Raw genomic sequence first — 57,671 nt, 5'->3', positions numbered from 1 at the left:
AGTGTGTGCGTGACGAGCACGACGAATGTTTGAAGTATAGGCACGAAAGATACCGTCATTCACAGTTGTTGCATATTTTGTGAAGATTTCATGCACAGCTGGGTCTGGTTCGTATCCGTGTTCTTTGAGGGCTGTCTCAGCCATACGAATACCACCTTTTGGCATGAAATTCAATTTGAACAATTCATCATTTTGAATACCATAGATGAGTTCGTTTTCTTTGTCAATGAAACCAGCTGGGATGTCAGCAATAGAAGTCGCACGAGTGTCCATAGGGAAGCGACCTGCTGCTTCGTAGCCTGCTTTTGTTTCTTCGATGATTTTTTTAATATGCAAAGAGCGCTCAGTCGGTCCTGCTAAGAAACTTTCATCACCATCATAAGGGGTGTAGTTTGCTTGCACGAAACGTGAAACGCTAGCCTTTTCCTTCCAATCATTTCCTTTGAAGCCTTCCCAAGCCTTTTCAAAGACGTCAGTGTTCGTTTTTACTGTTGCCATAATGTTATGTTCTCCTTATTCTAGTAACACTATCTGTTACATTTACAAATTTATTGTACCATATAGTAAGCGTTTTCTAAATCAAAAGAAGCGTTTTCTAAAAGTTTCTTTTATAATACAGTATACTAAATAAACCTTAACTGTATTATAAATATCCCAAAACAGTCAACTTGGCTTGAAAATTGTATAATAGGAGAAGAAAAACAGGAGGTGGGTATGCTTATTTTTCCTTTAGTCAATGACACATCACGAAAAATTATCCACATTGACATGGATGCTTTTTTTGCTGCCGTTGAGATGCGAGATGACCCCAGCCTAAAAGGCAAACCTGTCGTTATCGGATCTGACCCCAGATTGACAGGTGGTCGAGGTGTTGTCTCGACCTGTAACTACGAGGCGAGAAAATACGGTATCCACTCTGCCATGTCCTCAAAAGAAGCTTATGAGCGCTGCCCACAGGCTGTCTTTATCAGGGGCAATCACGCTAAATACCGTGCTATTGGTATGCAGGTGCGTGAGATTTTTAAGCGCTATACTGACCTTGTGGAGCCCATGTCTATTGATGAGGCTTATCTAGATGTCACGGAAAATAAAATCAATAGCAAGTCAGCCATTAAAATCGCTAAACTCATCCAACACGATATTTGGCAGGAGCTACATCTCACTTGCTCTGCTGGCGTGTCCTTTAATAAATTTTTAGCCAAACTGGCGTCTGACTATGAAAAGCCAAGAGGGCTTACGCTTATTTTACCAGAGGACGCTGAGGATTTTCTAGCGAAACTTCCTATCGAGAAATTCCACGGTGTGGGTAAAAAGACCGTTGAGAAATTGCATGCCATGTCTGTCTACACTGGAGCTGACTTGCAACAGGTGCCTGAGATGGAGCTGATTGACCGCTTTGGGCGCTTTGGTTATGACCTGTATCGTAAGGCACGAGGTATTAGTAATTCTCCTGTCAAGCCTAATCGTGAGCGCAAGTCCATTGGCAGCGAGCGCACTTATCGTAAGCTTTTGTTTGCTGATGAGGACATCAAGGCTGAGATTAGCAACAATGCTAGACGTGTCGCTGAGACCCTTGAGAAGAACCACAAACTCGGGCGCACCATTGTTTTGAAAGTACGCTATGCAGATTTTTCGACCTTGACCAAGCGTGTGACTCTGGATGACCTGACTAGTGACCTAGAGCTGATTGAGCAGACAGCTCAAGCGATTTATGATAGCTTGGAGGAAAATAAAGCTGGCATTCGTCTGCTTGGGGTGACAGTGACAGGGCTTGACGATGCTTATCAGCGTTTGCAACTGTTTGATTATGATGAAAAGCACTCAAGTTGAGTGCTTTTTTAGTCTTCTTTAGCAAGTAATGTTTGAGCTTTGCGATAGACGTAGACATACAAAGCTAAAAAGAGCAGTGGTACAATCAGTGATGTCGGCACAAAAGAGCCACCTAGAGAGATAGACATAATAATAGAGAGGACATTGTAGCCAACAGTATAGATGATACCAATCAGATAAGGCGACAAGTCAGGCTCACTGTCTACTATTTGACTACGATTGCGAAATGCCAAGTAAGCAATGGTGATGTTTGCCACCAATCCTATAATCGTAAGAACAAGTACACTGATATGCGTTGAGGCGAGAATCGCTTGATACTGGCTAGCAGAATACATCTTTTTAATCTCAGCCAGATTGTTCAAGAGAAAAAAGTAGCTTGCGATGAGATAAACCTTAAAGACTGCACCAAGGGTGTTTACCCATGCGATAAAGCTATTCCAAGATTTTAGCGACCGACGCACTTTTTCATATGAAATCATAATAAACCTCCTAAAAAATATGATGTTACGTTTATTATAATACGAATTGACAGAATGTCAACGTTTTCTTTAAGATTTGAAAAAGAAATCAATCTCTTCTTGGCTAAGCCCAATCATGGGGTCAATCGTGGTGATATTTTCCTCTGTCAAGCGGTATTGGTTTGTCTCCTTGTCGCTAGAGTTGTCGTTAGCTTTCTCGCTTGCAGGGAGGTCTTGCTCCAAAAAGCGCTCGATGAGATAGGTGTGTCTCTTGGTGCCTTGTGTGTGGATGGCATAGTCAAATGCACTGATCTCTCCGAGTAGGATGAGCTTACTCTTAGCACGTGTGATGGCAGTGTAGATGAGATTACGCTCTAGCATACGTCTGCTTTGCTGTGTGATAGGCAGGATAACCACAGGAAATTCACTCCCTTGTGATTTGTGGATGGACATGGCATAAGCGAGGGTTATTCTCATCCAGTCTTTTCTGGCATAGATAACCTCTTGCCCGTCAAAGTTAATAAAGAGTTCATCTTGCTTAGACTCTGTGTACTTGGCAGGGATGAGGTCTGTGATGTAACCAATATCGCCGTTAAAGACGTTGTGTTCAGCGTCATTGATGAGGTGGAGGACCTTGTCACCCTTACGAAAGGTCATATCGTTAAAGGTAAAGGAGAGGTCTTTTTCGGGATTGAGTAGTTCTTGAAGCAGTGTATTGAGGTTGTTGATACCAGCCTGTCCACGATACATGGGGGCGAGGACTTGAACGTCTTGAGCCTTAATACCATTTCGAAGTGCAGACGCAACAATCTTGACCACCATATCTGGGATGTAATTGGCTTGCGCTTCAAAGTAAGAGCGGTCAGGCTTTTTAGCCGTAAAGTCAGCTGGCAAAAGCCCTTGTCTTATCTGACTTGCCAGTGTGACGATAGTAGAGTCTTCAGACTGTCTAAAGATTTTTTCAAGGCAGACTTTTGGAAGCTCAGGGATTTTGAGCAAATCTGCAAGGACCTGCCCCGGTCCGACAGAAGGGAGCTGGTCGCTATCGCCAACGATAATGACCTGTGCGTGCGAGGGCAGAGCTAAAAAAAGCTTGTGGGCAAGCCAAGTATCCACCATTGAAAACTCATCAATGATAATCAAGTCACAATCCAACTCATCATCTAAAAGCTGAAACTCTTGGTCACGGTTTAAGCCTAGATGACGGTGAATGGTAGCACTCGGAAGTCCTGTCAGCTCATTCATCCTGCGGCTAGCTCTTCCAGTCGGCGCTGCCAAGACAATAGGCAAATCCTTTGTCTTTTTTAAGTCAATCGTATGGAGCTCAGCATAGGTCTGAATGATACCGTTAATAACAGTTGTCTTTCCCGTTCCTGGTCCACCTGTTAGGATAAAGACCTTGGAGCTGAGGGCGTCACGAATGGCTTGTCTTTGGATGGAGTCGTAGCTAATCCCCAGTTCTTTCTCGACTTTTTGGAGTTTCTTTTCAATACGCTCATCGCTAGCTCGATTTTTGAGTTCAAAGTTAAGGATACGGTGAAGCTGTTTTTGGATACCAGCTTCTGAAAAATAAAGACTGTTATCAAAAATCTTTGTTTCCACATGCTGGATTTTCTCGTCGTTGATGAGCTGTGTCAGCTCGTTTGCAACGAGTGCAGGGTCAATCTCAATTTGCCGTGATTGCTCGAGAAGTGTCAAGGTCTCCTCAAGCAAGCGCCGTGCCTCAACATAAGTATCTCCACTATTCATGCAGATATTCAAAAGGCAATGAAGGAGTGCAGCCCGAAAGCGCTTGGGGGAGTCATCTGCAATTCCTAGCTGCTCGGCTAGCTGGTCAGCGATTTTAAAGCCAATCCCTTGAATATCCTCGACCAATTGATAAGGATTGTCCGTGATAACATCGAGCGTTGTCTCCTTGTAATGGTCAAAAATCTGCATAGCATAGCGGTTAGAGATACCGTATTCTGCTAGTTTTGAGAGGATTTGCTCGCTACCGTAGTTGAGTCTGAGTTTAGCGATAAATTGCTCTTTTTTGACTTTTGACAGACCAGAGATAGTATCCAGCTTACTTGGGTCTTCTAAAATCGCATCAATAGGGTCATTGCCATAAAGGGTCACGATTTTCTCAGCTGTTTTTTTACCAATGCCCTTAAACTGGCTGCTGGAAAAATAGTTAATCAAACCTGAAGCAGTCGGCTTTTGGCGCTCGTACCGACTAGCGCTCAACTGCTCGCCGTACTTTGGGTGCTCGACCAGCTCGCCCCAAAAAGTATAGGTCTCTCCCTCTATGACCTCTGCCATGATACCTGTGACGATAATCTCAAAATCATCAAAAGAACTATCCGTATCTTCGATATTGAGGAGTAAAATTTTGAAAAAATTGCTGGCATTTTCAAAGATAATGCGCTCAATACTGCCTGTGAAAAAGTATTCCATGATATTGTCCTATTTATGAGTGTTAAAATAAGAGGTCGATCACATCTCCCTCTTATTTTTTATTGAACAGTTCCTATGCGGTTAAATGGCCAGATACGGAACTTCACTTCTCCGATGATATCTTTCTTTTTAAAGGTACCAACCTCACGACTGTCTCTAGAGACGATACGGTCATCACCAAGAAGATAATACTGCCCTTTTGGAACGGTTATAGTAAAGTCAGCACTACCATTAGCATCCGTTGTAAAGGCTGTTGCTTTTTCAGCTAAGCCTTGAAACAGAGCATTGTAAGAGTAGGTGCTTTGCAATTTATCCTTTTTAAACAGCTTTTGGTAAGTCTCAAGATAAGGCTCTTTGACGACTTTACCATTGACTTTTAAGACATCGTTTTTATAGCTGATAGTGTCACCAGGAAGCCCGATAACACGCTTAACGATAATTTTCTTTTTACCATCTTCCTCCTCAGAAGCGACCACAATATCAGAGCGGTCAATAGAGGTGTGTGAAAGCACCAAGAGCCTTTCGTTGTTGGCAAGAGTAGGGTCCATTGAGTGCCCATCTACTCGGACAAACTGCCACAAGAAAAGTCGACTAAGTCCAATAACAGCGAAAATGAAGATAAAAAGTCCCCATTCTTTCATAAATTTCTTCATAAATGTTCCTTTTTTTCCTAAGAGTGTAAAAGCTTGATGGCTTTTTGAGTATTAGCAAAGTGCAATTTAGCGGTTTCCTCAAGTGCAGACATGCCCTGTGTTTTCAAAAGCTGACTAGCGACCTTATCAGATTTTGCACCAGCACCACTTGGTAGTTGCATGCCGACTTTTTGGCTAAGCTGCTGGAGATTTTCTAAAAAGAGCTGGCGAGCAATGACAGAGCTAACTGCAACGGCTAAAAACTGACTCTCTGCTTTTTCCACAAGAGAAAATGCTTCATCAAAGTGATTTTTTTCCTGCTTGAGGTAGTTGAGATAGTTTTTTTGACTGGTGAAAGCATCGATAACAATGCCGTCAGGTCGCACTCCCTCCTGCAGGAGTAAAAAAATAGCCTGATTGTGAAGCGCCACCTTGACAGAAACAGCATTGTAAGGTTTCCCTGCCCCGACGACTTCATTGTACTTTCGAGGTGATAAAAGCAAGCTCTTGTGAGGAATCTTTTCCTTTAGGAGAGGAGCTATCTGGCAAATTTTGTCATCTGTCAGAGTCTTGGAGTCGGCGACACCTAGCTCTCTCAAGAAAGAAAAATCATCAGGTGTGACAAAAGAAGCCACGACAGCCAACCCACCAAAGTAAGAGCCGTTTCCCACTTCATCAGAGCCAATCAGTGCTTGTGTTTGCTGATTGAGCGCTGCGTTTGTTGTGATTTCTTTGGCGTAGCCAAAAGTCTGTGCTAGGCTTGAAGCGCTTTTCCCTTGGAAAACGAGTTTTCCAGAATGGTAGAGTGAGACGCTGCAGCCATCCATCTTTGCAAAAAAAGCAAGATGTGGGTTTTTATTAGGCACTTGATAGGCTTTTAAACGCTTCATCACTTGTTTTTGCAAGGCTAAATCAGAAGACATAACGACTGTATTCATAATTAGCATTATATCATAAAAAGATAAGCCTGTAACTGAAAAGCCTCATTAAGTAACTTTTTTAGCTATCTACTCTTTTCTAAAATGATAAATACTGATATAATAAAATTGGATTTTTTTGCCTGCTAAACTAATACTATTCAGGAGATTTATGAAGACGAAACATTACCGACGTTTAGGAATAGGACTGTTTGCTAGCAGCTCCTCATGCATTAGCAGAAGAAAATATAACTTCTGACCAAATTGAAACCGACTCCAATTCAACAGCTACATCTCCTACGACTGAAGCTTACACTGATAACTCTCAGCTGAATCAAGCTATTTCACAAGCTAAAGCTGAAGGGATTATGACGGTTAAAACAGAAGCAGAAAGCTTTGAAACCGCCCAAGAATCTCAAGAGAACTATTCTCAACAAACCCAGACCGTCATTGAAGTGACCCAAAATTATCAAGAAGCGAAACGTAACTATCAAACTGCTGAAAAAGCTCATCAAGAGTATCTAAAACAAGTTGAAACCTATCAACAAGACCTTGTTCAATACCAAGATTACCAGAAAAAGGAGCAACAATATCAAGTTGATTTAAAGACGACTTATCGTTTAGCTAAAGCTCGTTACGATGAGGACTATCAAACCGCCTTAGGAAACACAGATAAAGCTGGTTATTAACCTGAAGTTCTTGCTCAGAATCTCATTTTTCGCTCTGAGCCAAATGCCACGCAAACCTTTACTGGAACTGTTATTCCTGATGCTATTCTTAACACGGTCGTTAAGGATAGCAATGGCTGGATGGATCCTGGAACGGTAACAGCACCTCTGACGAAGCAAACCGTGACTACTAAAGGAACTTGGAATAGTGCTTTAATGGCTGTAGGGGACACGGTTATTGTAGACTACACCGATTTAGAGAACTCCAGTTTTTCTGGTTATCAGCTAAAGAAAGTTCGCTATACCTACAAACTATTAGCAACCACCCACTATTCTGGTAAGGTTATTTTCCAAGCTATCGCTGACCCAACTGTCACTTCTTACACACATATCTACAATAAGGACGGCAAAACGCAAAGTTCCTTTGAGATGGAAATGACCGTGCAATTTTTTGATGCTAGTGGAAAGGAACTCATTCCTACAGCTGAGAACTATGCGCTGACAAGCTTTGCTAGTATTAACTCTTTTGAGGGTCAAGGAGAGTTTGTTGGAAAATATAATGGTACTTTTCTTCCTATCAATGGCTCAACCATTACGGTTCAAAATGATTATGCCCTCAACCATAGTAACACGCATCAAGAAGCATTAGTCGCTGATTGGGATAGTGAAACAAGTCCTGACGCCTATATTGGGGCAATTGTCGGAAAATCGACGGAACGTATCCGCTTTACCTTCGGTAATACCAACGGATTTGCAGATTGGTTTGCCTTTAATTCAGATATAAAGGTTAAGGGTGGAATTTTAAATCCTCCAACCCCACCAATAGCTCCTACATTCATGAGTCGCCCTGTAAAACCTAAGGAAGTTCAAGAACCACAGGCTATCCTGACTCCGATTATCCTTTATCATCGCAATAAGGTTGTACCTAAACCAGTGACTCCTAAAAAGACGGTGACTCTTCAACAAACACCAACAGTTAAGGTAACGCCTGTAACCCCTCAAGTTGCTCACCCAATCACCATCATTTACACCTATGCTAAACCGACGAAATCAATCCAGACAAGCATTGGAACAACTGTTCCAACCTATGTTCCTCTTTCTCCAACGAAACAAATAGTGGTTAGTCCGCCTACGCCTACCAAACAGAATAAGCCTATTCAGAAGAAGGAGATAACTTCTTCTAAAACAGACTGGTTCGGTATTAACACAGGGATTACGGATAGTGTAGAAAAGAATGAGTTAATTAAGTTTATCAAGGAAATTGGTAAGAAAGCTAAGAAAAAGTACGGTAACAATAAAAGTGCTATCAATAAAGAAATTGCTTTAACCTTAGCATCGCCATCTTATAGCACAGACTTTCTACAGAATCTCTACAACACTTATAATGGTTCCACCTACACAGTGCCGAGTAATATAAAAGAAACAATAAGAAGTAATCATGACGACGGTAAGATTGACTTTGCACATGTCATGACAACGCTAGCTTCTTTAGAAGAGCAGAGTTTTACTGATGAAACCACTAAGCATTATGCTTCTCGCTCACTCGTTCTCCCTCTGTTTACTGACTCCTCTCTGTTCAGAGATACTATCAATAATACAAATCAGAGAACTGCTATTTTGCAACAAAATTCTCTTATTGGTGATTTATTGACCACAATGCCTACCTCTGATGTCTATACCGACATGGATGCTATTATTTTAGCGAAACATCCAGATTATAAAGATTTGCCACTTGATGAGCGTATCTTGAAATATTACGGGCAAAAGGACCTAGATAAGAAACGCAAAGAGCTTTTTCTTCAAGTTTATGGTAAAGGAAAGATGGCTGATAAAGGAGAAGCCCAATTATCGTCCTTTATGGACATTATTTACAACTTATTAACTGTTGGAGGTATAGGAGCATTAGTTTACTCGGTAGCTACTGGAAAACATAAAAATATTGGGAAAAATATCAAGACCTTAGATACTGTTCTTTATGACGGAAATATTGATAAATTTCGGAAACATCCTTTTAAGACGACTGCTAGCTTTATTGGTAAAACAGTTGATAAAAGAATCATTAAGCCAGCGGCAAAGGCTATTCAGGCAATAAACACTAAGGTTGTGAAACCTATTGTCAATGTTACTAAAAAGGTCGTCTCAAAGGTCAGTCATTTTGTCACAAAAACAGTGCCAAAAGTCATTAAAAAGGCTGCGACAACAGTAACCAACTTTGTCACAAAGACTATCCCTAGAGCTGTTGCCTTTAGCGTCAAGAAAACGGTCTCTGTCGTCAAGAAAGCCTATACTGCTGTGAGAAAGGTGATTCCTAGACCTGTTAAAAAAACGATTAAAAAGGTGTTTAGACCAATTGTCAAACCTGTACAGAGAGTCGTGAAACGAGTGACCTCTTTTGTAAAAAAAGTCTTTAACTCTGTTAAGAAAGCAATCAAACCTCGGAAAAAAGGCAGCCGAAAACGTAGGAGATAAAAGGGATGAAAAAACAGACTATTTTAAAATCACTATTCTTTACTTTGATAACTTTATTTGTTCTATTTTTGGTAGGATTTATCTATATTAGTTATAATTTAGCTACCTATCAGCTTTACTATGCCAAGCACATGCCTCATGCCAAGGGGACAAACCCTGAAATGGCGGTTATACTAGATGGTTTAGATTTTTCAGAAGAGCCTGAGATTAAAGGTATAAGATATAATATCGATGGGAATAATAGTATTATAAAAGATAATTCTGTGGCAGTTAGACAAACTTATGAAGATAATGGAGGAAGATATGAGGTTTCCATCATATGGGGACGAAAAGGTGAACAATATAGTTACTATTTATTTTCAAGTAGCGGAAAGTTTATTAGCTACTTCTACAAAAAAATAGGGGGACATAAGGATCTTAGTGACAGTTCAGAGCAACGTCGGAAAGAAGCACAAGGCTATGTTGATGAAATCATCAAACCAGTGGCAGCCAAACTCGAAAAGCAACCTAAAGTCAATTTGCAGTGGTTGTTTAATAAAAAGTACGAAAAACGATTTTCAAGATGACTAATATGATAGACTAGTATATACTTATGCTATAACAAAAACCAGCACATGATAGTTCATGCGCTGTTTTTTTGAATACTTCACTTTAAACTAAAAGGGTTCGTCTGCATCCATGGGCTCTGGATAATTTTGTTGAGCTTGTGTAGATAGCTGAGGTGCTGCTTATTTTTGTTTTCGTTTAAGAGCGGCTTCCTTGGTTTCTAGGAAAGTGATACCACCATGCAGAGCTGGAGCAATGCATTGGTAGGTGCATTGTTCCCCTAGATTATCCGTATAGGAACGTTGGATAATCTCTCCTTTCCTTATGAGAATAATTTACGAAAAGCCTGTTTTAGGGTATAATAAATAAGAGGTAATGACTATGACAAGTAAACAAACAGGAAAAAATCGTTATAAATTTGTTTTTGGGGATAAGCCACTCACCTTAACCACAGAAAAAGACAACCTTTTTATGGAAGAAGTTGAGCATCTCGCTCAGGAAAAGTATGAGGACATTAAGCAAAAACTCCCGTCAGCAGACGGTGAAACCATTGCGATTTTAATGGCTATCAATTCTTTATCCATGCAGCTAGAGCGTGAGGTTGCCTACGATACTCTAAAGGCTGAAAATGAAGAATTACGTCAAAAACTGCTGGCTAATCCAAAAGAAACTGATGGAGAATAAGCATGCTGACAGTTTTTCTCTTTTTGATTTTAGTGTGGGCATTCTACATTGGCTATAGCCGAGGGATTGGGCTTCAAGCTTTTTACACCTTTGTCTGCTTGCTAGCGCTTATTATTGCCAGTGTGAGCTTTAAGGATTTAGCGTCTCATTTGACCTTGTGGGTGCCCTATTCAAATCCTACTCAAGACTCCAGCGTTGCTTTTTTTAAGTCCGTCAATATCTTTGACTTAGACCATGTCTATTACGCTGGGGTTGCTTTTGTAGGCATTTATGCGCTGGTTTACGGCATTGGGCGCTTGCTTGGGATTTTTATGCACCTCTTTTCTTTTGAGCGCCTTGATAGCAGACCTTTTGCTATTACTGGAGGTGTCTTATCAGTAGGTGTCAGTGCTTTAAGCTTGGGGCTTTTGCTTTCTGTCTTGGCGACAGTGCCTATGACAAGCCTGCAAAATCACCTCTCAGCTAGCAGCCTAGCCCGCCTTCTCATCCAGATTGCCTCTCTAGTGACAAGCAGCTGGCTATAATGATGATAATGACGAAAAGATCATGTTCTTAGAGCGTGGTCTTTTTTGCGAATTGAGACGTCAGTGCAAAAAACTTTAGAAATATTTTAGAAATAGTAGAGGGTTTTCTGACGTTTATAGGGTAAGATAGAAGTATAAAAAGAAAACGTTATAGCATTAAAAGCTAAGGAAAGAGGAAAATATGGCACTACTAGAGTTAAAACAGGTCAGAAAAACATTTGGACATCAAACCATTCTTCATGATGTTTCCCTCCGTGTTGATAAAGGAGATATTTATGGTTTAGTTGGTCGTAATGGTGCGGGAAAAACAACGACTTTAAAAATCATCACAGATTTGATACAGGCAGATTCAGGGCAAGTCCTCCTCTTTTCACAGGAAAAAGGTAGCCAGTACAATAAAGCGCTCAAGCGAACAAGCTCTATGATTGAAATGCCTGTCGCTTTTGACCACCTAAGCGCTAAGGACAATCTCTTGTATTATTGCAAATTGCGTGGTATCGTCAATGCACCAAAAGTCATTCAAGAAACTTTAGACTTAGTTGGGCTAAAAGATACAGGAAGAAAACCTTATAAAAAGTTTTCTCTTGGAATGAAGCAAAAACTAGGCTTGGCTATCGCATTGTTGTCTAAACCAGACCTTGTTATTTTAGACGAGCCACTAAACGGTTTAGACCCTATTGCTATCATTGACCTGCGTAAACTCATCTTAAAGCTCAATGAGGAGTTAGGTATTACCTTTATCATCTCTAGCCATATCCTCTCTGAGTTGTTTTTGGTGGCGACAAAGTTTGGTATTATCCATGATGGAGAGGTTAAGAGAACTTTCACCAAAGAAGAGTTTAACCGCATGAACCAAGAATATATCGTTGTTGAGTCAAGCAATACAGCTGCTATAACGTATCTTCTTGAGCAAAAAGGTATTCATGATTTTAAAGTGGTTAATGAAGAGGTTGTCAATATCTTTACAGCAGATATTTCTATTAAGACGATTGCTGCCTGGTTGCTTTCAGATAATCTGGATTTTGATGGGCTTTACTACCATCGCCAAGATTTAGAGGCTTACTTTAACGATATTGTTCATGAAAAAGCATAGGAGGTTTGATATGTTAGCATTGATAAAAGCAGATTATTTTAGAATTTTTCGCTCTCGTGGTTTCTGGATAGCTCAACTCTTGATTTTGGGAGTTGTCTATCTTACAGCAAGCGGTGGACAATTTAGTATCGGAGCAAGTGTCGCAGAAGAAAGCCCTCAAGTAGTCCTAAGAACGGCTTATGATACCATGCTTTACGCCAGCCATAACTTTAGCAACTATTACTTTTTATACCTGCCATTTTTTGTTATAATTGTAGCAACTGATTTTACTAAGAAATTATACAAAAACACTATCACTATCGGAGTTTCAAGAGGTCTTTTGGTTGTGACAAAGTGGGTGGAGTTTCTCTTGCTGAATATCGTAGAGAGCTTACTCATCTACGGAGTGAGCTTTGGAATTGCGAGTCTCCACTTGCCGCTGGGACATTTATCCACTGATGCTTGGCTGAATCTCTTTTTAGGCTTTTTACTACAAGTAGCGGTTATCCAGATTGCCTACACACTAGCTTTGGTTGTGTTGGTGGCTACGAAATCAACGGTTTTAGTGACTGTATTTGTCTTTACATGGTCTATCATCATCACTATACTCTATCTCTTTTTGAAAAATGATTTGATTATGTTCGTCAGTGTAGACGCCATTTTATCAAATGTCCAGTCTATTTTAGCAAATAACACTCTGTTGGCTAAAACACTTGGTGTGCAGTTTGGTTTGTTTATCGTTGGTTTCTTAGCAAGTATTCAGATTTTCAAACGGCAATCATTGTAGGGGAGATTATGACAGCAACTATTCTCATCATTGAAGACCATAATGATATTCAGCGATTATTATGCGAAGAGTTATCCACCGATTATCAGGTACTTCAGGCTTACTCAGGAACAGAAGGACTATTGTATCTAAAGACAGAAAAGCCTGATTTGGTTTTGCTTGATATTATGTTACCAGGGCTTAGCGGACAGGAGGTGCTAGAGCAAGCTCGTCAGTTCTCTGATGTCCCTATCATCATGGTAACGGCGCTGGATGATAAAGCAATGGTGAGTCAATATTTGCTCTCAGGAGCTAATGACTATGTGACAAAACCCTTTGATTTGAATGAATTGCGTGCTCGTATCGCTGTTCAGCTGCGCCTAGCGCACACAAGCACAGACAAGCCTACTGATACCTTAAAACATCTCAACATCACTCTTGATCTTCAGACATTTGAGATAAGATCGGAAGCTGTCAGTCTCTCTCTGAGTAAAAAAGAGTTTGACATTTTTAAGCTTTTACTCGAAAATCCTCAAAAAGTGTTTACCAAAGCCCAACTCTATGAAAACGTATGGAAAGAACCTTTTCTTGCAGAAGAGCATGTGCCTAATACCCAACTTAGTAATCTGCGTAAAAAACTGCATCAGCTAGACCCGACACAAGAGTATATCAAAACTGTTTGGGGGATTGGTGTGCGTCTAACAGAAAGTCGTGATCTATGATAGAGTGGCTTGTCATTTTAGTCTTGGTGCTCTGCCTTAGCTATTTCGTGTTTAGATACAGATATTTTAAGCAAGCGACTAGGACACTGTATACAGATATTTTAGAAAAAAGAGAAACACAATCGCTATTGACCTTGACAACACATGAGCAAATGCCAGAGTTTCAAACTTTAGTTGAGCAAGTCAATGAATTATTTGAAGATCAAGAAAGCAAGCAAAAGCAATTGCATGCTCAGCAAAAAGAGCTACAAATCGCTATCCAAAATATCACCCATGACTTGCGTACACCTCTGACAGTTGCTAGTGGTTACGTGCAGCAATTGTCCTATAAAACTGAATTTTTAGATACAGACGCTAGAGATAAGTTCACCTTTACCTTGCAGCAGTTAGAGACGGTCAACAAGCGTCTCACTTTGCTGATGGATTATTATCGTATATTACAGGGAACTTTGCAATTAGAGCCTATCTTGACAAATGTGAGTGAGATGATTCTACAGACTTTACTGATGTATGAGAGTGCCATAGAGGAAAAGTGTCTAGAAGTTCACCTTGTTATTGAAGAAAACATCCAGTTGATGGTTGATCAGGCGGTTTTACAGAGACTTTTGCAAAATATCTTTGGTAATGTTCTTAACCACGGGCAAGATTTTCTCACAGTCGAGCTCTCAAAAAATACACAAGAGATTAGCCTTTCTGTCAAAAACGGTTTAAAGGCACCCATTACTCATATTGAGCGGTTAACGGAGCGCTTTTATTCGGAAGATCTATCAAAGACATCCACTTCAAGCGGTTTAGGATTATTTATCGTCGAGCGTTTTGCAAGAGAGCTAGGAGGCGTACTGCATTTAGACGCTACAGACGAAGAGTTTTGCCTCCAAATTATCTGGCAAATAACATGAAAAACAACTTTCTTACCGTAGAAAGTTGTTTTTTTTCAAAAAAAGTTCACGTTTTTAGTTTCTTTTACGAATAAATAGATGAAAGGTAAAATATCATGTTGATTAAAAATATTTCATCTTTATTACAATAAGTGTTGACATGTGTTACAAAGAGAGGTAAAATAAAGGTGAAAAAGATGTTAATCGTTGTATGGTAACAGCAATTTATTAACAGATAGAGGAGAAGAACAATGAAATATGGAGTTAATGAAAAACAACGCTACTCAATTCGCAAATACGCCTTTGGTGCAGCATCTGTCTTGATTGGCTGTGCCTACATGGCAAATGCTCAAGTCGCAAAGGCTGACCAAACAACAGCAAGTGACTCAGCAGTCGCAAAAACTGTCGTTGAAAACAGTGGAACAATTGTAGTTGACAAATCCACACAACCAGACAACACCGTCACTTTTGATAATTTGACAACTAAAGGCTCAGCTTGGGCAAATACAAACGTCGTTGACAATACCCAAGCACAAGCTGTATCAAGCACACCAGCTGCAAGTACAGCTACACCAGCGCAACCAACAGCAACAACTAAAGAAAACACAACTACACCATCAGAAGCAGCAACATCAACTAGCAATGTTGCAACACAACCAGCTGCTACATCTACAGCACAAACATCTACTAACGTCACCAAAGAAGCAACAGTTGTCGTCACTTACCCAGACGGCTCAACAGACGAAGTCAAAGTTAACTACACCGTCGCTGGACAAACAGACGCTGATAAGAATGAACCAACTGTTCGCACACAAACAGTCCGCCAAGGACAAACACCAACCGCAGATTTCTTCATTACCAACAAAGACAGTCTACCAGCAGGTACAACCTTTAGCTATAAAGATGACTCTGCTCCAAAAACAGAAACACCTGCGACTACGCCTACAGCAACTAAACCAAGTACAACTGATACTGTCGCAGAACCTGCAAAACCAACAGAAACACCAGTAACTACTCCAACAACTACTAAACCAAGTGATCCTGAAACAGTAAAAACACCTGAAAAGGCTGAAACACCAACTGCAGCGACTAAAGATGATACTTCTAAGGAAGAAAGCAAACCTGCCGAAGCACCAGCTAAAGACAAAGTTGTCAAAGAAGTTATAACTGGTCCAGAATTACCAGCTAGTGGTCGCTATACCTTCACTGAAAAGACAGCCGTTTACACCACACCAAGCACCAACAGTAGCGTTTCTTTCTACTACAACAAGGGGGAATATGTCAACTATGACAAGGTCTTAGACGCTGAAAATGCTCGCTGGATTTCTTACGTCAGCTACAGTGGTATCCGCCGTTACGCTAAGGTAGGAGAACTCACTAAGGTTCTTGAAGAAGTGACAGACGCTGAAAGCACTGAAACAAGCAAAAACCGCAAACCTCAAGCTGCTAAGGGAACCTATGTTTTCCAAGACACAGCACAAGTCCGCAATGACGCTAAACTTTCAAGCCCAGTTGAGTTTGAGTTTACAAAAGGTGAAACTGTCAATTATGATAAAGTATTGACCGCAGATGACTACAACTGGATTTCTTATGTCAGCTACAGCGGAACACGTCGTTATGTAGCACTTGACAAAGTCGAAAAAGCAACAGCTGATACTACAAAAACACAAACACAACAAAAAGAAGAAACCAAACCAGCAAGCTTGAACTTGCCAGCAAGTGGTAACTATGTTTTTACAAATACTGTTCAAGTGCACAACGAAGCCAAACTCTCAAGTCCAGTACAGTTTGAATTCCGAAAAGGCGACCAAATCTACTACGACAAAGTGTTGACAGCTGATAACTACAACTGGCTATCTTATATGAGTAATAGCGGAACTCGTCGCTACGTTGCACTCAGCAAAGTCGAAACAGCAGCAACTACATCTAAACCTAGTGTTGTAACAGGAGACATCAAGGTGGAAAATGTGACTGCTAAAGGCTTTGACGTTGTTGTCAGCAATGTCTCTGACACCCAAGGTGTCAAAGCGGTGAAAGTGCCTGTTTGGACAAGCCAAAATGGACAAGATGACATCATCTGGTACGACGCTACTAAACAAAGCTCTGGTGATTACAAGGTGGCTGTTAAGATTAGCGACCACAAAAATAATACTGGTGAATACAATGCTCACTTGTATTATGTCCAAAACGATGGCAGCTTAAAAGGTGTTGCTGCGACAAAAACGACAGTTGAAGCAGAAGCAAGCACACAAGCAAAATCAGAAACACCAAATCTCCCAGCAAGTGGCAAATACACCTTTACAGATACAGTAGAAGTACGTAATGACGCTAAACTCTCAAGCCCAGTACAATTTGAGTTTAAAAAGGGAGAGTATGTCAACTATGATAAAGTGTTGACAGCCGACGACTACAACTGGATTTCTTACGTTAGCTACAGTGGCACACGTCGCTACATTGCTCTCAACAAAGTTGAAAATACTACAGTTGAAACTCCACAAAAAGAAGAAACCAAACCAGCAACTCCAGCTAAATCAGAAGCTGTATCAACTCTTCCAAGTTCAGGCACTTATCGCTTTACAGAACGAGCAGATATCAAAAATGAACCAAAAACTTCAAGCCCAGCGCTTGCTTACTACAATGCTGGTGATTCTGTCAACTACGACAAAACCCTAGTGGCAGATAACCAAAATTGGATTTCTTATATCAGCCGTAGCGGTAATCGTCGCTACATCTCTGTTGGAAAAGCAACACCTGCTACACCTGCCAGTGCACCAGCTGAAACAAAAACAGACCTTCCAAGTTCAGGTTCTTACACTTTTGACAACCGTGTTAATGTGAAAAACGAACCAACTGCAGCTAGTGCTGTTGCTTTCTACCTCGATAAAGGTTACAAAGTTAACTATGACAAAGTGCTCAATGCAGACGGTCACCGTTGGATGAGCTATGTTAGCCGCAGTGGACAACGTCGCTATGTCCAATTTGACTAATAAAGTCATTTTGAAATCTGCTAAAACGCTACAAGTTATCTTGTGGCGTTTTTGAGTTCAGATGCCCAATTTACTACGATTTGCGATATAATAGAAGGTATGAATACTAAGATTTTAGAACAGTTAGAATTTGATAAAGTCATAGACTTGCTAACACCGTATTTACAGACGATGCAAGGAAAGGCAGAGTTAGCTCAGCTAAGACCCATGACGGACTATCGTCGTATCACGTCAAGTCTTGCTGAGGTTGACGACATGTCACAGATTTTTATCCAGTCGCATGGCTTTGCTCTAGGAGAGTTGCAGGATATATCAGAGAGTTTACGTCGCTTAGAGTTGTCTGCTGATTTGAATGTGGCAGAGCTGCAGGCACTAAAGCGTGTGCTACTGGTATCTAGTGAAACCAAGCGTTTTTATGATGATCTTGAAAATATAACTGTGGATTATCTGCGACCTTTATTTGAAAAGATAGACATTTTTCCACAGTTGCAGGGGGCTTTGCAGGCTATCAATGATGGTGGTTTTGTGGAGGATTTTGCCAGTCCTGAGCTGACTCGTATTCGTAGAAAGATTGCAGAGAGTGAGCGTGAGATTCGTGAGACACTACAGGATATTGTGAAAAAGCGTGGGGATATGCTGTCTGAGCAGCTGATTGTCAGCCGTGCTGGGCGTAGTGTTTTACCGGTTAAAAATACTTATCGCAATCGGATTTCTGGGATTGTACATGACATCTCTGCTTCAGGTAGCACGGTTTATATCGAGCCACGTGCGGTTGTTTCTTTAAATGAGCTGATTACGCAGTTGCGTGCAGATGAGCGCTATGAGGTGGCACGCATTCTGCATGAGTTGTCTGATTTATTGCGTCCACAGACTAATAGCATTCGCAATAATGCTTGGATTTTGGGGCATTTGGATTTTGTGCGTGCTAAGTATCTCTTTATGCGAGACTACTCTGCTGTTATCCCTAAACTCTCAGAAAACAAGACCATTCAATTGCTAAATATGCGTCACCCTTTGCTAGCCCATCCTGTTTCTAATAGCCTCTACTTTGGTGAAGAATTGACCAGTATTGTTATCACTGGACCCAATACAGGTGGTAAGACCATTATGCTTAAAACGCTTGGTCTAGCGCAGCTGATGGCACAGTCAGGTCTGCCGATTTTGGCAGACAAGGGCAGTAAAGTAGCTATCTTTACAGAGATTTTTGCAGATATCGGAGACGAGCAGTCCATTGAGCAGAGCTTATCGACCTTCTCTAGTCACATGACACAGATTGTCTCTATTTTAGAGAATGCTAATGAGGATAGTTTGGTTCTCTTTGATGAGCTCGGTGCTGGGACAGACCCTCAAGAAGGAGCCAGTCTTGCTATGGCTATCCTTGAGCATTTGCGTCTAAGTGGTATTAAAAATATGGTCACCACTCATTATCCAGAGCTAAAAGCTTATGGGATTGAGACTGCTTTTGTTGAAAATGCTAGCATGGAGTTTGACACGACAACGCTTAGTCCGACTTATCGCTTTATGCAGGGTGTCCCTGGTCGTTCAAATGCTTTTGAAATTGCAAGGCGCTTAGGCTTGCCTGAGATTATCGTGGCTGATGCTGAAAGTCAGACGGATAAGGAGAGCGATGTCAACCGTATCATTGAGCGCTTGGAAGAACAAACGCTTGAGAGCCGTAAACGTTTAGAGCGCATTCGTGAGGTTGAAAAAGAAAATCTGAAGTTTAACCGAGCGGTCAAAAAGCTCTACAATGAATTTTCACACGCACGTGATAAAGAGCTTGAAAAGGCTTATCAAGAAGCGCAAGCTATTATTGATGAGGCAAAAGAGAAGAGTGATGAAATTTTAAAGACGCTGACAGCTAAAAGCCAGCTAAAACCGCACGAAGTTATTGGTGCCAAAAAAGAGCTTGACAGTTTAGTCAAAGAGCCTGATTTATCCAAAAATAAAGTGCTTAGAAAGGCGAAGAAAGCTAAGGCACAAAGGGCAGCTCGTGTGGGCGATGACATCATCGTAACCCGCTATGGTCAACATGGTACCCTTATCAACCAACTCAAGGACGGGCGTTTTGAGGCGCAAGTTGGTTTGATTAAGATGACGCTAAAGCCAGATGAGTTTACTTTAGTGCGTGCTCAAAAAGAAACGCCAAAACCAAAACGTGCTAAACAAGTGAAAGTCGTTAAAAAAGTGAGTCAAACTGGTCCACGAGCACGTCTTGACCTAAGAGGCATGCGCTATGAAGAGGCTATGCAGGAGCTAGACCGCTTTATTGACCAAGCGTTGCTTAATAACATGGCACAAGTCGACATTATCCATGGTATCGGTACAGGTGTCATCCGTGAGGGGGTTACCAAGTATCTGCGCCGTAATAAACATGTCAAGAACTTTGGTTATGCCCCTCAAAATGCTGGCGGTTCCGGGGCAACAATTGTTACCTTGGGCTAAGCTAGCTTAATATGAAGGAGTTTTGTATGTTTGATTATCAAAGACGCTATGACAGCTGGACAGTGCCTTTTAGGCGCTATCCGATGCTTGTCTCATTGTTGAGTTTAGCCAATCATTTTTTGACACATGCCATGTACATCATCTACCCTATTTTGCTGGTACTTGTGTATATGGACCAAGGGTTCTCACTGCTTTTAGGGATTTTGGTTCTTGTTCCAGCCATTAGTTTTAGTTTGGTGTCTCTTTTTCGTCATCTTTACAATCAACCTCGTCCCTACGAAACGTGGGATTTCAGTCCCTTGATTATCAAAACTAGCCAAGGCAAATCAATGCCAAGTCGCCATGTTTTTTCAGCGAGCATGGTTAGCATGTGTGCTTTACGCTTATCTTTTCCCTTTGGGCTTATGCTGTTAGGCTTTTCACTCATCTTAGCATTTTGCCGTGTGCTTGGCGGTGTGCATTATCCCAAGGATGTTTTGATTGGCTATGTTTTAGGCTTCTCATTTGGTCTCCTCCTCTTTTTGGTGTAGCAATTAGTGGAAAATGTTCTTATTTTTGTGTAGAATAAGACCATGATTAGATAGGAGGCTTATTATGGCTTACGCAATTACAGATGCAACATTTGAACAAGAGACAAAAGAAGGTCTCGTCCTTATTGATTTTTGGGCAACATGGTGTGGTCCATGTCGTATGCAGGCACCTATTCTTGAGCAATTAGAAGCAGAATTTGATGAAGATGACCTCAAGATTGTCAAAATCGATGTGGATGAAAATCCAGAAACGGCACGCAGCTTTGGCATTATGTCTATTCCGACATTGATGTTCAAAAAAGACGGTCAAGTCGTCAAGCAAGTCGCAGGTGTGCACACCAAAGAACAACTAAAAGCGATTATTAATGAAATAAATGCTTAGTTATTATCATTAAAAAGAGACTAGCTTCTATGAAGCTAGTCTCTTTTTGGGCTTAATACCCTTTCTTTTTTTGGTGGCGTTTTTCTTGTTTGAGCTGGTATTTGTAGGTGGTTAAAGCACGCTGTTTTTTCTTTTTAGCTGTTTTTCGCTTTTGCTTAACTAAATCATGTGTTTTTTGTAATGCCAGCTGTGCCTTTGTCAAAACAATTGGTTGTTTCTTGGCACGGTTTAATTCACGTTGCATGCGCTTTGGATTTTTCTTTTTAGGACTGCTCTGTATTTTAAGGATAGAAGTTGCAGGGCTGATTTCTTCCTGCTTTTTCATCCAAATGGTTAAATCTTTACCAATAAATGTGATAATATCGGCTTCATGAAAGTCCCCTCCTCAAGTAAAAATCAAGGATAATGGACGACCCGCAGGGAAGGTTACTGACATCAAAGATGCTTGCAGACTACCAACTGCAATGTGTTTTTATATCAGCTTTATTATACAATGTGCTTAGTCAAAGTTCAAATCAAAAAAAGTAGTGAATAGTCACTACTTTTAAGTCGTTTTTCTAAATTTCAATTGACTGTAAATGCCAAAGACTACAATCCAAATGAGTGAGCCAATTGCTCCGACAACGGTGTCTGCTTGCATAAAGAGAATGGCATAGACAAAGAGCATAAAGGCGATAGTGAGCGGATTTAGGATTTTGTAGGCTGGCATGAGGTAGCCGTCTGTCATAAAGTCATCGGACTTGCGGTATTTGAGGTGAGCAATCATAGTCAGGATGTAGATAGCGATATAAACCCCTGATGAAGAAGCGGTAATCAGTGTAAAGGTATTTTTGATAGCAGGAATCATGCTGATAAGCGCTGAAGCTGCGATGACAATAGCTGAGAAGATAATGGATTTACTTGGTACACCAGAGCGTGATAGGGTGTTGATTTTAGCCTTGTTCATCCATTTTGTAGGGGCTTCGTTGGCTAACTGATAAAGATGGCGTCCAGTTGAGTAGAGCGTAGAGTTCAGAGCAGAAGCTGCTGATGTGAGGACGACAAAGTTAATAAGAGCTGCCGCCCATTTAAAGCCTGCTAATTGAAAGACCATAACAAAAGGTGAATTTTCAAGGCTGCTACCACCGCCAGAAAAAGCTCGCCAAGGAATGATGGTCATAATGGCAACCAAAGCACCGACATAAAAGATAACGATACGCATAGGAATTTCTTGGATGGCTTTTGGAAGAACAGTTCGTGGATTGGCTGTTTCAGAGACAGTGATTCCGACAAACTCAATCGCTTGATAAGCAAAGAAAACCATCTGGAAAGACACCAAGAACTTCATCCAACCATTTGGAAACCATTCAAAGTTATGGAAGATATTGTTAAGACTAACAGGACCTTCAGGTGTTTTAAAACCAGTCACCAGCATGATAATAGCCGTTGCAATCAAAGCTAGAATAGCGATAATCTTAATCATGGCAAACCAAAACTCGGTTTCTCCAAAGACCTTAACAGCGATGAGATTGACAGAAGCTAACAGCACCAAAAAGACAATCTGAATAATCCAAGACGGCCAAGTCGGAAACCAATACTGCATGTACTTGGCAACGGCTGTAATCTCTGCCATCCCAAGGAAAATCAGTGAGACCCAGTAAGACCAGCCAGCAAAATAGCCCCAGCCTTGTCCTAAATAGCGTGTGATAAAGTTGATAAAGGTGTGCTGATCAGGGTCTTGATAGAGCATCTCTCCCATTGCTCGCATCATAAAGAACATAAAGACGCCAGTGATGAGATAGACCAGTAAGATAGACGGTCCAGTCAGGGCAATGGAATTTCCCGCTCCCAAGAAAAGCCCAGTTCCAATCGTTCCTGCGATGGCAATGAGCTGGACGTGGCGGTTTTGAAGTCCACGCACCATCCCATTTTCTAAATGCTCCGTGTCCGTGTTTGTTGTTTGTTGTTTATTTGACATGAATATTCCTTTTCCTATCTAGTTTCACTTCTATTATACTAGATATTGAGGACAATTTCAATTTCATTGAAAAGTAGCCCTATTGACATCGTGAAAACTTGTTGTATAATATAGTGATATATGTAACATTAACAATAAGGAGAGTTATTAGATGATTTTATTAACATCTATTGAAAGTATCATTCCAATAGTGTTTTTAATCGCTCTTGGGTTTTACCTTTATCAAAAAAACTGGTTTGGAGAGACTTTTGCAGGCAATATCTCAAAGCTCATCATGAATGTCGCCTTGCCTGCTTCTATCTTTGTCTCAGTGCTCAAGTATCTGACCTTAGATAAGCTCATCCAAGTCGCTCCAGGGCTTCTTTATACCTTTGGGTCAGTCATTGTCGGCTACATTATCGCATTTATCGCAGTTAAGCTCTTTAAGATTCGCCCAGGGCGTCGTGGGGTCTTTATCAACACGGTAGCTAATGCCAATACAATTTTTATTGGTTTGCCTTTAAATATCGCTCTGTTTGGTGATAAAGCGCTGCCTTATTTCTTGGTTTACTATATCACAAATACCGTTTCAACATGGGCGTTTGGGGCTTTGTTGATTGCACGTGATAGTAAGGATGGTCAGGCTAAGCAAACAGGTGGTTTCAACTGGAAAAAACTGCTCCCTGCACCGCTGATTGGTTTTTTAGTAGCACTTGTTTTCTTGCTCTTTAGCATTCCAGTGCCTGACTTTGCGACCAACACGCTGACTTATCTAGGGAATTTGGTAACGCCTTTATCATTGATTTACATTGGGATTGTGCTCGCTAAAGCTGGTCTTTCTAGTATCAAGTTTGACCGTGATACGATTCTAGCTTTAATTGGACGCTACATTGTCTTACCTGTCGTGACTGTCCTTATCTTATGGTTGTTTGGTAAAGGACTTCCAGCAGATGAGTACAAGACCTATGTCGTACAAGCTTCTGTGCCGGCGCTGGCTGTTCTACCTATTCTTGCTAACGAAGGTGGCGGTGATGTCGAATATGCAACCAACATCGTTACAACCTCAACACTCTTGTTTGTTGTTGTGATTCCAATTGTTGTTGCCCTTCTTGGTGTTTAAAAAGGATAAGCTTTTGCTTATCCTTTTCTTGTGACCACTCTATAAGTTAAATAACCCACCAGCATGCCAAAGAAGTTTTGAGCAAGATTGCCCCAGACGCTAGCAAGAGCAGCGCCCCAGCCTTGTCCAAGCACTACAGAGCCTACAACATACCAGCCCACCATGATAAGGCTGGCAAGAGCTAAGCCAAGAATGCGCTTTTTGCCTGTCCAGCCAGCAAAGTAACCCTGCGCACCGTGAGCGATAAGGCTGTGAATCATCCATTGAGGATAGCCTGCTAAAAGGTCAATCAGAAAACCAGATAAGCCACCAACAACAGCGCCAGCTTTGCTCCCTAGATAAAAACTGGTAAAGTAAATGCCAGCGTCAAGAAGTGTCAGAAAGCCTGTTGGCGTTGGTATCATGATAAAGCGTCCTAAAACAACCGATAAGGCAGTGAGAATAGCAAGTAAAGTCAATGTTCGTGTACGGCTAGATGTCATAAATCCCTCCACAATCTGTTATGATTTGATTGTAAAGGAATCATAAATAAAGTACAATAGAGAAAAAAAGAAAGTGTAGGGGGACAGATATGACAAAAGTTGAGGCGATAAAGTCCTATATCATCGCAGAAATCAAAAAAGGAGACTTAAAAGCAGGTGACAAACTACCCTCTATACGAAAGCTGGCTAACGATTTTTCCTGCAACAAAGACACCGTGCAAAAGGCGCTTTTAGATTTGCGCTATGAGCATTACATCCATGCCATTGAAAAGTCGGGCTATTATGTTTTTGAAAATCCTCATCAAGAGGTGGAGACTCTAGACTTACCTGATTCTGAAATTGCCAATCTAGCCTACGAAGATTTTAGGCTCTGTCTCAATGAAACCTTGATTGGACGTGAGAGTTATTTGTTTAACTATTTTCATAAGCAAGAAGGCTTGCCCGAGTTGATAGATGTAGCACATCAATTGCTCCTTGAGGGAGACGTCTATAGTAAGCGTGAGCAGCTTGTCATTACAGCTGGGACGCAACAAGCGCTCTATATTCTCACGCAGCTAGATTTTCCAAATGGGAAAACAGATATTTTACTAGAGCAGCCGACTTATGACAGGATGGTTGACTTGGTTGGTCAGCTGTCGCTGCCTTACCAAACCATCTCAAGAAAGATAGATGGTATCGACTTTGATGAGTTAGAAGCGATTTTTCAAAAAAGCTCTATTAAGTTTTTTTACCTCATGCCAAGACTTCACAATCCCTTGGGGACTTCCTATACGCCCGAGGAGATGGAGCGTTTGGTATTTTTAGCAGAAAAGTACGATGTCTATTTAGTTGAGGATGATTATATGTCTGATTTTGCTGAAAAAGCACCGCTACATTATTATGATACCTTTGAGCGTGTTATCTACCTCAAGTCGTTTTCAAGCACCATTTTTCCAGCGCTTCGTTTAGCGGTTGTTTGTCTCCCCACATGTCTCAAGCAGGCTTTTATTGATTATAAGAAACTCATGGATTATGATACTCACTTGATTTTACAAAAAGCTTTGGCGCTTTACATCAATAATGGCATGTATGCTAAAAACACCCACTATCTAAAAGAGCGCTACCACAAGCAAGTCGAAGAGGGAGAAGCCCTTGTTGCACATAAGTCTACGCTCCCACCACACAGTATCCGCTATCATCATGTTTTGCTGGACGTGTCAGCTTTTAAGAAAAATAAGTTGTCCAAGCTTCTTCGTCTGTCAGAGCCTTTGTCAGACTTTTATGTCAATTCAAAAGCACAGCGTGTCGTGCAAGTTTCTAGTGCTGATAGGCTGGAGCAGATGTTAGACCTGATTAGAGAGGATTTGCCTTAAAGTAGCCTGCCATTAGCTTTTTCTGTGGCGTTGCAAGGGGGTAATTGTCTAAGTCCTCTTTTTTCACCCAAGCAAGAGTCTTATCATCAGCTAGCCTGTCATCAAGAACCATACCTGCTATGATGTCCATCAGCCACCTTCTGTGGCTAAAGGTGTGTTTGACAAGTGGAAAGGTTTGGTCTGACCAGACAGGCTGCAAGTGGTAGTCCTTTTCAAAGACTGTTTTTTGCGAGATTGTAGGAGATTCCTTGCTGTCTGCCTCAAATAGGGAAAGTTGCTGTGCTACTATTTGCGTCTCTAAAAGCGGAAAAGACCAGAAACCAGCTAAAAGACGCTCGCTATCATTTTTTTCAAGCAAGAACTCTCCCTTGCTATTTGTGATAACAAAAGCTTGAATCTGTATTGGTTTTGGCTTTTTCTTTGGCTCCTTGATAGGGTATTTGTCCATGGTGTTATGGAGATAAGCAGCACTGAAAAAGCGAATGGGGCTTTCCTCTGGACGTGGATTTTTAGCGGATTCGATGTCAGCACCCAAGTCCATAAGCGCTTGATTAAAATCTCCAGGTCTTTTGGGATCAATCAAGACCTCACAGATAGCTTGAAAGATTTTTCTATTCTTGGGGTCACCGATATCGTAATTCACCTCAAATAAACGTGCCATTACCCGCATGACATTGCCATCTACAGCAGGCTCGACCAAGTCAAAAGCGATACTAGCAATAGCACCAGCAGTGTAAGGACCAATCCCTTTTAGCTGAGCAATCTCAGCGTAAGTCTCTGGGAAATGCCCACCAAAGTCGGTTATAATCTGCTGCGCTGCGATTTGCATATTACGAACTCGAGAGTAGTAGCCTAGTCCCTCCCAAGCTTTGAGCAGTCTTTCCTCGTCTGCGTTAGCGAGGTCAGCTATGGTTGGAAACCACTCCAAAAAACGCTCATAATAAGGAATGACGGTCGCGACCTGTGTTTGCTGCAGCATAATCTCAGAAATCCAAATAGGATAAGGATTTTTCGTATGACGCCAAGGCAAATCACGCTTTTCCCTGTCATACCAAGCAAGGAGAGTTTTCCTAAAACTGTCAATTTTGTCGGTATCCCACATATCAATACCATATTGTTTAAAATCAATCATAGTGTTATTATAGCAAAGATTTCACCAAAAAAGTTTTTTGACTTTTTCGCATCAAAATCCTTGACAAAAGGAAACGCTTACATTATAATTAAAGTATAAAAAATAAAGATAATCAAAGGAGGAAACTTCTATGATGAATCAAAACAAGTCTCGGTATAAAAATGGTGATTCCATTTAAGGTAGGCAAAACAAGAGACTTTACAAAATGTTAATGATGTCGTTCAGGAACCGGTAGGCAGATGTTGCTTTATAGGAGGTGACACTTATGTTGATGTTAAACATAGGGCGTTATCGCAACGGTGATAAGGCGCTGTTTATAAAGTGAGATGGAGGAATGGCTATGTTACATGTATCACGGTATAAAAATGGAGACAAAAAAGCTAGTCGCATAAAATAGTTTAGGAGGTGTCTCCAATGTAAAAAGACAGTTGTTTTTAGCTAATCTTGTTATGGGAGCGAGGTGGCTTATGTTACAAATGACACTTAATAGGTATAAAAACGGAGATTAAGACAGTTCGAGAGAGTATATAACGGAACAGTCGCTGTTAATGTGAAGAATGTCTTTTTGAGTAAGAGGTAAGCATTATCTTAGAAGTTGTGAAAAATAAGGAGCTTAATCTTATGCTAAAATTAAATATCAAACGCTATAAAAATGGTGATAACTAACTTCCCTCCTTATGATATGACAATAATATTTTTTAGCCCATAACCAGACGTGGTTATGGGTTTTTAATTGCCACGTAGCTATCAAAGAAGAAAATGGGGCAACATTTGCTGAGAACATAAATAACTAAAAGTGCTTGCATTTGTCTCTAAAAAACGATATAATACTAAATTGTGAGTGTACCTCACTTACCCCTTGCTAGTCTTGGGGTCATTAGACCAAAAGGAGGAAAACTATCAATGGCTAAATACGAAATTCTTTATATTATTCGTCCAAACATTGAGGAAGAAGCTAAAAACGCTTTGGTAGCACGCTTTGATGCTATCTTGACAGACAATGGTGCAACTATTGTTGAATCAAAAGACTGGGAAAAACGTCGTCTTGCTTATGAAATCCAAGACTTTCGTGAAGGTCTTTACCACATCGTTAACGTTGAAGCTGACAATGATGTAGCTCTTAACGAATTTGACCGTCTGTCAAAAATCAATACTGACATTCTTCGTCACATGATTGTTAAACTTGACGCATAAGAGGTGTCCTCATGATAAATAATGTAGTGCTAGTAGGTCGTATGACCCGTGACGCAGAGCTTCGTTACACACCAAGTAATCAAGCTGTAGCGACATTTACTTTGGCTGTTAATCGTAATTTTAAAAATCAAAATGGTGAGCGTGAGGCAGACTTTATTAATGTGGTTATCTGGCGTCAGCAAGCTGAAAATCTTGCAAACTGGGCTAAAAAAGGTACGTTGATTGGTGTGACTGGCCGTATTCAGACTAGAAATTATGAAAATCAACAAGGTCAACGTGTCTATGTCACAGAAGTTGTTGCTGATAATTTCCAAATTTTGGAAAGCCGTGCAGCACGTGAGAGCCATACTGGTAACTACAGTGGTGGATTTGATACTCCTAGCTCAACAGCTGGCTATTCTAGTCCATCGCAAGGAACACCAAATTTTGCTAGAGATAACAATGCTCCATTTGGCAATTCAAGCCCAATGGACATCTCTGACGATGATTTACCATTTTAATAATATAAAGGAGAAAAAACATGGCTCAACCACGTCGTGGCGGATTCAAACGCCGTAAAAAAGTTGATTATATTGCAGCTAATAAGATTGAATATGTTGATTACAAAGATACAGAATTGCTTAGCCGTTTTGTATCAGAACGTGGTAAAATTTTACCACGTCGTGTAACTGGTACTTCAGCTAAAAATCAACGTAAAGTTACAACTGCTATTAAACGTGCACGTGTTATGGCACTTATGCCTTTCGTGAACGAAGACTAATCCTAAAAAGCCACCCTCTAGGTTGGCTTTTTTATGTGTTTTCCTTTATGTTTCCTATTCCTTTTCGAATAAGTAATACGAGGAGGATATATGAAAGCAAAATACAAAAGCCTATTATTACTAAGCCTGCTAGGCGGTAGCCTAGCCCTAAACACTACTAGCGAAGCCGCAGTGCTGGGTGATAACTACCCGAACCAGTGGAAGAGTGGCTACGGCGCCGATAGCTGGGGCATGTACCTAAGACAGTGTACATCCTTCGTCGCCTTCAGACTAAGCAGCGCTAATGGCTTTAGCCTCCCTGGCGGGTATGGCAATGCCATCAGTTGGGGCAGTGTGGCTAGAAGCCAAGGCTACCGCGTAGACATGACTCCCGCTGTCGGTTCCGTCGCTTGGTTCTCAGCTGGCGTTAACGGCGCAGGAGGCTATGGACATGTGGCCTGGGTGGCAGAAGTCAATGGCGATACTGTCACCATTGAGGAGTACAACTACGATTGCGGCCAAGGTCCCGAGAAATACTACCGCCGCAGCTTCCATAAAAGCCAAGTGTCCGGCTACATCCACTTCAAGGACCTGGGGGCAAGCACCGTAACCTCATCCCCATCTGTGCAGTCAACCCCATCACCATCAAGTACACTCTCAACCAGCGGCACCTACACCTTCACTAGCCGCCACGGGATCAAGAACGCACCCCAACAATCCAGCAGCGATATCGCCTATTACGATGCCGGCAGCAGTGTCCGCTATGATAAAACGGTCATCTCAGACGGCTATGAGTGGCTTTCCTATATCAGTTATTCTGGGGCTCGCCGCTATATCGCGATAGACTAAGAGAAAAGACCTTAGGGCCTTTTTTCATTTTTTTATAAAAAAGATTAAAAAAGTTATTGACAGTGTAGATGAAGTTTGATAAACTAATATAGCTGTCAAACGAGAGGACGTTAACACGAGAGGTTGAAAAAACTTCAAAAAAAGTGTTGACAAGCTATTAAAAGTTTGATAGAATATAGAAGTTGTCTCTTGAGAGACAAAGACCTTTGAGAACTGAACAAGACGATGTGCAGGGCTTCTTAAAGAAGTCAAAAATAAATCTGTCAGAGAACAGAATGAGTGAAGACTCAAACAAATCATGATTTAAATGAGAGTTTGATCCTGGCTCAGGACGAACGCTGGCGGCGTGCCTAATACATGCAAGTAGAACGCTGAAGGGAGAAGCTTGCTTCTTCTGGATGAGTTGCGAACGGGTGAGTAACGCGTAGGTAACCTGCCTGATAGCGGGGGATAACTATTGGAAACGATAGCTAATACCGCATAAGAGGTAATAACACATGTTATTAGTTTAAAAGGGGCAATTGCTCCACTATCAGATGGACCTGCGTTGTATTAGCTAGTTGGTAAGGTAACGGCTTACCAAGGCGACGATACATAGCCGACCTGAGAGGGTGATCGGCCACACTGGGACTGAGACACGGCCCAGACTCCTACGGGAGGCAGCAGTAGGGAATCTTCGGCAATGGGGGCAACCCTGACCGAGCAACGCCGCGTGAGTGAAGAAGGTTTTCGGATCGTAAAGCTCTGTTGTAAGAGAAGAACGGATGTGGGAGTGGAAAATCCATGTCGTGACGGTATCTTACCAGAAAGGGACGGCTAACTACGTGCCAGCAGCCGCGGTAATACGTAGGTCCCGAGCGTTGTCCGGATTTATTGGGCGTAAAGCGAGCGCAGGCGGTTTCATAAGTCTGAAGTTAAAGGCAGTGGCTTAACCATTGTACGCTTTGGAAACTGTGAGACTTGAGTGCAGAAGGGGAGAGTGGAATTCCATGTGTAGCGGTGAAATGCGTAGATATATGGAGGAACACCGGTGGCGAAAGCGGCTCTCTGGTCTGTAACTGACGCTGAGGCTCGAAAGCGTGGGGAGCAAACAGGATTAGATACCCTGGTAGTCCACGCCGTAAACGATGAGTGCTAGGTGTTGGGTCCTTTCCGGGACTCAGTGCCGCAGCTAACGCATTAAGCACTCCGCCTGGGGAGTACGACCGCAAGGTTGAAACTCAAAGGAATTGACGGGGGCCCGCACAAGCGGTGGAGCATGTGGTTTAATTCGAAGCAACGCGAAGAACCTTACCAGGTCTTGACATCCCGGTGCCCGTCCTAGAGATAGGATTTTGCTTCGGCACACCGGTGACAGGTGGTGCATGGTTGTCGTCAGCTCGTGTCGTGAGATGTTGGGTTAAGTCCCGCAACGAGCGCAACCCTTATTGTTAGTTGCCATCATTCAGTTGGGCACTCTAGCGAGACTGCCGGTAATAAACCGGAGGAAGGTGGGGATGACGTCAAATCATCATGCCCCTTATGACCTGGGCTACACACGTGCTACAATGGCTGGTACAACGAGTCGCAAGTCGGTGACGGCAAGCTAATCTCTTAAAGCCAGTCTCAGTTCGGATTGTAGGCTGCAACTCGCCTACATGAAGTCGGAATCGCTAGTAATCGCGGATCAGCACGCCGCGGTGAATACGTTCCCGGGCCTTGTACACACCGCCCGTCACACCACGAGAGTTTGTAACACCCGAAGTCGGTGAGGTAACCTTTTAGGAGCCAGCCGCCTAAGGTGGGATAGATGATTGGGGTGAAGTCGTAACAAGGTAGCCGTATCGGAAGGTGCGGCTGGATCACCTCCTTTCTAAGGAAAAAACGGAACTGTACATTGTCTTGTTTAGTTTTGAGAGGTCTTGTGGGGCCTTAGCTCAGCTGGGAGAGCGCCTGCTTTGCACGCAGGAGGTCAGCGGTTCGATCCCGCTAGGCTCCATAGAATCGTAAGATTCTAGATTGTCCATTGAAAATTGAATAACTATCAAATAGCAACAAGAAAATAAACCGAAACGCTGTGATTTAATGAGTTTAAGGTCAATAGACCAAATAAGGTTAAGTTAATAAGGGCGCACGGTGGATGCCTTGGCACTAGAAGCCGATGAAGGACGTGACTAACGACGAAATGCTTTGGGGAGCTGTAAGTAAGCGCTGATCCAGGGATGTCCGAATGGGGGAACCCACTAACTAATGGTTAGTATCCTACACTGTTAAGGTGTAGGAGGGAAGACGCAGTGAACTGAAACATCTAAGTAGCTGCAGGAAGAGAAAGCAAAAGCGATTGCCTTAGTAGCGGCGAGCGAAACGGTAAGAGGGCAAACCAAAGAGTTTACTCTTTGGGGTTGTAGGACTGCAATGTGGACTTAATGATTATAGACGAGTCATCTGGAAAGATGAGCCAAAGAGAGTAAAAGCCTCGTAGTCGAAATAGTGATTATACCTAGCAGTATCCTGAGTACGGCGGGACACGAGAAATCCCGTCGGAATCTGGGAGGACCATCTCCTAACCCTAAATACTCTCTAGTGACCGATAGTGAACCAGTACCGTGAGGGAAAGGTGAAAAGTACCCCGGAAGGGGAGTGAAATAGAACCTGAAACCGTGTGCCTACAACAAGTTCGAGCCCGTTAATGGGTGAGAGCGTGCCTTTTGTAGAATGAACCGGCGAGTTACGATATGATGCGAGGTTAAGTTGAAGAGACGGAGCCGTAGGGAAACCGAGTCTTAATAGGGCGACTTAGTATCATGTCGTAGACCCGAAACCATGTGACCTACCCATGAGCAGGGTGAAGGTGAGGTAAAACTCACTGGAGGCCCGAACCAGGGCACGTTGAAAAGTGCTTGGATGACTTGTGGGTAGCGGAGAAATTCCAAACGAACTTGGAGATAGCTGGTTCTCTCCGAAATAGCTTTAGGGCTAGCGTCGATGTTAAGTCTCTTGGAGGTAGAGCACTGTTTGGGTGAGGGGTCCATCCCGGATTACCAATCTCAGATAAACTCCGAATGCCAATGAGATATAATCGGCAGTCAGACTGCGAGTGCTAAGATCCGTAGTCGAAAGGGAAACAGCCCAGACCACCAGCTAAGGTCCCAAAATAATTGTTAAGTGGAAAAGGATGTGGGGTTGCACAGACAACTAGGATGTTAGCTTAGAAGCAGCTATTCATTCAAAGAGTGCGTAATAGCTCACTAGTCGAGTGACCCTGCGCCGAAAATGTACCGGGGCTAAAACAATTTACCGAAGCTGTGGATCCCTTAGGGGATGGTAGGAGAGCGTTCTATGTGTGTTGAAGGTGTACCGTGAGGAGCGCTGGAACGCATAGAAGTGAGAATGCCGGTATGAGTAGCGAAAGATGGGTGAGAATCCCATCCACCGTAAGACTAAGGTTTCCAGGGGAAGGCTCGTCCGCCCTGGGTTAGTCGGGACCTAAGGAGAGACCGAAAGGTGTATCCGATGGCCAACAGGTTGATATTCCTGTACTAGTGTATGAAGTGATGGAGGGACGCAGTAGGCTAACTTGTCCCAGCGATTGGAAGTGCTGGGCTAAGCAGTGAGGTGTGATATGAGTCAAATGCTTATATCTATAACACCAAGCTGTGATGGGGAGCGAAGTTTAGTAGCGAAGTGAGTGATGTCACACTGCCAAGAAAAGCTTCTAGCGTTAATCATACACTACCCGTACCGCAAACCGACACAGGTAGTCGAGGCGAGTAGCCTCAGGTGAGCGAGAGAACTCTCGTTAAGGAACTCGGCAAAATGGCCCCGTAACTTCGGGAGAAGGGGCGCTGGCTTTAAGTCAGCCGCAGTGAATAGGCCCAAGCAACTGTTTATCAAAAACACAGCTCTCTGCTAAATCGTAAGATGATGTATAGGGGGTGACGCCTGCCCGGTGCTGGAAGGTTAAGAGGAGGGTTTAGCTTTTAGCGAAGATCTGAATTGAAGCCCCAGTAAACGGCGGCCGTAACTATAACGGTCCTAAGGTAGCGAAATTCCTTGTCGGGTAAGTTCCGACCCGCACGAAAGGCGTAATGATTTGGGCACTGTCTCAACGAGAGACTCGGTGAAATTTTAGTACCTGTGAAGATGCAGGTTACCCGCGACAGGACGGAAAGACCCCATGGAGCTTTACTGCAGTTTGATATTGAGTATCTGTACCACATGTACAGGATAGGTAGGAGCCTATGAAATTGGGACGCCAGTCTCAATGGAGGCGTTGTTGGGATACTACCCTTGTGTTATGGCTACTCTAACCTAGATAGGTTATCCCTATCGGAGACAGTGTCTGACGGGCAGTTTGACTGGGGCGGTCGCCTCCTAAAAGGTAACGGAGGCGCCCAAAGGTTCCCTCAGAATGGTTGGAAATCATTCGCAGAGTGTAAAGGTATAAGGGAGCTTGACTGCGAGAGCTACAACTCGAGCAGGGACGAAAGTCGGGCTTAGTGATCCGGTGGTTCCGTATGGAAGGGCCATCGCTCAACGGATAAAAGCTACCCTGGGGATAACAGGCTTATCTCCCCCAAGAGTTCACATCGACGGGGAGGTTTGGCACCTCGATGTCGGCTCGTCGCATCCTGGGGCTGTAGTCGGTCCCAAGGGTTGGGCTGTTCGCCCATTAAAGCGGCACGCGAGCTGGGTTCAGAACGTCGTGAGACAGTTCGGTCCCTATCCGTCGCGGGCGTAGGAAATTTGAGAGGATCTGCTCCTAGTACGAGAGGACCAGAGTGGACTTACCGCTGGTGTACCAGTTGTCCTGCCAAGGGCATCGCTGGGTAGCTATGTAGGGAAGGGATAAACGCTGAAAGCATCTAAGTGTGAAGCCCACCTCAAGATGAGATTTCCCATGATTTTATATCAGTAAGAGCCCTGAGAGATGATCAGGTAGATAGGTTAGGAGTGTAAGTGTGGTGACACATGTAGCGGACTAATACTAATAGCTCGAGGACTTATCCAAAGAGTCATAAAGAAGTAGCGTAAGGTTAACTTGTTTAGATAGTTATTCAATTTTGAGTAGACAAGAGATCTATTCAATAGTTAAGTGACGATAGCCTAGGAGATACACCTGTTCCCATGCCGAACACAGTAGTTAAGCCCTAGAACGCCTGATGTAGTTGGGGGTTGCCCCCTGTTAGATATGGTAGTCGCTTGGCTCTTATCCGCCATAGCTCAGTTGGTAGTAGCGCATGACTGTTAATCATGATGTCGTAGGTTCGAGTCCTACTGGCGGAGTTGATAAACAAATGAGAGGTGTTTACCTCTTTTTTTGTACTATACTTCTGTATCTACACTATTTTCGTTAAAAAGAACATGACAAAAATGTCATGTTCTTTTTTTAGGGGAGACGCTATAATAGATTTATCAAATATAACGAAGGAGTTAGTAATGAATACTTTAGATTTTGATTATTTGTTTTGGGTTGTTAAGCCGCTGATTTGTCAACTGCAGGTGGGGTGTGATGAGGAAAGAAGAGAAGATATCCTGAGAGAGAGCAAGTTGTTGTTCTACCGATTGGTGCAACAATATCCAGAGTTGTTGGAGGACAAGGAACGTTTCTATCGTTATTATATCTGGGCGGTGAAGAGAGAGTTTATGGCAGGAAAATAAAACATGTTCAGATTGGTAGTAAGAAAATCTCTCAACAGTCTAGTTAGTAAACTCATACAGCTATAGGAAGTCGTATTCTATGGATAAAAGGGTTATGCTAGCTAGAGGTTTAACAAAACATGAAATTCTTATTTTGATTCATGGATCGCTAAAATAATAGTGATATGGGTATTGTGAATTTGGCAATTTTTTAGGGAATGATACATCATGAAACATAGGTTCCTTATGTAAAAAAATATTTTATCCAAGTATATTCATAGTATTGTTTTATCCAAAGATACTATGCGTACATGCGGGCCTCCATAAAAAAATGTTGTTCTTACAAGTATTTTGGAAAATATCCATCAAGAAAAAGAATAAAAAATACTCTACTAGTTTAGTAGAGTATTTTCGTTTTACAAGCAGGCGTATTAAGCTTTGTTAGCTGAGCCGAAAACGTCGATACGTTCTTCAACTGCTGCAGTGATAGCTTCGAATCCTGGTTTCAAGAATTTACGTGGATCGAAGAGTTTCTTCTTATCGTATTCAGCTTCGTTTGCATCGTATTCACGTACAAATTGACGTGTAGCGTTTGCAAATGCGATTTGGCACTCAGTGTTTACGTTAACTTTAGCAACACCAAGTTTGATAGCTGCTTGGATTTGATCATCAGGGATACCAGAACCACCGTGAAGAACGATTGGAGTTCCTGGGATAGCAGCTGTAATTTTTTCAAGGTGGTCAAGGTGAAGACCGTTCCAGTTTGCTGGGTATGGTCCGTGGATGTTACCGATACCTGCAGCCAAGAAGTCGATTCCAGTTTCAACCATTGCTTTAGCATCTTCGATTGGTGCCAATTCACCGTCACCGATGATACCGTCTTCTTCACCACCGATAGTACCAACTTCAGCTTCAACTGAGATACCTTTAGCATGTGCTTTTTCAACAACTACACGAGCTTTTTCAAGGTTTTCTTCAATTGGAAGGTGAGAACCGTCAAACATAACTGAAGTGTAACCAACTTCGATACATTCAAGAACGTCTTCGTAGTGACCGTGGTCAAGGTGAATAGCAACAGGAACAGTGATTCCCATTGATTCTACTAAGTTTTCAATAAGTGCTTTACAAAGTTTGTAACCACCCATGTATTTAGCAGCACCCATTGAAGTTTGGATAAGTACAGGAGCTTTTTTAGCTTCTGCAGCACGCAAAATTGCTTGAGTCCATTCAAGGTTGTTTGTGTTAAATCCACCAACTGCATAGCCGTTATCACGAGCAGCTTGGACAAATTTTTCAGCTGAAACGATTGCCATTTTAAGGCCTCCTAATTATTTTTTTGGGAATTATCCCATTTACATAGTAAATTATATCACAAATTGAAAAAATTTCTAGTCTTTTTGTCATTTAAGGGCTTTTTGTGTTGTTTTAGTCGTGATTGTAAGAGATTAGAAGCCCTTTAGAGAGGAGTAATCTTTATTTTAAAATTTTTGATTGGTATAGCTTGACGGAGCTAGGCTATTGTGATAAGATGACATCAAGTAAAAAGCCGATTTAGCTCAGTTGGTAGAGCAACGCACTCGTAACGCGTAGGTCACAGGTTCGAGCCCTGCAATCGGCAGAAGTAATTGTAAAGTGGATAATATTTTCAAGAAGGTATTGCAATTCTTGGTTAGCTATGATATACTAGTAAGGTATGTGGTGCTAGCACATCCGTAATAAATCAAAAGGAAGGGAAAATCATGGCTAAAGTTTGCTATTTTACAGGTCGTAAAACGGTATCAGGAAACAACCGTTCACACGCAATGAATAAAACAAAACGTAGCGTTAAACCTAACCTCCAAAAAGTTACAGTACTTATTGATGGTAAACCAAAAAAAGTTTGGGCTTCAGCTCGTGCGCTTAAATCTGGTAAAGTTGAACGCGTTTAATTTCAATTGATCAAAGCTCCGTTGGAGCTTTTTTAATTGCCATTCAGTCGTAGTCTCTATATTTAAGTTTTTACAAGTCACCTAAACTGTGGTAAAATAAGGTGATAGAAACTTTTTGAGGTAATAATATGACTGTAAAAATTAATACAAAAGATGGGCAAATTGAACTGTCTGATGACGTTATTGCTACGGTTGTTGGCGGTGCTGCAACGGAAATATTTGGTGTTGTAGGTATGGCTAGCAAGAGCGCATTTAAAGATAATTTTCAAGCTTTATTACGTCGTGAAAACTTTGCTAAAGGTGTTGTTGTCAAGTCAACAGAAGCCGGTATTACTGTTGATGTTTACACAGTGATGAGCTATGGTGTTAAGATTAGCGAAGTTTCTAAAAATATTCAAGAGCGTGTCAAATTTAACCTAGAACAACAGCTAGGTTTAAGTGTTGATGCGGTTACTGTTTATGTGCAAAATATCAAAGTCGTAGGAGAAGGTTAGTGTCAAATATAACAACAAGTTTATTCCAAGAAATGGTCCAATCAGGAAGTACCAGACTTGGAAATCAAGCAGAATATGTGAACTCACTCAATGTTTTTCCTGTTCCAGATGGCGATACAGGAACAAATATGAGTATGACAATGGAAAACGGAGCTAAGGAGGTTTCTGATAAACCAGCTGCAACTGTTGGCGAAGTTGGTCAAATCTTAGCTAAAGGTCTGTTGATGGGAGCTAGAGGAAACTCTGGTGTTATCACATCACAACTTTTCCGTGGGTTTGGTCAAAGCATCAAAGACAAAGAAGAACTGGATGGTCTTGATTTAGCGCATGCCTTTCAAGCTGGGGTAGAGGTTGCTTACAAGGCAGTTATGAAACCTGTTGAAGGGACTATTTTGACTGTTTCACGTGGTGCAGCGATTGCAGCCCTAAAGCAAGCTGAAGAGACCAATGATGCTGTTGAAGTCATGCGTGCAGCCCTTGAGGGTGCTAAAAATGCCTTAGCAAAAACTCCAGAAATGTTGCCTGTACTTAAAGAAGTAGGTGTTGTTGACTCTGGTGGACAAGGATTAGTCTTTATCTATGAAGGATTTTTAGCAGCCTTGACAGGTGAATATATCGCTTCTGAGGAGTTCAAAGCGACTCCTGCGACCATGACCGAGATGATTAACGCTGAACATCATAAGTCTGTTGCTAGTCATATGGCAACTGAAGACATTACTTATGGTTATTGTACTGAAATCATGGTTGCTCTTAAACAAGGTCCTACCTACGTTAAAGAGTTTAACTACGAGGAATTTCAAGGGTATTTAAGTAACTTAGGTGATTCTCTTCTTGTCGTCAATGATGATGAAATTGTCAAAGTCCATGTACATACGGAAGATCCAGGGTTGGTGCTTCAAGAAGGTTTGAAATACGGTTCACTTGTCAAAGTTAAAGTGGATAATATGCGTAACCAACACGAAGCGCAAGTGCAAAAAGAAGCTGACGAAGAAGTTAGCCAAGAAGAAAAAGAATTTGGTATTATTGCAGTTGTTGCAGGTGATGGCTTGGCAGAAATCTTTAAGGCGCAAGGAGCAGACTATATCATCTCAGGTGGTCAAACGATGAATCCATCAACAGAAGATATCGTAAAAGCGATTGAGTCTGTGAATGCTAAAAATGTCATTATCTTGCCAAACAACAAAAATATCTTCATGGCTGCACAAAGTGCTGCACAGGTGGTTGATAAACCAGCAGCAGTTATTGAGACAAAAACCATTCCACAAGGTCTAACGTCTCTCCTAGCTTTTGATACAACAAAGACTTTAGAGGATAATAAAGAAGCTATGTCATCAAGTCTTGAGGATGTTGTTAGCGGAAGCATTACACTAGCTGTCCGTGATACGACTATTGATGGCTTGGCTATCCATGAAAATGATTATCTTGGTATGGTAGATGGCAAAATTGTTGTCTCTAACCCAGATGTCGAGAAAACGTTGAAAGATACATTTGCTCAGATGATTGATGAAGATAGTGAGATTATTACTATTTTTGTTGGTGAGGATGGGGATATGGCTTTTGCTGAGTCTTTAGCTGATGATCTGGAAGAGACTTACGAAGATGTAGAAGTTGAAATTCATGATGGTAAGCAGCCTGTTTATCCTTATTTGATGAGCGTTGAATAATAGACAAACACTTGTTCATTGATATGAGCAGGTGTTCTTTTTTTGACTATCTTACAAAGTTTTCAGATAATTATTGACAATTGTCGTAAAAATGTTACTATTTAAAGTATGTTGACTCATTAAGCCGATAGAAATCCTATTTTTAAGGGATGTCTTAGGAAAGTTGACAAAAGTTTTATAAGAAATCATTTAAAATGACTTATGGGGCTTGAATTTTTTAAATAAAGTGTTATCATAATATATAAGACTTTGAATTTTTAGAAAATTCGGATAAGAAAAATGTTAAAGGAGGAACTTGTGAAAAAAATCAAACTAGAAAAGCGTAAAAAAGGTTCAGAACTTGTTCTTGAAACCTTAGTAAACCTAGGTGTTGAGACCATTTTTGGTTATCCTGGTGGAGCTGTTTTGCCTTTGTATGATGCTATTTATAATTTTGATGGTATTCGTCATATTCTAGCGAGACATGAGCAAGGTGCCCTCCATGCAGCAGAAGGTTTTGCAAAATCAACAGGTCAATTAGGTGTGGCAGTTGTTACCAGTGGACCTGGAGCGACTAATGCCATCACAGGTATTGCTGATGGTATGAGTGATAGTGTTCCGATGTTGGTCTTTACTGGTCAGGTTGGAACAGGAGGTATTGGTAAGGATGCCTTTCAGGAGGCTGATATTATTGGTATTACCATGCCTATTACCAAGTATAACTACCAAGTGCGTGATGTGGCGGATATTCCAAGGATTGTGACAGAGGCAGTTCATATAGCAACAACTGGTAGACCTGGTCCGGTTGTCATTGATTTCCCAAAGAATATCTCAGAAGATGAGACGGACTTTTACTACGATCCGACGGTTCATCTTCCTAGTTATCAACCGACTGTTGAGCCAAATGGTTTGCAGGTCAAGAAAATCTTGGAGCAGCTTAAAAAAGCTAAAAAGCCGTTGATTGTCGCTGGTGGTGGTGTCAATTACGCAAAAGGGGCTAATGAGTTAGTCGCATTTGCTGAGCGTTACCAGATTCCTGTCGTATCAACCCTATTAAGCTTAGGGGTTATGCCAATTGAGCATCCGCTATCACTTGGTATGGGAGGCATGCACGGTTCTTATGCTTCTAACATGGCACTGTCCCAATGTGATTTTATGATTAACTTTGGTTCTCGTTTTGCAGACCGTCTGACTGGAAATCCTGCAACTTTTGCTAAAAAGGCGGTTGTTGCTCACATTGATATCGATCCAGCAGAGATTGGTAAAGTGGTCACGACACAGATTCCAATTGTTGGCGATGCTAAGAGAGCCTTAGAGATTTTGCTTGAGTCTGAGACGGTTGAGACAGATTTTAGTGCTTGGACAGAAAAAGTGCTAGGCAATAAAGCGAGAGCACCTTTTAGTTATAAATTTGATGAAGCGATCATCAAGCCTCAACATGCGATTGAAACCATCGGAAAATTGACACGTGGCGACGCCATTGTGGTGACGGATGTTGGACAACATCAGATGTGGACAGCTCAATTTTACCCTTTCAAGAATGAACGTCAGATTATCACGTCTGGTGGTCTTGGAACGATGGGATTTGGTATTCCTGCAGCTATCGGTGCTAAACTGGCTAATCCAGACAAAGAAGTTATTTTATTTGTTGGTGATGGTGGTTTTCAGATGACCAACCAAGAATTGGCTATTTTAAATGGATATGGTGTTCCAATCAAGGTTGTGCTCATCAATAACCACTCTCTTGGGATGGTTCGTCAGTGGCAAGAGTCCTTCTACGATGAACATCGCAGTGAGTCTACCTTTGATGACGAGCCGAATTTCCAGCTGTTAGCAGAAGCTTATGGCATTGCACATTACAAGTTTTCAGATCCAAATACCCTAGAAAAAGATTTGGAAGTGATTACGGAAAATCGACCAATGCTTATTGAGATAAATATTTCTAATCGTGAGCACGTTTATCCAATGGTGCCGACAGGCAAGAGTAATAGTGAGATGTTGGGGGTGGTCTTTAATGCGTAGAATGTTAACCGCAAAGCTCAAAAATTCAACGGGTGTCCTCAATCGTTTCACTGGTGTCTTATCTCGTCGTCAGGTCAATATTGAGTCAATTTCTGTCGGACATACAGATGAGCCTGAAATCTCTCGTATCACGATTATCATTGATGTGGAGACTTTGGAAGAGTCTGAGCTTATTATCAAGCAGCTTAATCGCTTGATAGACGTGGTGCGTGTTCGTGATATTACGGATATTCCCCATCTGGAGCGTGAGGTTATCCTCGTCAAGCTCTCTGCTCCTCCAGCTAAACGAGCAGAGATACTAGCGATTATTCAGCCTTTTAGAGCGAGTGTCGTTGATGTCGCACCGAAATCCATCACTATTCAAATGTCAGGTGATAGCGAGAAGATTGAAGCGCTCTTGCGTGTCATTCGACCGTATGGCATTCAAAATGTTGCACGGACAGGTGCGACAGGTTTTTCAAGAGATTTTTCCTAAAAATCTTTGACAACAAAATGATATAAAATAATTTAGAAAAGAGAAAATAACATGGCAGTAAAAATGGAATACGAAAACGATGTAAAAGTAGCAGCACTTGACGGTAAAAAAATTGCCGTTATCGGTTATGGTTCACAGGGACATGCACATGCGCAAAACTTGCGTGACTCTGGACAAGATGTCATCATTGGTGTGCGTCCAGGGAAATCATTTGACAAGGCTAAAGAAGACGGCTTTGACACTTACCCAGTAGCTGAAGCGACAAAATTGGCTGACGTTATCATGATTTTGGCACCAGACGAAATCCAAGCTGACCTTTACGCAAATGAAATTGCACCAAACTTAGAAGCAGGTAATGCTCTTGGTTTTGCACATGGTTTCAACATTCGTTTTGAATACATCAAAGCGCCTAGTGATGTTGACGTCTTTATGTGTGCGCCTAAAGGACCAGGACATTTGGTAAGACGTACTTATACAGAAGGTTTTGGTGTTCCTGCACTTTACGCTGTTTATCAAAATCCAACTGGTAATGCGAAAGACATTGCAATGGCATGGGCAAAAGGTGTCGGTGCAGCACGTGTTGGTCTTCTTGAAACAACCTTCAAAGAAGAAACGGAAGAAGATTTGTTTGGTGAACAGGCTGTTCTTTGTGGTGGTTTGACTGCCCTTATCGAAGCTGGTTTTGAAGTATTGACAGAAGCTGGATATGCTCCAGAGTTGGCTTACTTTGAAGTGCTTCACGAAATGAAATTGATTGTTGACCTTATCTACGAAGGTGGCTTCAAGAAAATGCGTCAATCTATTTCAAACACTGCCGAGTTTGGTGACTATGTGTCAGGACCACGTGTTATCACTGACCAAGTAAAAGAAAACATGAAAGCTGTTCTTGCTGATATCCAATCTGGTAAATTTGCAGATGAGTTTGTAACAGACTACAAGAACGGTCGTCCACGTTTGGAAGCTTATCGTAAAGAAGCTGCTGACCTTGAAATTGAAAAAGTCGGTGCTGAGCTTCGTAAAGCAATGCCATTTGTTGGTCAAAACGATGACGATGCTTTCAAGATTTACAACTAATTCAAGGATTAGTGGAGAAATAGAGCCTACTGGCTCTTTTCTTTTAGAGGTTTGAAACATTGCGATAAGACTAGAAAAGGTGAAAAATGATAACAGCAAAAAATATTGTCGATGCTCACAAGGTCTTGAAATCAGTTGTTGAGAAAACACCACTTGATTTTGACCGCTATTTGTCAGAAAAATACGGAGCAACTATTTATTTAAAACGTGAAAATATGCAAAAAGTGCGCTCTTTTAAAATTCGTGGGGCTTACTATGCCATTTCACAGTTGTCAGACGAGGAGAAAAAACGTGGTGTCGTCTGTGCCAGTGCGGGAAATCATGCCCAAGGTGTGGCTTATACCTGCAATGAGATGAAAATCCCTGCAACTATTTTCATGCCAGTAACCACTCCGCAGCAAAAAATCGGACAGGTCCAGTTTTTTGGTGGCTCGTTTGTCAATATCCAATTGGTGGGAGATACCTTTGATGCGTCTGCACAAGCAGCGCAGGATTTTACAAAGGCAGAAGGTATGACCTTTATCGATCCTTTTGATGACGACAATGTCCAAGCAGGGCAAGGAACGGTCGCCTATGAAATTTACGAGCAAGCACAAGAAGAAGGGGTCTCTTTTGACCAGATTTTTGTCCCTGTTGGTGGTGGCGGTTTGATTTCTGGGGTTTCAGCTTATATCAAGGATGTGTCGCCAGAAATCGAGGTCATTGGTGTCGAAGCTAGCGGTGCTCGTAGCATGCGTGCTGCTTTTGATAAGGGCTATCCAGTCAAACTGGAGAATATCGATAAGTTTGCTGATGGTATCGCTGTTCAGAAAGTCGGTCAACGCACTTATGAAGTGGCTAGAAAATATGTGGATAAGCTCATCGGCGTTGATGAAGGTTTGATTTCTGAAACCTTGATTGATATGTACTCTAAGCAGGGGATTATCGCTGAGCCAGCTGGTGCAGCTTCGATTGCAGCACTTGAGGTGATGAAGGACGATATCAAAGGAAAAACGGTTGTCTGCATCATCTCAGGTGGAAATAACGACATCAACCGTATGCAGGAAATGGAAGAGCGTGCGCTCATCTACGATGGTGTCAAACATTATTTTGTGGTGAATTTCCCACAACGTCCAGGTGCTCTTAGAGAATTTGTTAATGACATTTTAGGACCAAAGGATGACATCACACGTTTTGAGTACATCAAACGTGCCAATAAAGGAAAGGGACCAGTTTTGATAGGGATTACCTTGGATGATAAAAATGATTACGCTGCCTTGCTGGAGCGTCTAGCTCAGTTTGACCCCAATTATATCAACTTGCACGGAAACGAAAGTCTTTACAATATGCTTGTTTGAGGGCTGATTTTTACTTGACAGCGATTTCAAAAAGCGCTATAGTGTCAGTAATAGAGTAAAAAGGAATTTTTGAGAGGAGTATGCTATGGTTATTGCAGCGCTGATTGTTTTATGTCTTTTGCTTCTCATGGTTATTGGTGTGGTGGCTAGCAGTTTGTATGTCGTCAGGCAGCAGTCGGTTGCTATTATTGAGCGCTTTGGGAAATACCAGAAAACAGCGACAAGCGGTATTCATCTGCGTTTGCCTTTAGGCATTGATAAGATTGCAGCCCGTGTACAGCTAAGACTCTTACAAAGTGAGATTGTTGTTGAGACAAAGACTAAGGACAATGTCTTTGTAACGCTAAATGTGGCGACTCAGTATCGTGTTAATGAGCAAAATGTCACAGATGCCTACTACAAACTGATGAAGCCCGAAGCACAGATTAAGTCATATATCGAGGATGCACTGCGCTCTTCTGTACCTAAATTGACGCTTGATGAGCTTTTTGAGAAAAAAGACGAGATAGCCCTTGAAGTACAACATCAAGTGGCAGAGGAAATGTCTACGTATGGTTACATTATTGTCAAGACCTTGATTACAAAAGTGGAGCCAGACGCCGAGGTCAAGCAATCCATGAATGAAATCAACGCTGCTCAACGCAAGCGTGTAGCTGCTCAAGAGCTTGCAGAAGCAGACAAGATTAAGATTGTCACTGCAGCAGAAGCCGAAGCTGAAAAAGACCGCCTGCACGGTGTCGGAATTGCCCAGCAGCGTAAGGCTATCGTCGATGGTTTGGCGCAGTCTATCCAAGAGCTCAAAGAGGCGAATGTCGGCTTAACCGAAGAGCAGATTATGGCTATTTTGCTGACCAATCAATATCTGGATACCCTCAATAACTTTGCTGATAACGGCAATCAGACACTATTTTTACCTAACAGCCCAGAGGGTGTGGAGGATATTCGCACACAAGTTTTATCCGCTTTGAAAGTTAAATCCTAGCCCAACAAATAACCTCCGTATGAAAGATTCATACGGAGGTTTTGGTGTATTTCTGTTAAGCTTTTTGCGGTAAAATCTTATAAAGAATAAAGCTAATGATAAATCCTAAAAGAGCAAAGCTGATATAGCCCATATTGTAGCTACCAAGTGGCACGACGCTAGTAAAGAAATGCGAGATGGACTGAGGAATGGTAAAGAGCTGCGTTTGACCAGCTAGGGTACTCATCGCATCATAAAACGCTGGAATGGCTGTAAAGGCAATTGTCGTCTTATAAACCAGCGGGCTCTCTGCGATAAAAGGTTTTAGGAAAACCAGAATAATAATCACCATGGTCAATGGGTAGAGAAGATAGAGGACAGGAAGTGACCATTTAATCAACTCTGACAAACCGCCAAAGTAAAAAACAGTAGCGATAAGGGTAAAGAGTGTTGCCCATGTGACGTGAGACAGTTTTGGGAAAGTCTTGTGGAAATACTCAGCACAGGCAGTGATAAGCCCAGTTGATGTTGTCAAGCAGGCGAGGAAAATTGCCATGGCTAAAATCGCTTGACCGATTGTCCCCATGTAGTAGGCGGCAGACTGACTCAGGACATTTCCTCCGTCAATCGGTTTACCATTGAGCTGGAAGGCACCATTTGCGAAAGTGAAAAGGGACTGAGAAGTAGCTCCGATACGTGCGATAAAGATATAGATAGCAGCAAGGAGAACAGCTGCGATGATACCAGATTTTAAGGTTAATTGTGCGATAGCTTTGGGAGTCTTAGCTCCATAGCCTTTGGCAGACTCGATGACTAAAATGGCAAAGGCAAGCGCTGCCAGAGCGTCCATTGTTCCATAACCTTGGATAAGTCCAGCCACAAAAGGTAAATCATGAAAACTATCACTAACGCTGGCACTAGCATTAACAGCTTGCCCCAAATGTCCTGCTGGAGAGACGAAGGAAGCAATAATCAAAATGGCAAGGATGATGAGTAGCGTCGGTGTCAGATACTTACCGATACGGTCAGCGATTTTGCTAGGACGAATGGCTAGAATGTATGATAAGCCAAAGAAAAAGAGCCCGTAGGTGATTTTGATAGCCAAACCATTTCCAAAAATAGGGGCAATACCGACAGAGTAAGAGGTGGCTCCTGTTCTTGGAATGGCAAAGAAAGGACCAATAGAGAGGTAGAGAGCAATCGCAAAAAAGCGAGCGTAAGACTTTGAAGCAGGCTGAGTAATGCTCTCAATATCGTTTTTACCAGAATAAGCGACAGCAACCACACCAAGAAGTGGCAAGGTAACGCCTGTAATGATAAAGCCTAGGATGGACTGCCAGAGGTTTTTACCTGAGTAAATCCCAAGCAGCGCTGGGTAAATGAGATTGGCAGCTCCAAAAAAGAGCGCAAAAAGCATGAGACCAACAATCCAGTAAGTTGATTTGTGACGCATAGGACCTCCTAATTGTATAAAATTGAATGTAATTGTATGACAATTATTATAACAAGTTTTATGACAGCTTGTCAATAGTCTTAAAGAAAACTAAAAAAGGAAATGGCAGATTGTTTTGCCATTTCCTTTTGGGTTAACCTAAGAAGCGTTGTAAGAACTCTTTGGTACGTTCTTCCTGTGGATTCTCAAAGATTTGCTGAGGCGTGCCTTGCTCGGCGATAACCCCTTTATCCATGAAAATGACACGGTCAGAAACGTCACGTGCAAATTCCATCTCATGGGTTACAATAATCATTGTAAGACCAGATTTGGCGAGTTCTTGCATGGTTTTGAGTACCTCTCCGACCATCTCAGGGTCAAGAGCAGAGGTAGGCTCGTCAAAGAGCATAGCTTCTGGATTGACAGACAGAGCACGTGCGATAGCGACACGTTGCTTTTGCCCACCAGATAGTTGTTTAGGTTTGGCTTTCCAATATTGCTCTGTCATACCGACAGCATTTAGATTATTTTGGGCAATGGCTTTTGCTTCTTCGTAACTGCGTTTTAGGACAGTCGTTTGTGCGACAATAGCATTGTCAAGGACGTTGAGGTTTTCAAAAAGGTTAAAGGATTGGAAAACCATGCCGAGTTTTTCACGATAAGCGGTCAAATCATACCCTTTTTCAAGGACGTTTTGTCCGTGAAAGAGAATCTCACCAGCAGTTGGCTCTTCCAGTAAGTTGATAGAGCGTAAAAAGGTTGACTTCCCAGAACCAGATGAGCCAATAATAGAGATGACCTCACCTTTATTGACAGACAGAGAAATGTCTTTTAAAACTTCATTTGCTCCAAAGGATTTTTTTAGATGTTTAATCTCAAGAATTGTTTGTGTCATTAGTTTACCACCTTTGTTTGCATTTGGTTTGCGCCAGTCGTGTAGTCGTCTGAGTCAAAACGCTTTTCAATGTAGCGAAGGATACGTGTTACCGTAAAGGTCAAAATGAAGTAGATGACAGCGATGATAAAGAAGGTTTGGAAATATTGGTAGGTCTGTGTAGCCACAGTATTTCCTGAGAAGTAGAGCTCAACAACGGAGATAACGTTCAAGACAGACGTATCCTTGATGTTGATGACAAATTCATTACCAGTTGCTGGAAGGATGTTGCGGATAACCTGTGGTAGGACGATTTTACGCATGGTCTGGTTATGCGTAAAGCCAAGAGCAGTAGCGGCTTCAAACTGTCCTTTGTCAACAGCGAAGATACCACCACGCACAATCTCACTCATGTAAGCACCTGTGTTGATAGAGACGATGAAAATCGCAGCTAATGTACGGTCAAGCGAGATACCAAAGGCTTGAGCCGTTCCGTAGTAGATAACCATAGCTTGTACAATCATCGGTGTTCCACGGAAGATTTCGATATAGACATTGAGCAACCAGCCAAAGGCTTTTTGCAAAATAGCAAGCACTCGATTTGCTGCGAGAGGGGCTGTACGATAGACTCCGATTAAAAGACCGATAAAGAGTCCAACGATTGTCCCAACGATAGAGATAAGTAAGGTGATTCCTGTTCCACGTAGGAATTGTTGCCAATTTTCTTTAAAAATGGTTACCACTTGTTTAAAGAAAGATGATTTTTCATCGGTAGCAACCGTTGCAGGCTGACGTGAAATCATATCGTCCATCAAGTTGATTTGCTCGGTTTTTGAAATGCCATCAAGAACCTTGTTGACCTTTGTGATGATAGGGTCGTTCTTACGAAGACCAACAGCGATATTGGTATCAGACTCAGATGTGTTAAAGCCATCTTTTAGCGTAATCATCTTGAGATTAGGATTAGCATTTTGCGCTGATAGGGCGTCAGGACGCTCAGAGACGTAAGCGTCGATGATACCAGACTCGACGGCTTGGCGAAGTTGTGTGAAGTCCCCCATAGCGACTTCTTTTTGCACGCCGTTGATTTGAGAGATAAGGTCATAGAGGTAAACTCCTTGTTGAGCAGTGACCTTTGCTCCCTTGAAGTCACTCAGTTTTGTAGCGTTAGCGTATTTGCCTTTGCTATTGACCACTAGAGTAGGCTCTGAGATATAGTAAGCATCTGAGAAGGCGATTTCTTTTTTACGTTCTTCAGTAGGGCTCATCCCAGCGATAATCATGTCAATCTTACCAGAAGTAAGGGCAGGTACGAGTCCTTCCCATTTGGTTTTGACAACTAGGACTTTTTTATTAAGAGCGCTAGCGATTTTTTTGGCGATTTGCACATCATAACCGTTAGCGTATTGGTTAGTCCCTTCAATCTTGACAGCGCCATTACTATTATCATTTTGCGTCCAGTTAAAAGGGGCATAAGCTGCTTCCATCCCTACACGGAGGTAATCATCAGCTTGAGCTGTAGACACCCCTCCAAAAAGAATAAAAAGAGCTGCTGTGATACTTAGAAAAAGTTTCTTCATGACATAACTCCTGTAAAATAAAATACCAACTCTATTTTATAAGAAAATACCACAAAAGGCAATAGAGCATTAAAAGACACGGTGTCAAAATCAAGGGTGATAAGTATTTGTTATCGCCATGATAGTAATTTTATATTAGTGTTATAAAGGTAAACGTGCTATCATATAAGCATATTGATTTCAGAAAAAAGGAGATAATCTCATGAAAGTGAAGAAATTATTGGGTATTGCAGGTTTGACATTGGCTGCTGGAGCGCTTTTAGCGGCTTGCAGCTCAAAGTCAGATAGTAACTCATCTAGCAGCAAAAGTGGTAAAACAGAAATTACCTTTGCGACTGTTGGGACAACAAAGCCATTCTCATACGAAAAAGATGGCAAATTGACAGGTTATGACGTCGAGGTGGCAAAAGCTGTCTTTAAAGGTTCCGACAAATATTCTGTAACCTTCAAGAAAACAGAGTGGTCTTCTATCTTTACCGGCATCGACGCCGGTAAATACCAAATGGGCGGCAACAACATCAGCTTCTCAGCAGAGCGTGCTAGCAAGTACCTCTTCTCAACCCCTATCGGCTCAACACCAGCAGTTCTAGTGGTACCAAAAAACAGCAATATCAAGTCCTATGACGACATCGCAGGACACTCAACACAAGTGGTGCAAGGGACATCAACAGCGACTCAGCTAGAGAACTTTAACAAAGATCACAGCAGTGACCCCGTCAAAATCAACTACACAGAAGAAACTATCAGTCAAATTCTTGGAAACCTAAACAGTGGTAAATACGACTTCAAGATTTTTGATGCGCCGTCTGTAAACTCTATCATCAAAGAGCAAGGCTTGACTAATCTTAAAACTATTGAATTGCCATCAGATGAAAAACCGTATATCTACTTCATCTTTGGTCAAGACCAAAAAGACCTTCAAACCTTTGTCAATAAACGCTTGAAAGAACTTCAAAAAGACGGCACACTAGCTAAACTCTCTAAAGAATATCTCGGTGGCGATTACGCCCCAAGTGCGGATGAATTGACAGTGCCTTCAGCAAGTTAATCTACCAAAACATCTCAAAAGTGATTTTGAGGTGTTTTTTTATAAGGTTTAGCGGGTTAGTTATAGTTTTTAGCTATAACTAACCCATCAAAATAACAATTTGAAAGATAAAATAATCTATGCGATAATAAATGCATATCAAAAAGAGAGAAAGAGGAGTCTCCATGAAGTTTAAGAAAGTCATTACAGGAATTGCATTAGCAACAGCAGCTGCATTGTCATTAGCTGCTTACACAACACAAAATGCAGAAGCAGCAAGCAAGTCAAGCAGTAAAACAGTTAAAGTGGGGGTTATGACCTTCTCTGACACTGAAAAAGCACGCTGGGACAAAATCAAAGAACTTGTCGGCGATAAAGCTAATATAGAATTTACAGAGTTTACAGATTATACACAACCCAATGAAGCCGTAGCAAACAAAGAAATTGACATCAATGCTTTCCAGCACTACAACTTCCTTGAAAACTGGAACAAAGAAAACAAACAAAATCTTGTAGCCATTGCGGACACTTATCTTGCTCCTATTCGTTTGTACTCTGATAAAGTGAAAAAAGTGAAAAGTATTCCTAAAAACGGAACAATCGCTATTCCAAACGATGCGACCAACGAAAGCCGTGCCCTTTATCTTTTACAATCAGCAGGTTTGATTAAGCTAAATGTCTCAGGAACTGAGATTGCTACAGTGGCTAACATCACTAAAAATCCTAAGAATCTAAACATCCAAGAGTTGGATGCCAGCCAAACAGCTCGTTCGCTAAAAGACGTTGATGCTGCTGTTATCAACAACACTTACATCGAACAAGCAAACTTGACAACAGATGATGCTATCTACGTTGAAAAGTCAGACAAAAACTCTAAACAATGGGTCAACGTTATTGCAGCACGTAAAAACTGGAAGAAACAAAAGAATGCAGCTGCTATCCAAGCCATCATCGACGCTTACCATACGGACGAAGTGAAGAAAGTTATCAAAGATACCTCATCAGATATTCCACAATGGTAATGGTAAGTATCTATAGAGTATAAACTAGAAGAAGTTGGGACTTTGGTTTCAACTTCTTTAAACGATTGAGGAGAAAAGCATGTCATTTTCCACTGAAAAAGAACAACTTGCTAAATTTCAACAGGATGAGATTAGCCAGCACTATTTTGAAGTGCTGAGGACACTCATTTCTAAAAAATCTATCTTTGCGCAAAATGTGGGTCTAAAAGAGGTAGCGACTTATCTCGGTGAGGTCTTTACAGCTGCGGGGGCTCATGTTATCGTAGATGATAGCTATACAGCGCCATTTGTCATCGCTGAGTTCAAGTCATCAAAAAAAGACGCTAAGACCATTATCTTTTACAATCACTATGATACTGTACCAGCTGACAATGACCAGCCTTGGACAGATGATCCATTTACCTTGTCTGTGCATTATGGTATGATGTATGGACGTGGTGTTAATGACGACAAGGGAAATATCACAGCTCGTTTGTCTGCAGTGAGAAAGTACATGCGTGCACATGGCGATGATTTGCCTGTGAATATCACCTTTATCATGGAGGGGGCTGAAGAGTCCGCTTCGATGAATCTTGAGGACTATCTCGCCAAGTACAAAAAACGCCTGCAAGGAGCTGACTTACTGGTCTGGGAGGATGGCTCGAAAAATAAAGAAGATCAGCTTGAGATTTTAGGAGGGAACAAAGGGATTGTCACCTTTAATCTCCATGTAGACTCGGCTGATGTGGACATTCACTCTTCTTTTGGCGGTGTCATTGACTCGGCTGCTTGGTATTTGGTGAGAGCCTTAGCTAGCTTACGAGATGATAAGGGCAAGATTTTAGTGGATGGTATTTATGATCAGGTGATTCCGCCAAATGAGCGTGAGTTGGCTCTGGTCAAGCGCTATGCCAATCGCTCTGCTTCTTCATTGACAGAAATATATGGCTTGCAATTGCCTATGCTAAAAACGGATACAGAAGAGTTGCTGCGCTATTTCTTCTTTGAGCCGTCTCTGACGATTGAGGGTATCACCACTGGCTACCAAGGCGATGGTGTCAAGACCATTCTGCCTGCGCATGCTTCTTGTAAAGCAGAGGTTCGTCTGGTTCCTGGCTTGACGCCAGAAGGAGTCTTAGAGGCGATTCGAGCGCATTTAGACAAAGAAGGTTTTTCTGCTGTTCAGTTGGAGTTCACGCTTGGTGAGATGAGTTATCGCAGTGACATGTCAGCTCCGTCAGTTCTGAAGGTCATCCAACTGGCAGAGCAGTTTTATGAAAAAGGTGTTTCCGTACTTCCGACATCGGCTGGAACGGGTCCTATGCACACCGTTTATGAGGCACTAGGCGCTCCGATGGCAGCCTTTGGCATTGGTAATGTCAATAGTCGTGATCACGGCGGAGATGAAAATGTCAGCATCGCAGATTATTATACACATATTGAATTAGTGGAGGCTTTGATAAAATCTTATGAGTAATGAAGTAATGATTGATTTGAGTCATATTGATGTGACTTTTCATCAGAAAAAACGCATAATTGAGGCGGTTAAGGATGTGAGTTTGCAGATCAATAAAGGCGATATTTACGGGATTGTTGGCTATTCTGGAGCAGGAAAGTCAACACTTGTGCGTGTGGTCAATTTATTGCAAGAACCAAGCCGTGGGACAATCACTATTGACAAGCAAGTCATCTATGACAATAAAGTCAAGCTAAGCGGTAGCCAGTTGCGTCAGCAACGCCGTGATATCGGGATGATTTTCCAGCACTTTAACTTGATGAGTCAGATGACTGCAGAGCAAAATGTTGCCTTTGCCCTCAAGCACTCAGGCTTGTCAAAAGCTGAAAAGAAAGAAAAAGTCGCTCGTCTTTTGGATTTGGTTGGCTTGTCGGACCGTGCGCAGAATTATCCATCGCAGCTCTCAGGTGGGCAAAAACAGCGTGTCGCTATTGCACGTGCGCTAGCCAATGACCCAAAAATCCTCATCTCTGATGAGTCCACCTCTGCGCTTGACCCTAAGACAACTAAGCAGATCTTAGCATTACTCAAAGAACTCAATGAAAAGTTGGGCTTGACCATTGTCCTTATAACGCATGAGATGCAAATCGTCAAAGACATCGCAAACCGTGTAGCGGTCATGCAAAACGGTCATCTCATCGAAGAAGGCAGCGTCCTAGACATCTTTACAAATCCTAAAGAAGAGCTGACGCAAGACTTTATCAAAACAGCGACAGGTATCGATGAAGCGCTAGCTAAGATTAAGCAACAATCGATTATCAAAGACCTATCAGCAAACAGCCGCTTAGTGCTACTCAAGTACGCTGGAAACAGCACAGACGAGCCACTGTTAAATGGTATCTACAAACGTTTCAACGTTGAGACAAATATCCTCTACGGTAACATCGAGATTTTGGATAATGTGCCTGTTGGTGAGATGATTGTGGTCTTATCTGGTGAAAAGGACAAGGTCGAAGCGGCTTGTGCTGCCATTGAAGAGATGGATGTACAGATTACAGTATTGAAAGAGGGGCAAAAGGCATGATGGAATGGATTCAGACACATTTACCTTATGTGTATCAGATGGGCTGGAGCGGTCCTTATGGCTGGCAGACAGCTATCACACAGACACTTTACATGACTTTCTGGTCATTTATCATCGGTGGTTTTATGGGCTTAGTCGGTGGGCTATTTCTTGTTTTGATGGGACCTCGTGGTGTCATTGAAAACCGCTTGGTCTTTAATATCTTAGACAAGGTTGTCTCTGTTTTTAGGGCATTTCCTTTCATTATCCTCTTAGCCTTTATCTCACCTGTGACACGAGCTATTGTGGGAACGACGCTAGGGTCTGATGCGGCTCTTGTGCCTTTGTCACTGGCGGTATTTCCGTTCTTTGCTCGTCAGGTTCAGGTGGTTCTATCAGAGCTTGATAGTGGGGTTATCGAAGCAGCACAGGCTTCTGGTGCGACCCTTTGGGATATTATCCTCGTCTATCTGAGAGAGGGACTTCCTGAGCTTATCCGTGTGTCAACAGTGACCTTGATTTCACTGGTTGGTGAAACAGCTATGGCTGGTGCTATCGGCGGTGGTGGTCTAGGTTCTGTAGCAATTGCAAAAGGTTACAACTACTCTCGTGAGGACATCACACTAGTAGCGACGCTCTTAATTATGATTTTGATTTTCCTTATCCAGTTTGTGGGCGATTTTCTCACCCGTAAATTGAGTCATAAATAAAGCAAAAGACAAGGTTCATGCCTTGTCTTTTTAAAAAATACTAAGAGAAAGAATAATGAGAAAATTTTGATAAGATTGACGACTTTTCTTGGATGTGCTATCATAAAAACATTGAAATAGTAAGGAGACACTATGAAACGCATTATTCGAACATGGAACAAAACGAGCCTTATCAAGCGTATCACAATAGGTGTTATTGTGGGGCTTTTGTTAGGATTATTACTACCAAAGGTGAGCGCTATTGGTATCTTGGGGGATTTGTTTGTCGGTGGACTCAAGGCGGTTGCACCACTTCTTGTCTTTACCTTGGTTGCTAGTGCTCTCTCGCAGCACCAGTCGGGTCAAAAGACCAATATGAGCACTGTCATTTTTCTCTACATATTTGGGACATTTGCAGCGGCTTTAGTGGCTGTTTTGGTCAATTATATCTTCCCGCTAACGCTTGTTTTGACCAAGTCAACCAAGTCTAATCTATCAGCACCACAAGGAGTGGGAGAGGTCTTTCATGATTTATTGCTCAAGGTGGTGGACAACCCTATCAATGCTTTAGCGACAGCTAACTACATTAGTGTCCTAGCATGGGCAGTTGTCTTTGGCTTAGCGATGCGAACTGCTAGTCAGCACACCAAGGACTTGATGCAGACCATGGCAGAAGTCACGTCAAAGGTTGTGCGCTGGATTATCAATCTTGCACCATTTGGTATCATGGGGCTTGTCTTTACGACCATTTCTGATAATGGGATTGGCATTTTAGCCAAGTATGGTCTCCTTATCGTGACCTTGGTAGGCACCATGCTCTTTGTAGCGCTTGTGGTGAATCCGCTCATCGCCTTTATCATGACTAGGGAAAATCCTTATCCGCTTGTTTTTCGTTGCTTGAAAGAATCAGGCGTGACTGCCTTTTTCACCAGAAGTTCAGCAGCCAATATCCCTGTCAATATGAAACTCTGCGAGGACTTGGGACTGGATAAGGACACTTACTCAGTATCCATTCCACTAGGTGCTACCATCAATATGGCGGGGGCTGCGGTGACCATTAACGTTTTAACACTTGCTGCGGTCAATACGTTAGGGATTTCAGTTGATTTTCCAACGGCGCTGTTATTAAGTATCGTTGCAGCTATCTCAGCCTGCGGAGCGTCAGGTGTTGCAGGTGGTTCACTACTGTTGATTCCTGTGGCTTGTAGCTTGTTTGGCATTTCTAATGACCTTGCCATGCAGGTCGTGGGTGTTGGCTTTATCGTAGGTGTGGTGCAGGATTCTTGCGAGACTGCCCTCAACTCATCAACAGACGTCCTCTTTACAGCCATTGCTGAAAAGTCTGTTTGGGGCAAGAAAAAAAGACAAACGCAAGCTAAAGCGCAGCTACAATAATGCTGTTAGACTCACCATGACTTTTGGGGGTCGGATTAAAAAATACTTTTTAAAGCGAATTTGGAGAGTGACTTCCAAGCAGAAATTTAAGAGACAAAAAATAGACTAGCAATCCTGCTAGTCTATTTTTAATCAAAATACCCCAGATAATCAAACTTTTCAAAAGTGTCGTTGTTAGCGATAGCGACGATGATTTCGCCTTCTTTGAGGGGTTCTTGAAGGGCGATGTTGGTCTCTAGTTTGTTGGTTTTAGAGCGTCTGATACCGATAAGGTTGAGATTATACTGCTTGCGAACATCAAGTTCAACGACGGTTTTGCCTGCCCAAGTTTTAGGGACAGCAAACTCAATAACCTTGACATCAGACTCAATCTCAAACACATCAGTGATACGGTGGCGTAAAAGCTGAGAAGCGAGGTAGCTCCCCGACTCACGCTCAGGTGAGATGACCGTGTCCGCTCCGATTTCATAGAGAACCTCTTGAAAAAGGGTGTTGCGAGCTTTAGCGATAATCTTAGGCACGCCTAGTTTTTTACAGTGCATAATCGCTAAAACCGAGCTCTCTAAGCTATTTCCAGTAGCAATGACCACACAATCACAATCTGCAATACCGACCCGTTTGAGAAAATCAAGGTCCGTAATATCACCAATCGCTCCCTTTGTCACATAGTCTGCGACTGCTTGGACTTTTTCAGAATGAGTATCACAAGCAATAACGTCTTGGTCAAACTTGCTGAGGTCTTGGGCAACGGTTTGTCCGAAAATCCCCAAGCCTAAAACGCCAAAAATTTTTGGTTTCATAATTGCCTTTCTATATCTAGCCAAGGATAATATCCGTTTTTGCATAGGTCACTTCTTTTCTTCGATTTTGGAGAAGCGCCATGATGACAGTGATCGGTCCGACCCGTCCGATAAACATCAAAACCATAATGATAATGCGTCCAACTGTGGATAGCTTAGTCGTGATGTCCATAGATACACCAACGGTCGCAAGAGCACTAGTGGCTTCAAAAAAGAGAGCAAACGGACTCAAATGCGGCTCAAACTCTAGCAGTAAGAGATAAGCTGTCAAAAGGACGCTAAAGAAGAAAATCAGAACAACCAAAGTTTGTCGGATAATCTTTCGAGGTACTGTCCGAAAACGATAGGTCACCTGTGTTTGCCCTCTGACTTCAGATTTTAAGAGGAGAAACAGAACAGCGACAACGGTCACTTTCATTCCCCCAGCTGTCCCCCCTGGGCTTCCTCCAATCATCATCTGGATGATATAAACGAGATTGGTCGAGTTTTCCGCTTGAGCGTAGTTGATAGTGGAAAAACCAGCCGTTCTCATAGTGACTGTCTGGAAAAAGCTGACAAGCCCTTGCTTAGCAAAGGAAAGCTGTCCGATGGTTTTAGGATTGGAGGCTTCTAGGAGCCATGAGAGGACCGTTCCTAGGATGAGAAGCACAGCTGTTGTCTCTAGTACGAGCAGGGTGTGATTGTTGAGCTGCTTTGTAAAAGCTCGCAATCGTCTTGGTTTGCTTTTAAAAAAGTGCCTTGCTGCATGGTAGAGGTCTCGCCAAACCATAAAGCCAAGCCCACCAGAAATGATGAGAAAGGCAATAACCAGATTGACCAAAGTGTTGGTTTGAAAATGTTGGAGACTGCTTCCTCCGAGATTGTCAAAACCAGCATTACAAAAGGCTGAGATAGCGAGAAACAGGCTGTTAAATATCCCATGAGCTAGCCCATAACGTGGGATGAAGTCAATCATCAAAAGAAGAGCACAGATACTCTCGATAATCAAAGTGACTCGGTAAATGGTAAAGAGATAACTCTTTAGATTGTTGGCGCTGTCGTAGGTGATAGC

49 protein-coding genes, 3 tRNA genes, 3 rRNA genes and 1 pseudogene (2 of these 56 only partly in view) are annotated in these 57,671 nt (G+C 42.1%); 41 read left to right on the top strand and 15 right to left on the bottom strand.

All coding sequences use genetic code 11. The features are described from left to right. Positions 1-498 carry the 5' portion of a formate C-acetyltransferase gene (gene pflB, locus G5B60_RS09105; protein WP_164683711.1) on the bottom strand. The gene continues 1,824 nt to the left of window position 1, outside the view, so 498 of the gene's 2,322 nt are visible here — the first part of the coding sequence; the start codon lies at positions 496-498; its stop codon lies beyond the left edge, outside the window. A 216-nt stretch (positions 499-714) separates the two neighbouring features. Between pflB and dinB the strand changes: the two genes are divergently transcribed. Further along, positions 715-1,830 (top strand): DNA polymerase IV, encoded by a 1,116-nt coding sequence (gene dinB / locus G5B60_RS09100; RefSeq protein WP_164683710.1) that lies wholly within the window; start codon positions 715-717, stop codon positions 1,828-1,830. A gap of 8 nt (positions 1,831-1,838) precedes the next feature. Here dinB and G5B60_RS09095 read toward each other — a convergent pair whose 3' ends face one another. The 4 genes from G5B60_RS09095 to rnhC form a co-directional block, all read right to left on the bottom strand. Next, positions 1,839-2,309, bottom strand: coding sequence for a hypothetical protein (locus tag G5B60_RS09095; protein ID WP_164683709.1), 471 nt, complete (start codon positions 2,307-2,309; stop codon positions 1,839-1,841). 69 nt (positions 2,310-2,378) lie between these two features. Further along, positions 2,379-4,724: an SF1B family DNA helicase RecD2 gene (gene recD2 / locus G5B60_RS09090; RefSeq protein WP_164683708.1), complete on the bottom strand. Its 2,346-nt coding sequence runs from the start codon at positions 4,722-4,724 to the stop codon at positions 2,379-2,381. A 59-nt stretch (positions 4,725-4,783) separates the two neighbouring features. Further along, complete coding sequence (gene lepB, locus G5B60_RS09085; protein ID WP_115270930.1) at positions 4,784-5,377, bottom strand: signal peptidase I; 594 nt, start codon at positions 5,375-5,377, stop codon at positions 4,784-4,786. A gap of 17 nt (positions 5,378-5,394) precedes the next feature. Next, positions 5,395-6,294 carry a ribonuclease HIII gene (gene rnhC / locus G5B60_RS09080; RefSeq protein ID WP_164683707.1) on the bottom strand — a complete coding sequence of 300 codons (900 nt, stop codon included), beginning with the start codon at positions 6,292-6,294 and terminating at the stop codon, positions 5,395-5,397. 191 nt (positions 6,295-6,485) lie between these two features. On the opposite strand from rnhC, the gene G5B60_RS11490 reads away from it, so the two are divergent. From G5B60_RS11490 to trxA, 13 genes are all read left to right on the top strand, one after another. Continuing rightward, complete coding sequence (locus G5B60_RS11490) at positions 6,486-6,962, top strand: hypothetical protein (RefSeq protein ID WP_241154529.1); 477 nt, start codon at positions 6,486-6,488, stop codon at positions 6,960-6,962. 120 nt (positions 6,963-7,082) lie between these two features. Beyond that, a complete protein-coding gene (locus G5B60_RS09075; RefSeq protein ID WP_241154528.1) occupies positions 7,083-9,410 on the top strand; it encodes a GbpC/Spa domain-containing protein in 2,328 nt (775 codons plus the stop codon). A gap of 5 nt (positions 9,411-9,415) precedes the next feature. Then, on the top strand, positions 9,416-9,976 hold the full coding sequence (locus G5B60_RS09070) for a hypothetical protein (RefSeq protein WP_164683706.1): 561 nt from the start codon (positions 9,416-9,418) through the stop codon (positions 9,974-9,976). A gap of 361 nt (positions 9,977-10,337) precedes the next feature. Next, positions 10,338-10,640 (top strand): cell division protein ZapA, encoded by a 303-nt coding sequence (gene zapA, locus G5B60_RS09060; RefSeq protein WP_164683705.1) that lies wholly within the window; start codon positions 10,338-10,340, stop codon positions 10,638-10,640. Between the two features lie 2 nt (positions 10,641-10,642). Beyond that, on the top strand, positions 10,643-11,164 hold the full coding sequence (locus tag G5B60_RS09055; RefSeq protein WP_164683704.1) for a CvpA family protein: 522 nt from the start codon (positions 10,643-10,645) through the stop codon (positions 11,162-11,164). Positions 11,165-11,345: 181 nt separating this feature from the next. Continuing rightward, positions 11,346-12,257 (top strand): ATP-binding cassette domain-containing protein, encoded by a 912-nt coding sequence (locus G5B60_RS09050; RefSeq protein WP_164683703.1) that lies wholly within the window; start codon positions 11,346-11,348, stop codon positions 12,255-12,257. A gap of 10 nt (positions 12,258-12,267) precedes the next feature. After that, positions 12,268-13,023, top strand: coding sequence for a hypothetical protein (locus G5B60_RS09045; protein ID WP_164683702.1), 756 nt, complete (start codon positions 12,268-12,270; stop codon positions 13,021-13,023). Between the two features lie 8 nt (positions 13,024-13,031). After that, complete coding sequence (locus tag G5B60_RS09040; protein ID WP_164683701.1) at positions 13,032-13,724, top strand: response regulator transcription factor; 693 nt, start codon at positions 13,032-13,034, stop codon at positions 13,722-13,724. Between the two features lie 128 nt (positions 13,725-13,852). Next, positions 13,853-14,623, top strand: coding sequence for a sensor histidine kinase (locus G5B60_RS09035; protein WP_164683700.1), 771 nt, complete (start codon positions 13,853-13,855; stop codon positions 14,621-14,623). A 230-nt stretch (positions 14,624-14,853) separates the two neighbouring features. Further along, positions 14,854-17,589, top strand: a complete 2,736-nt coding sequence (locus G5B60_RS09030) for an SH3 domain-containing protein (protein ID WP_164683699.1) — start codon at positions 14,854-14,856, stop codon at positions 17,587-17,589. A gap of 99 nt (positions 17,590-17,688) precedes the next feature. Then, positions 17,689-20,034 (top strand): endonuclease MutS2, encoded by a 2,346-nt coding sequence (locus G5B60_RS09025; protein ID WP_164683698.1) that lies wholly within the window; start codon positions 17,689-17,691, stop codon positions 20,032-20,034. A 26-nt stretch (positions 20,035-20,060) separates the two neighbouring features. Next, a complete protein-coding gene (locus G5B60_RS09020) occupies positions 20,061-20,564 on the top strand; it encodes a phosphatase PAP2 family protein (protein WP_164683697.1) in 504 nt (167 codons plus the stop codon). 64 nt (positions 20,565-20,628) lie between these two features. Further along, entirely contained in the window at positions 20,629-20,946 is a 318-nt protein-coding gene (gene trxA / locus G5B60_RS09015) for a thioredoxin (protein ID WP_164683696.1), read from the top strand. A gap of 52 nt (positions 20,947-20,998) precedes the next feature. Here the strand turns inward: trxA and G5B60_RS09010 are convergent, their stop codons facing one another. Then, positions 20,999-21,271 carry a DUF2992 family protein gene (locus G5B60_RS09010; RefSeq protein WP_241154527.1) on the bottom strand — a complete coding sequence of 91 codons (273 nt, stop codon included), beginning with the start codon at positions 21,269-21,271 and terminating at the stop codon, positions 20,999-21,001. A 219-nt stretch (positions 21,272-21,490) separates the two neighbouring features. Then, the gene (locus G5B60_RS09005; RefSeq protein ID WP_164683695.1) at positions 21,491-22,903 is read right to left on the bottom strand and encodes an amino acid permease; all 1,413 of its coding nucleotides are present in this window, start codon (positions 22,901-22,903) and stop codon (positions 21,491-21,493) included. A 151-nt stretch (positions 22,904-23,054) separates the two neighbouring features. Here G5B60_RS09005 and G5B60_RS09000 point away from each other — a divergent pair, with 151 nt between their 5' ends. Then, positions 23,055-24,002 carry an AEC family transporter gene (locus tag G5B60_RS09000; RefSeq protein WP_164683694.1) on the top strand — a complete coding sequence of 316 codons (948 nt, stop codon included), beginning with the start codon at positions 23,055-23,057 and terminating at the stop codon, positions 24,000-24,002. 17 nt (positions 24,003-24,019) lie between these two features. Here the strand turns inward: G5B60_RS09000 and G5B60_RS08995 are convergent, their stop codons facing one another. Further along, on the bottom strand, positions 24,020-24,484 hold the full coding sequence (locus G5B60_RS08995) for an ECF transporter S component (RefSeq protein WP_164683693.1): 465 nt from the start codon (positions 24,482-24,484) through the stop codon (positions 24,020-24,022). An 89-nt stretch (positions 24,485-24,573) separates the two neighbouring features. On the opposite strand from G5B60_RS08995, the gene G5B60_RS08990 reads away from it, so the two are divergent. Further along, positions 24,574-25,836 carry a PLP-dependent aminotransferase family protein gene (locus tag G5B60_RS08990; RefSeq protein WP_164683692.1) on the top strand — a complete coding sequence of 421 codons (1,263 nt, stop codon included), beginning with the start codon at positions 24,574-24,576 and terminating at the stop codon, positions 25,834-25,836. Here the strand turns inward: G5B60_RS08990 and mutY are convergent. Further along, positions 25,817-26,968: an A/G-specific adenine glycosylase gene (mutY, locus tag G5B60_RS08985; RefSeq protein ID WP_164683691.1), complete on the bottom strand. Its 1,152-nt coding sequence runs from the start codon at positions 26,966-26,968 to the stop codon at positions 25,817-25,819. The two genes, G5B60_RS08990 and mutY, sit on opposite strands and share 20 nt — an antisense overlap. Before the next feature lie 903 nt (positions 26,969-27,871). On the opposite strand from mutY, the gene rpsF reads away from it, so the two are divergent. From rpsF to G5B60_RS08935, 10 genes and pseudogenes are all read left to right on the top strand, one after another. Next, a complete protein-coding gene (gene rpsF, locus G5B60_RS08980; RefSeq protein ID WP_164683690.1) occupies positions 27,872-28,162 on the top strand; it encodes a 30S ribosomal protein S6 in 291 nt (96 codons plus the stop codon). A gap of 11 nt (positions 28,163-28,173) precedes the next feature. Further along, positions 28,174-28,662 (top strand): single-stranded DNA-binding protein, encoded by a 489-nt coding sequence (locus tag G5B60_RS08975; RefSeq protein WP_164683689.1) that lies wholly within the window; start codon positions 28,174-28,176, stop codon positions 28,660-28,662. A gap of 20 nt (positions 28,663-28,682) precedes the next feature. Further along, positions 28,683-28,922: a 30S ribosomal protein S18 gene (gene rpsR / locus G5B60_RS08970; protein WP_164683688.1), complete on the top strand. Its 240-nt coding sequence runs from the start codon at positions 28,683-28,685 to the stop codon at positions 28,920-28,922. A gap of 90 nt (positions 28,923-29,012) precedes the next feature. Beyond that, a pseudogene (locus G5B60_RS08965) lies at positions 29,013-29,744 on the top strand (CHAP domain-containing protein); the annotation flags it as partial. A gap of 309 nt (positions 29,745-30,053) precedes the next feature. Beyond that, positions 30,054-31,602: ribosomal RNA gene (locus tag G5B60_RS08960) — 16S ribosomal RNA — on the top strand. A 53-nt stretch (positions 31,603-31,655) separates the two neighbouring features. Beyond that, a tRNA-Ala gene (locus G5B60_RS08955) sits at positions 31,656-31,728 on the top strand. 114 nt (positions 31,729-31,842) lie between these two features. Next, a 23S ribosomal RNA gene (locus G5B60_RS08950) occupies positions 31,843-34,740 on the top strand. A gap of 80 nt (positions 34,741-34,820) precedes the next feature. After that, positions 34,821-34,936 (top strand): 5S ribosomal RNA (rrf, locus tag G5B60_RS08945). The 16S, 23S and 5S rRNA genes sit together here with 2 tRNA genes alongside, the layout of an rRNA operon. A gap of 5 nt (positions 34,937-34,941) precedes the next feature. Further along, positions 34,942-35,015: transfer RNA gene (locus G5B60_RS08940), tRNA-Asn, on the top strand. Between the two features lie 153 nt (positions 35,016-35,168). Next, entirely contained in the window at positions 35,169-35,390 is a 222-nt protein-coding gene (locus G5B60_RS08935) for a hypothetical protein (RefSeq protein ID WP_164683687.1), read from the top strand. Positions 35,391-35,800: 410 nt separating this feature from the next. On the opposite strand, the gene G5B60_RS08930 is transcribed toward G5B60_RS08935, so the two are convergent. Beyond that, positions 35,801-36,682: a class II fructose-bisphosphate aldolase gene (locus G5B60_RS08930; protein WP_164683686.1), complete on the bottom strand. Its 882-nt coding sequence runs from the start codon at positions 36,680-36,682 to the stop codon at positions 35,801-35,803. 232 nt (positions 36,683-36,914) lie between these two features. Here G5B60_RS08930 and G5B60_RS08925 point away from each other — a divergent pair. From G5B60_RS08925 to G5B60_RS08885, 9 genes are all read left to right on the top strand, one after another. Then, positions 36,915-36,987, top strand: a tRNA-Thr gene (locus tag G5B60_RS08925). Positions 36,988-37,108: 121 nt separating this feature from the next. Then, positions 37,109-37,297, top strand: a complete 189-nt coding sequence (gene rpmB, locus G5B60_RS08920; RefSeq protein WP_115270836.1) for a 50S ribosomal protein L28 — start codon at positions 37,109-37,111, stop codon at positions 37,295-37,297. Between the two features lie 128 nt (positions 37,298-37,425). After that, positions 37,426-37,791: an Asp23/Gls24 family envelope stress response protein gene (locus G5B60_RS08915; protein WP_115270834.1), complete on the top strand. Its 366-nt coding sequence runs from the start codon at positions 37,426-37,428 to the stop codon at positions 37,789-37,791. Beyond that, entirely contained in the window at positions 37,791-39,455 is a 1,665-nt protein-coding gene (locus G5B60_RS08910) for a DAK2 domain-containing protein (RefSeq protein WP_164683685.1), read from the top strand. The genes G5B60_RS08915 and G5B60_RS08910 overlap by 1 nt, the downstream gene beginning before the upstream one ends. A 297-nt stretch (positions 39,456-39,752) precedes the next feature. Next, positions 39,753-41,456, top strand: a complete 1,704-nt coding sequence (locus G5B60_RS08905; RefSeq protein WP_164683684.1) for an acetolactate synthase large subunit — start codon at positions 39,753-39,755, stop codon at positions 41,454-41,456. Then, a complete protein-coding gene (ilvN, locus tag G5B60_RS08900) occupies positions 41,449-41,931 on the top strand; it encodes an acetolactate synthase small subunit (RefSeq protein ID WP_115270830.1) in 483 nt (160 codons plus the stop codon). Before G5B60_RS08905 ends, ilvN begins: the two co-directional genes overlap by 8 nt. A 51-nt stretch (positions 41,932-41,982) precedes the next feature. After that, positions 41,983-43,005, top strand: a complete 1,023-nt coding sequence (gene ilvC / locus G5B60_RS08895; RefSeq protein ID WP_115270828.1) for a ketol-acid reductoisomerase — start codon at positions 41,983-41,985, stop codon at positions 43,003-43,005. A gap of 86 nt (positions 43,006-43,091) precedes the next feature. Further along, complete coding sequence (gene ilvA / locus G5B60_RS08890; RefSeq protein WP_164683683.1) at positions 43,092-44,342, top strand: threonine ammonia-lyase IlvA; 1,251 nt, start codon at positions 43,092-43,094, stop codon at positions 44,340-44,342. Positions 44,343-44,427: 85 nt separating this feature from the next. Beyond that, positions 44,428-45,324 (top strand): SPFH domain-containing protein, encoded by an 897-nt coding sequence (locus G5B60_RS08885; RefSeq protein WP_164683682.1) that lies wholly within the window; start codon positions 44,428-44,430, stop codon positions 45,322-45,324. Positions 45,325-45,379: 55 nt separating this feature from the next. Here G5B60_RS08885 and brnQ read toward each other — a convergent pair whose 3' ends face one another. From brnQ to G5B60_RS08870, 3 genes are all read right to left on the bottom strand, one after another. Next, complete coding sequence (brnQ, locus tag G5B60_RS08880; protein WP_164683681.1) at positions 45,380-46,756, bottom strand: branched-chain amino acid transport system II carrier protein; 1,377 nt, start codon at positions 46,754-46,756, stop codon at positions 45,380-45,382. 133 nt (positions 46,757-46,889) lie between these two features. Further along, positions 46,890-47,630 carry an amino acid ABC transporter ATP-binding protein gene (locus G5B60_RS08875; protein ID WP_115270820.1) on the bottom strand — a complete coding sequence of 247 codons (741 nt, stop codon included), beginning with the start codon at positions 47,628-47,630 and terminating at the stop codon, positions 46,890-46,892. Then, positions 47,630-49,189: an ABC transporter substrate-binding protein/permease gene (locus tag G5B60_RS08870; protein WP_164683680.1), complete on the bottom strand. Its 1,560-nt coding sequence runs from the start codon at positions 49,187-49,189 to the stop codon at positions 47,630-47,632. Before G5B60_RS08870 ends, G5B60_RS08875 begins: the two co-directional genes overlap by 1 nt. 202 nt (positions 49,190-49,391) lie before the next feature. On the opposite strand from G5B60_RS08870, the gene G5B60_RS08865 reads away from it, so the two are divergent. The 6 genes from G5B60_RS08865 (at position 49,392) to sstT (ending at position 55,820) form a co-directional block, all read left to right on the top strand. Continuing rightward, positions 49,392-50,237, top strand: a complete 846-nt coding sequence (locus G5B60_RS08865) for an amino acid ABC transporter substrate-binding protein (RefSeq protein ID WP_164683679.1) — start codon at positions 49,392-49,394, stop codon at positions 50,235-50,237. A 164-nt stretch (positions 50,238-50,401) separates the two neighbouring features. Further along, entirely contained in the window at positions 50,402-51,238 is an 837-nt protein-coding gene (locus G5B60_RS08860; RefSeq protein ID WP_115270814.1) for a MetQ/NlpA family ABC transporter substrate-binding protein, read from the top strand. A gap of 79 nt (positions 51,239-51,317) precedes the next feature. After that, entirely contained in the window at positions 51,318-52,694 is a 1,377-nt protein-coding gene (locus tag G5B60_RS08855; protein ID WP_164683678.1) for a M20/M25/M40 family metallo-hydrolase, read from the top strand. Further along, a complete protein-coding gene (locus tag G5B60_RS08850; RefSeq protein ID WP_164683677.1) occupies positions 52,687-53,757 on the top strand; it encodes a methionine ABC transporter ATP-binding protein in 1,071 nt (356 codons plus the stop codon). The genes G5B60_RS08855 and G5B60_RS08850 overlap by 8 nt, the downstream gene beginning before the upstream one ends. Continuing rightward, positions 53,754-54,446 (top strand): methionine ABC transporter permease, encoded by a 693-nt coding sequence (locus G5B60_RS08845; RefSeq protein ID WP_164683676.1) that lies wholly within the window; start codon positions 53,754-53,756, stop codon positions 54,444-54,446. Before G5B60_RS08850 ends, G5B60_RS08845 begins: the two co-directional genes overlap by 4 nt. A gap of 132 nt (positions 54,447-54,578) precedes the next feature. Then, positions 54,579-55,820 (top strand): serine/threonine transporter SstT, encoded by a 1,242-nt coding sequence (sstT, locus tag G5B60_RS08840; protein ID WP_164683675.1) that lies wholly within the window; start codon positions 54,579-54,581, stop codon positions 55,818-55,820. Between the two features lie 128 nt (positions 55,821-55,948). On the opposite strand, the gene G5B60_RS08835 is transcribed toward sstT, so the two are convergent. Next, a complete protein-coding gene (locus G5B60_RS08835) occupies positions 55,949-56,620 on the bottom strand; it encodes a potassium channel family protein (RefSeq protein ID WP_164683674.1) in 672 nt (223 codons plus the stop codon). Positions 56,621-56,636: 16 nt separating this feature from the next. After that, positions 56,637-57,671, bottom strand: partial view of a TrkH family potassium uptake protein gene (locus G5B60_RS08830; RefSeq protein WP_164683673.1) — the 3' portion only. It continues 345 nt past the right edge of the window; only the last 1,035 of its 1,380 coding nucleotides appear in the window; the start codon falls outside the window, past its right edge — the gene reads right to left on this strand; the stop codon is at positions 56,637-56,639.

This window comes from Streptococcus hyointestinalis, from assembly GCF_011039275.1.
GTDB lineage: Bacteria > Bacillota > Bacilli > Lactobacillales > Streptococcaceae > Streptococcus > Streptococcus hyointestinalis_A.
Note: the sequence above shows the minus strand (reverse complement) of the source record. Positions and strands in the feature narration are given on the sequence as shown.

Coding starts and splice junctions, on each gene's coding strand:
- G5B60_RS09005 (WP_164683695.1), bottom strand. CDS start 22,903: ATGTCAAATAAACAACAAACAACAAACACGGACACGGAGCATTTAGAA.
- brnQ (WP_164683681.1), bottom strand. CDS start 46,756: ATGCGTCACAAATCAACTTACTGGATTGTTGGTCTCATGCTTTTTGCG.
- G5B60_RS08875 (WP_115270820.1), bottom strand. CDS start 47,630: ATGACACAAACAATTCTTGAGATTAAACATCTAAAAAAATCCTTTGGA.
- G5B60_RS08990 (WP_164683692.1), top strand. CDS start 24,574: ATGACAAAAGTTGAGGCGATAAAGTCCTATATCATCGCAGAAATCAAA.
- lepB (WP_115270930.1), bottom strand. CDS start 5,377: ATGAAGAAATTTATGAAAGAATGGGGACTTTTTATCTTCATTTTCGCT.
- G5B60_RS08850 (WP_164683677.1), top strand. CDS start 52,687: ATGAGTAATGAAGTAATGATTGATTTGAGTCATATTGATGTGACTTTT.
- ilvA (WP_164683683.1), top strand. CDS start 43,092: ATGATAACAGCAAAAAATATTGTCGATGCTCACAAGGTCTTGAAATCA.
- G5B60_RS09010 (WP_241154527.1), bottom strand. CDS start 21,271: ATGAAAAAGCAGGAAGAAATCAGCCCTGCAACTTCTATCCTTAAAATA.
- G5B60_RS08885 (WP_164683682.1), top strand. CDS start 44,428: ATGGTTATTGCAGCGCTGATTGTTTTATGTCTTTTGCTTCTCATGGTT.
- rpmB (WP_115270836.1), top strand. CDS start 37,109: ATGGCTAAAGTTTGCTATTTTACAGGTCGTAAAACGGTATCAGGAAAC.
- G5B60_RS08835 (WP_164683674.1), bottom strand. CDS start 56,620: ATGAAACCAAAAATTTTTGGCGTTTTAGGCTTGGGGATTTTCGGACAA.
- G5B60_RS09075 (WP_241154528.1), top strand. CDS start 7,083: ATGGATCCTGGAACGGTAACAGCACCTCTGACGAAGCAAACCGTGACT.
- G5B60_RS09000 (WP_164683694.1), top strand. CDS start 23,055: ATGATTTTATTAACATCTATTGAAAGTATCATTCCAATAGTGTTTTTA.
- G5B60_RS09070 (WP_164683706.1), top strand. CDS start 9,416: ATGAAAAAACAGACTATTTTAAAATCACTATTCTTTACTTTGATAACT.
- rpsR (WP_164683688.1), top strand. CDS start 28,683: ATGGCTCAACCACGTCGTGGCGGATTCAAACGCCGTAAAAAAGTTGAT.
- zapA (WP_164683705.1), top strand. CDS start 10,338: ATGACAAGTAAACAAACAGGAAAAAATCGTTATAAATTTGTTTTTGGG.
- G5B60_RS08845 (WP_164683676.1), top strand. CDS start 53,754: ATGATGGAATGGATTCAGACACATTTACCTTATGTGTATCAGATGGGC.
- dinB (WP_164683710.1), top strand. CDS start 715: ATGCTTATTTTTCCTTTAGTCAATGACACATCACGAAAAATTATCCAC.
- G5B60_RS08995 (WP_164683693.1), bottom strand. CDS start 24,484: ATGACATCTAGCCGTACACGAACATTGACTTTACTTGCTATTCTCACT.
- G5B60_RS08930 (WP_164683686.1), bottom strand. CDS start 36,682: ATGGCAATCGTTTCAGCTGAAAAATTTGTCCAAGCTGCTCGTGATAAC.
- G5B60_RS09025 (WP_164683698.1), top strand. CDS start 17,689: ATGAATACTAAGATTTTAGAACAGTTAGAATTTGATAAAGTCATAGAC.
- G5B60_RS09050 (WP_164683703.1), top strand. CDS start 11,346: ATGGCACTACTAGAGTTAAAACAGGTCAGAAAAACATTTGGACATCAA.
- G5B60_RS09040 (WP_164683701.1), top strand. CDS start 13,032: ATGACAGCAACTATTCTCATCATTGAAGACCATAATGATATTCAGCGA.
- G5B60_RS08860 (WP_115270814.1), top strand. CDS start 50,402: ATGAAGTTTAAGAAAGTCATTACAGGAATTGCATTAGCAACAGCAGCT.
- rpsF (WP_164683690.1), top strand. CDS start 27,872: ATGGCTAAATACGAAATTCTTTATATTATTCGTCCAAACATTGAGGAA.
- trxA (WP_164683696.1), top strand. CDS start 20,629: ATGGCTTACGCAATTACAGATGCAACATTTGAACAAGAGACAAAAGAA.
- G5B60_RS08975 (WP_164683689.1), top strand. CDS start 28,174: ATGATAAATAATGTAGTGCTAGTAGGTCGTATGACCCGTGACGCAGAG.
- G5B60_RS09055 (WP_164683704.1), top strand. CDS start 10,643: ATGCTGACAGTTTTTCTCTTTTTGATTTTAGTGTGGGCATTCTACATT.
- G5B60_RS08870 (WP_164683680.1), bottom strand. CDS start 49,189: ATGAAGAAACTTTTTCTAAGTATCACAGCAGCTCTTTTTATTCTTTTT.
- mutY (WP_164683691.1), bottom strand. CDS start 26,968: ATGATTGATTTTAAACAATATGGTATTGATATGTGGGATACCGACAAA.
- G5B60_RS09020 (WP_164683697.1), top strand. CDS start 20,061: ATGTTTGATTATCAAAGACGCTATGACAGCTGGACAGTGCCTTTTAGG.
- G5B60_RS09095 (WP_164683709.1), bottom strand. CDS start 2,309: ATGATTTCATATGAAAAAGTGCGTCGGTCGCTAAAATCTTGGAATAGC.
- ilvN (WP_115270830.1), top strand. CDS start 41,449: ATGCGTAGAATGTTAACCGCAAAGCTCAAAAATTCAACGGGTGTCCTC.
- rnhC (WP_164683707.1), bottom strand. CDS start 6,294: ATGAATACAGTCGTTATGTCTTCTGATTTAGCCTTGCAAAAACAAGTG.
- recD2 (WP_164683708.1), bottom strand. CDS start 4,724: ATGGAATACTTTTTCACAGGCAGTATTGAGCGCATTATCTTTGAAAAT.
- G5B60_RS09030 (WP_164683699.1), top strand. CDS start 14,854: ATGAAATATGGAGTTAATGAAAAACAACGCTACTCAATTCGCAAATAC.
- G5B60_RS08915 (WP_115270834.1), top strand. CDS start 37,426: ATGACTGTAAAAATTAATACAAAAGATGGGCAAATTGAACTGTCTGAT.
- G5B60_RS08865 (WP_164683679.1), top strand. CDS start 49,392: ATGAAAGTGAAGAAATTATTGGGTATTGCAGGTTTGACATTGGCTGCT.
- G5B60_RS08935 (WP_164683687.1), top strand. CDS start 35,169: ATGAATACTTTAGATTTTGATTATTTGTTTTGGGTTGTTAAGCCGCTG.
- ilvC (WP_115270828.1), top strand. CDS start 41,983: ATGGCAGTAAAAATGGAATACGAAAACGATGTAAAAGTAGCAGCACTT.
- G5B60_RS09045 (WP_164683702.1), top strand. CDS start 12,268: ATGTTAGCATTGATAAAAGCAGATTATTTTAGAATTTTTCGCTCTCGT.
- G5B60_RS08855 (WP_164683678.1), top strand. CDS start 51,318: ATGTCATTTTCCACTGAAAAAGAACAACTTGCTAAATTTCAACAGGAT.
- sstT (WP_164683675.1), top strand. CDS start 54,579: ATGAAACGCATTATTCGAACATGGAACAAAACGAGCCTTATCAAGCGT.